The sequence below is a fragment of the Micromonospora sp. NPDC023814 genome (assembly GCF_040639595.1).
Classification (GTDB): domain Bacteria; phylum Actinomycetota; class Actinomycetes; order Mycobacteriales; family Micromonosporaceae; genus Micromonospora.
Genome location: NZ_JBFAAF010000021.1, coordinates 56,263 through 110,864, shown reverse-complemented (window position 1 = coordinate 110,864; position 54,602 = coordinate 56,263). Strand labels below are relative to the sequence as shown.

General features: G+C 72.3%; 25 protein-coding genes, 1 tRNA gene and 1 pseudogene (1 of these 27 running past the window's edge). 21 read left to right on the top strand and 6 right to left on the bottom strand.

Annotated features, from left to right (window positions below; all coding sequences use genetic code 11):
• Positions 1 to 83 precede the first annotated feature (83 nt).
• From AB0G14_RS14265 to AB0G14_RS14230, 8 genes and pseudogenes are all read left to right on the top strand, one after another.
• Positions 84 to 941, top strand: a complete 858-nt coding sequence (locus AB0G14_RS14265; RefSeq protein WP_357697267.1) for a replication-relaxation family protein — start codon at positions 84 to 86, stop codon at positions 939 to 941.
• A 384-nt stretch (positions 942 to 1,325) separates the two neighbouring features.
• Positions 1,326 to 2,231 carry a DUF2637 domain-containing protein gene (locus AB0G14_RS14260; RefSeq protein ID WP_357697265.1) on the top strand — a complete coding sequence of 302 codons (906 nt, stop codon included), beginning with the start codon at positions 1,326 to 1,328 and terminating at the stop codon, positions 2,229 to 2,231.
• Positions 2,228 to 2,644 carry a hypothetical protein gene (locus tag AB0G14_RS14255; protein ID WP_357697263.1) on the top strand — a complete coding sequence of 139 codons (417 nt, stop codon included), beginning with the start codon at positions 2,228 to 2,230 and terminating at the stop codon, positions 2,642 to 2,644. The genes AB0G14_RS14260 and AB0G14_RS14255 overlap by 4 nt, the downstream gene beginning before the upstream one ends.
• Positions 2,641 to 4,112, top strand: a pseudogene (locus tag AB0G14_RS14250) (tyrosine-type recombinase/integrase). The gene AB0G14_RS14255 and the pseudogene AB0G14_RS14250 overlap by 4 nt, the downstream one beginning before the upstream one ends.
• Positions 4,113 to 4,427: 315 nt before the next feature.
• Positions 4,428 to 5,987 (top strand): class I SAM-dependent DNA methyltransferase, encoded by a 1,560-nt coding sequence (locus tag AB0G14_RS14245; RefSeq protein WP_357697261.1) that lies wholly within the window; start codon positions 4,428 to 4,430, stop codon positions 5,985 to 5,987.
• Positions 5,984 to 7,477 carry a class I SAM-dependent DNA methyltransferase gene (locus AB0G14_RS14240; RefSeq protein WP_357697259.1) on the top strand — a complete coding sequence of 498 codons (1,494 nt, stop codon included), beginning with the start codon at positions 5,984 to 5,986 and terminating at the stop codon, positions 7,475 to 7,477. Before AB0G14_RS14245 ends, AB0G14_RS14240 begins: the two co-directional genes overlap by 4 nt.
• Positions 7,474 to 8,652 carry a hypothetical protein gene (locus tag AB0G14_RS14235; protein WP_357697257.1) on the top strand — a complete coding sequence of 393 codons (1,179 nt, stop codon included), beginning with the start codon at positions 7,474 to 7,476 and terminating at the stop codon, positions 8,650 to 8,652. The genes AB0G14_RS14240 and AB0G14_RS14235 overlap by 4 nt, the downstream gene beginning before the upstream one ends.
• Positions 8,652 to 11,582 (top strand): type I restriction endonuclease subunit R, encoded by a 2,931-nt coding sequence (locus AB0G14_RS14230; RefSeq protein WP_357697255.1) that lies wholly within the window; start codon positions 8,652 to 8,654, stop codon positions 11,580 to 11,582. Before AB0G14_RS14235 ends, AB0G14_RS14230 begins: the two co-directional genes overlap by 1 nt.
• A gap of 365 nt (positions 11,583 to 11,947) precedes the next feature.
• Here the strand turns inward: AB0G14_RS14230 and AB0G14_RS14225 are convergent, their stop codons facing one another.
• A complete protein-coding gene (locus tag AB0G14_RS14225) occupies positions 11,948 to 14,050 on the bottom strand; it encodes an N-6 DNA methylase (protein WP_357697253.1) in 2,103 nt (700 codons plus the stop codon).
• Positions 14,051 to 14,262: 212 nt separating this feature from the next.
• Between AB0G14_RS14225 and AB0G14_RS14220 the strand changes: the two genes are divergently transcribed.
• Positions 14,263 to 14,343: transfer RNA gene (locus tag AB0G14_RS14220), tRNA-Lys, on the top strand.
• A gap of 148 nt (positions 14,344 to 14,491) precedes the next feature.
• On the opposite strand, the gene AB0G14_RS14215 is transcribed toward AB0G14_RS14220, so the two are convergent.
• A complete protein-coding gene (locus tag AB0G14_RS14215; protein WP_357697251.1) occupies positions 14,492 to 15,778 on the bottom strand; it encodes a low temperature requirement protein A in 1,287 nt (428 codons plus the stop codon).
• A gap of 299 nt (positions 15,779 to 16,077) precedes the next feature.
• Here AB0G14_RS14215 and AB0G14_RS14210 point away from each other — a divergent pair, with 299 nt between their 5' ends.
• From AB0G14_RS14210 to AB0G14_RS14200, 3 genes are all read left to right on the top strand, one after another.
• Positions 16,078 to 16,824, top strand: coding sequence for a hypothetical protein (locus tag AB0G14_RS14210; RefSeq protein WP_357697249.1), 747 nt, complete (start codon positions 16,078 to 16,080; stop codon positions 16,822 to 16,824).
• A 102-nt stretch (positions 16,825 to 16,926) separates the two neighbouring features.
• Entirely contained in the window at positions 16,927 to 17,595 is a 669-nt protein-coding gene (locus AB0G14_RS14205) for an NPCBM/NEW2 domain-containing protein (RefSeq protein ID WP_357697247.1), read from the top strand.
• 514 nt (positions 17,596 to 18,109) lie between these two features.
• Entirely contained in the window at positions 18,110 to 18,757 is a 648-nt protein-coding gene (locus AB0G14_RS14200; protein WP_357459090.1) for an ATP-dependent Clp protease proteolytic subunit, read from the top strand.
• Positions 18,758 to 18,876: 119 nt separating this feature from the next.
• Here AB0G14_RS14200 and AB0G14_RS14195 read toward each other — a convergent pair whose 3' ends face one another.
• The 4 genes from AB0G14_RS14195 to AB0G14_RS14180 are packed head-to-tail and all read right to left on the bottom strand — an operon-like array spanning position 18,877 to position 26,149.
• A complete protein-coding gene (locus AB0G14_RS14195) occupies positions 18,877 to 19,677 on the bottom strand; it encodes an SDR family oxidoreductase (protein ID WP_357697244.1) in 801 nt (266 codons plus the stop codon).
• A 25-nt stretch (positions 19,678 to 19,702) separates the two neighbouring features.
• Positions 19,703 to 20,002 carry a hypothetical protein gene (locus tag AB0G14_RS14190; RefSeq protein WP_350702778.1) on the bottom strand — a complete coding sequence of 100 codons (300 nt, stop codon included), beginning with the start codon at positions 20,000 to 20,002 and terminating at the stop codon, positions 19,703 to 19,705.
• Positions 19,999 to 21,351, bottom strand: coding sequence for an acyltransferase domain-containing protein (locus tag AB0G14_RS14185; protein ID WP_357697242.1), 1,353 nt, complete (start codon positions 21,349 to 21,351; stop codon positions 19,999 to 20,001). The genes AB0G14_RS14190 and AB0G14_RS14185 overlap by 4 nt, the downstream gene beginning before the upstream one ends.
• Complete coding sequence (locus tag AB0G14_RS14180; protein WP_357697240.1) at positions 21,344 to 26,149, bottom strand: SDR family NAD(P)-dependent oxidoreductase; 4,806 nt, start codon at positions 26,147 to 26,149, stop codon at positions 21,344 to 21,346. Before AB0G14_RS14180 ends, AB0G14_RS14185 begins: the two co-directional genes overlap by 8 nt.
• 986 nt (positions 26,150 to 27,135) lie before the next feature.
• Between AB0G14_RS14180 and AB0G14_RS14175 the strand changes: the two genes are divergently transcribed.
• The 9 genes from AB0G14_RS14175 to AB0G14_RS14135 form a co-directional block, all read left to right on the top strand.
• Positions 27,136 to 27,939 (top strand): SDR family oxidoreductase, encoded by an 804-nt coding sequence (locus AB0G14_RS14175; RefSeq protein WP_357697238.1) that lies wholly within the window; start codon positions 27,136 to 27,138, stop codon positions 27,937 to 27,939.
• Positions 27,940 to 27,960: 21 nt separating this feature from the next.
• Positions 27,961 to 28,716, top strand: coding sequence for an alpha/beta fold hydrolase (locus AB0G14_RS14170; RefSeq protein ID WP_357697237.1), 756 nt, complete (start codon positions 27,961 to 27,963; stop codon positions 28,714 to 28,716).
• Positions 28,717 to 28,794: 78 nt separating this feature from the next.
• Entirely contained in the window at positions 28,795 to 30,429 is a 1,635-nt protein-coding gene (locus AB0G14_RS14165) for a PhpK family radical SAM P-methyltransferase (protein WP_357697235.1), read from the top strand.
• A 32-nt stretch (positions 30,430 to 30,461) separates the two neighbouring features.
• A complete protein-coding gene (locus AB0G14_RS14160) occupies positions 30,462 to 33,932 on the top strand; it encodes an amino acid adenylation domain-containing protein (RefSeq protein WP_357697233.1) in 3,471 nt (1,156 codons plus the stop codon).
• Positions 33,929 to 36,982: a beta-ketoacyl synthase N-terminal-like domain-containing protein gene (locus tag AB0G14_RS14155; protein ID WP_357697231.1), complete on the top strand. Its 3,054-nt coding sequence runs from the start codon at positions 33,929 to 33,931 to the stop codon at positions 36,980 to 36,982. The genes AB0G14_RS14160 and AB0G14_RS14155 overlap by 4 nt, the downstream gene beginning before the upstream one ends.
• On the top strand, positions 36,979 to 40,293 hold the full coding sequence (locus AB0G14_RS14150; protein WP_357697229.1) for an amino acid adenylation domain-containing protein: 3,315 nt from the start codon (positions 36,979 to 36,981) through the stop codon (positions 40,291 to 40,293). The genes AB0G14_RS14155 and AB0G14_RS14150 overlap by 4 nt, the downstream gene beginning before the upstream one ends.
• Positions 40,271 to 43,453: a beta-ketoacyl synthase N-terminal-like domain-containing protein gene (locus tag AB0G14_RS14145; RefSeq protein ID WP_357697227.1), complete on the top strand. Its 3,183-nt coding sequence runs from the start codon at positions 40,271 to 40,273 to the stop codon at positions 43,451 to 43,453. The genes AB0G14_RS14150 and AB0G14_RS14145 overlap by 23 nt, the downstream gene beginning before the upstream one ends.
• Complete coding sequence (locus AB0G14_RS14140) at positions 43,450 to 49,470, top strand: amino acid adenylation domain-containing protein (RefSeq protein WP_357697225.1); 6,021 nt, start codon at positions 43,450 to 43,452, stop codon at positions 49,468 to 49,470. Before AB0G14_RS14145 ends, AB0G14_RS14140 begins: the two co-directional genes overlap by 4 nt.
• Positions 49,467 to 54,602, top strand: partial view of an SDR family NAD(P)-dependent oxidoreductase gene (locus tag AB0G14_RS14135; protein WP_357697223.1) — the 5' portion only. Its footprint extends 1,953 nt past the window's final position; only the first 5,136 of its 7,089 coding nucleotides appear in the window; its start codon is at positions 49,467 to 49,469; its stop codon lies beyond the right edge, outside the window. The genes AB0G14_RS14140 and AB0G14_RS14135 overlap by 4 nt, the downstream gene beginning before the upstream one ends.

Sequence of the window (54,602 nt, the reverse complement as noted above, 5' to 3'; positions counted from 1 at the left end):
ACCGACCACGGTGTGGATCAACAAACCAGCAGCTCAACCCGCAGATCTACAGAACACCTGACCACGAAAACGTCTCACTTGACTTGACAGGTTCCGGCGATCGGGTGCTGCTGGGCTGGCTGTACGACCACGGCGTGCTGACCTCGTTCCAGATCGCCCAAGCGCTGTTCCCGTCGCTGGACTTCTGCCAGCGCCGGCTGCGCACGCTGTACAGGCTGCGGCTGGTGGCCCGGTTCCGGCCGCAGCGCGCCGACGGCGGCTCGTACCCGTACCACTACGTCATCGACCAGCTCGGCGCCGAGGTTGTCGCCGCCGGCCGCGACGAGCGCCCGCCTCGGCGCGACCACGCCCGTATCGAGCGGCGGCGGTGGACATCCAGCCGCACACTGGCTCACCGGCTCGGGGTGAACGGCTTCTTCACCGACCTCGCTGGCTACGCCCGCACCGATCCCGACGCCGAACTCACTGAGTGGTTGCCCGAGGCGGTGTGCCTGCGGGCCGGCACGTTCACCGGGCCGGGTGATCCGGGTCTGGTGCGTGGCTACCAGCCGCGGGTCCGCCCGGACGGCTACGGCCTGTGGGCCGAGAACGGCGTCACCGTGCCGTTCTTCTTCGAGTACGACACCGGGGGCGAGCAGCTGTCGGTCCTGGTCGGCAAGCTGGCCGGCTACCGGGAGCTGTTCGCCACGATCGGGCGGGCGTGGCCGGTGCTGTTCTGGCTGCACTCCGCTGCCCGCGAGCGGAACCTGCGCCGCCTGCTCGCCGACACGCCACCGCGGATTCCCGTAGCCACTGGTGCCCGTGATCAAGCCGTGTCGGCGGGACTGTGTCCCGCTGAGGCGGTCTGGGCCCCAGTTGGCGGGGGAGGGCAGCGGTGGCGCCTGGCCGACCTGGCCGCCTACGTCGTCGATGGCCGAGAGCATCCGGGCGAGGCGGCGTGATGGCCGGTAGCGGCCAAGCAGCCGCGGACGATACCTCGCCTGCGCGCAGGACAGCAATATCCGGCCACTCCCACTGTTCTGTCAGTGCCCGGTCCGTTGCGGCTGACAGCGTGGTGGGAGCGGCGGACCGTTCCGTCTGCGGCGGGACGGAGGTATGGTCTCGCGCCTTCTGCGGCCGGTCCACGACTGGCGGCTGGTCCGTGTTCGTCGCGGTCCGCGATGGGGATGCCCGGACCGGCCTCGCTACCGGGTTCGGCTTGGCTGGCGGATCAGCCTTCGCCGCGGTCCGGTCCGGGGAGGTGGTCTGCCACGGCACCACCGGAATCTGAACCGGCTCCTGGTCCCCGCTCGGGCCGGGTCGAGGGCGGCGTCCAGATCGTGATCATGCTGGCCATCGGTGGGGCGGCCGGTGCGGCCAGCTTCACCCACGTCCACAACGTCGCCGCCGCCCACGGCCAACCCGGCTGGCTGGCCTGGGCCGACGCCGTCGTCCTAGAGCTGATGTCCATCGCCTCCGGCCTGGAGCTACGCCGCCGCAAACGAGCACACACCTCGACTGTGTTCCCCGCGACCGTGCTGGCCTGTGCGGTCACACTGTCTCTCGCCGCGCAGGTCGTCGAGGCCGAACCGTCCCCGATTGGCTGGATCGCCGCCGCGGTGCCGGCGCTCGGTTTCCTCGTCATGGTCGAGGTCGCCCTCGGATACGCCGGCACCACGGCCCCAACCAACAGTGCCCGGACCGCGGCCCCTCTGCCGGACCGGACCGCGCAGACCACGCCTCCCAGCGGACCGGCCGAGCGGACGCGGTCCGGCGGTACGGCGGGGGAGCGGTCCGCCGCGCGGACGGTCGGTCTATCGGATGCCGCCCATCGACCTCGCGGACGGGACCGCCGTCACCGCAAAGCGGGCCGGGGACGGTCCGCGCAGCACTCCGGCGACGTGGCCGAGCTGCTGCCGGCGGCGCGCCGCGTCCGGGACCGACTTGCTGCGGACGGGCAGGCGCTGACCCGGGCGGCGCTCGCCGAAGCCCTCCGCTCAGCGGGCTACACCGTGTCCAACACCCGGGTATCCGAACTCCTCAAGATCCTCAAAGCTGAGGCGGCCCCGGCGCCCGAATCACAAGATGCTCCGACTCGACCGGTGAGCCCGACGCCACGACCACCGTCAAGCCGGCAGCGAGCGGCGGACGCCACCGCGCCGGACAGCGCTGGGCTGCCTCGACCCACGAGCTCTGCGTCTCTCGAACCCATGAATCTCAGACCGAACGGGCAGGAGACCCCCGAATCATGAGCACCGACGTGAATCCAGTTGAGCAGACCTCCGACACCACGACAGACCTCACTCTCGCCGCAGTCGCGCCGGCCGCCCACGAGGTGTGGACCGTCAATTGTGTCCGCGCCCTCGGCGTGACCACCACCCTCGCCACCGCCGCGTCGATCCTCGGGATCAGTCGATCCCAGGCATACCGGCTCGCCGCCACCGACGCCTTCCCCGCACCGCTGATCCGCGCCGGCAACCGAATCATCGTCCCCGTCGCCGGCCTTCTCCACCTCCTTCTGCTCGACAACCCGGCCCCGGCCGACGGCGGTCGGCGACTTGATCCCGACGCGAAGGTGAGCGTGGATGCGACGACCCCGCCACCAGCGGATTCCACCCACCACCGCTGGCGGCACCGTACCGAGCATCCAGGAGACGATGAGTGAAGGGATCCACCTTCAAACGCTGCGGCTGCCGCGACACCACCACGGGCCGGCGACTGGGACGCTCCTGTCCCCAGCTTCGCCGGCCCGGCGGCGGCTGGTCCCGCAACCACGGCCACTGGCACTGGCAGATCGAACTCCCCGCCCGCGCCGACGGCACCCGCCGCCCACTACGCCACGGCCCCTACGGCACACAGGCCGACGCCGACACTGTCCTGGACCGCATCCGCGCCGCGCTCGCCGTCCCCGACCCCACCGACCCGCACACCACCGTCAAGACCGGCGACCTCATCGAAACCGCCGTCAAGACCGGCGCCCCCATCCCCACCCCCGATCAGATCCGCCGGGCGCTGCACCTGGACATCACCCCAACCGGACTACCGACCGTGGCCGACTACCTCACCGAATGGCTCGCCGGACGCAAGAACATCAAGAAAGGCACCCTGCGCTCCTACGAAGGGCACATCCGGCTGTACCTGATCCCGTACCTCGGCCACCTGCGGATCGATCGGCTCCGCCCCGGCCACATTGACGCCATGTACGACGCCATCGACGAACGCAACACCACCATCATTACCCTGCGCGGCAGCCGCGACCCCGCCAAACGGGACCAGGTCAAAGGCCAACGCAGCGTCGGCCCGGCCAGCCAGCACGCATCCACGCCACGCTCCGCAAGGCCCTCAACGACGCAATGCGCCGCCACCGGCTCATCGACACCAACCCCGCCCTCATGGTCGAACTACCCCCAGCCCGGCCACCCAAGCCCACCGTCTGGACCGACCAACGGGTAAAGACATGGCGCGACAGCGGCAAGATCCCCAGCCCCGTCATGATCTGGACCCCGGAACAAACCGGGAAGTTCCTCGACCACACCCACGATGCGAACGATCGGCTCTACGCCCTTTACCACCTCATCACCTTCACCGGCCTCCGCCGTGGCGAAGCATGCGGCCTGCACTGGGACGATCTCGACCTCGACGCCCGTACCCTCACCGTCCGCTGGCAACTCGTCCAACATGGCTGGGCCACCGCCATCGACACCCCGAAAACCAGCGACAGCGAGGCCGCCGTCGCCCTCGATACCGAAACCGTCACCGTCCTACGCGCTCACCGCGCCAGGCAGCACCGCGAACGCCTCGCCGCCGGTGCTGCCTGGACCACCACCGGACTCGTTTTCACCACGCCCACTGGCGGGCGGCTACACCCCGCCGACGTCACCGATCACTTCCACCACCTCGCCAGGCAAGCCGGGCTACCACCCATCCGGCTTCATGACCTTCGACACGGCGCCGCCACCATGGGCTTAGCTGCTGGTGTGCAGATGAAGATCATTTCCAACCGGCTCCGCCACTCCAGCCCACACTTCACCGCCAAGTTCTACGGCGACGTACTCCCCGAGCTATCCCACGCCGCCGCCGAAGCCACCGCATCCGTCGTCCCCCGTCGACGTGGCGCGACGAGACCGGCGTAGCTCGGGAGGATGCCCGCCCCTATCGTCTGCTGCGAGCGGCCGGCCGAGGACATCACCAGCGGTCGCGCTGCGGGCAGTGCGCAACGACCTTCCATTTAACCCGGTAAACCAGGGTCCCGTCGATACGACCTCTGATCGCAGCGGCCCACATTCATGTCGGAAGACGCGCTCCTTATCCCGCCCTCCGACACACCTTGCCAGCCGACGGGGGGACCCTGGCTACCTGAGGTTACGGTTACGGTAGGGCCGGCAAGGATGCGTGACCACAGCTCGCGAGGAGACAACAGCAACATGGCCCTTTCTCGGGTGACCGGCATGACTGACCGCTATGCGCAAGTCTCCGCGAGGGCGCAAGAAACGATCGCCATCCCGATGACCCTGCCAGAGCTGGAGCAGTATCTCGCCCGGGCCGCTGACCTGCTGCGCGGCAGTATCGACCAGGCGGACTTCAAGGCGTACATCTTCCCGCTGATGTTCTTCAAGCGGATCAGTGACTGCTACACCGAGGAGTACGAGCGGGCGCTGGCGGAGTCGGACGGCGACCACGAGTACGCGTCACTCGCCGAGAACCACCGCTTCGGCATCCCCACCGGCAGCCTCTGGGAGGACGTGCGCGCCCGCACCGAGAACGTCGGGCACGCCCTGGTGACCGCGTTCCGGGCGATAGAGAAGGTCAACCCGGACGTGCTGTACGGCATCTTCGGCAGCGCCGCCTGGACGAATAAGGACAAGCTGCCCGATGCCAAGCTGCGCGACCTCATCGAGCACTTCTCGACCAGAACGCTGAGCAACGCGGTTGTCGCGCCGGACGTCTTCGGGCAGGCGTACGAATATCTCATCAAGCGGTTCGCGGACCAATCCAACAAGAAGGCCGGCGAGTACTACACCCCGCGATCGGTGGTGCGGCTGCTCGTCGACATCCTCGACCCGCAGGAGGGTGAGACGGTCTACGACCCAGCCTGCGGCACGGGCGGCATGCTCATCGAGGTCATCGAGCATGTGAAGCGCCAGGGTGGCCGGCCGCAGACCTTCTTGGGCAAGCTCTACGGTCAGGAGAAGGTGCTCGCCACCTCCGGCCTCGCCAAGATGAACCTGCTGCTGCACGGGGTCGAAGACTTCAAGATCGCTCACGATGACACCCTGCACTCGCCAGCCTTCTACGACGGTCCGCGCCTCACCCAGTTCGACTGCGTCATCGCCAACCCGCCGTTTTCGCTCAAGAACTGGGGCGAGGTGGCGTGGGGCTCCGACCCGTGGGGCCGAAACCGGCTCGGAGGCGTGCCGCCCAAGGGGTATGCCGACTGGGCCTGGGTTCAGCACATGCTGGAATCCGCGGCACCGGGGACGGGCCGGGTCGCCGTCGTACTGCCGCAGGGTGCGCTTTTCCGCCAGGGCGCCGAGGGGCGCATCCGCGAGTTCGTCCTGAAGGCGGACCTCGTTGAGGCCGTGATCGGTCTGGCGCCGAACCTCTTCTACGGCACCGGCCTGGCCGCGTGCGTGCTGATCCTGCGCCGACGCAAGGCCGACGATCGCAAGGGCAGGGTGCTGTTCGTCAACGGCGAGACGCTGTTCAAACGCGGCCGTAACCAGAACAGTCTCGAACCCGAGCACGGCGACACCCTGCTGCGGACCGTCCATGCGTTCACTGACGCGCCCGGCCTGGCGGCAGTAGCCACGCTCGACCACATCAGGGCCAACGACTTCAACCTCAACATTCCGCTGTACGTCGCCCCCACCGGCGACGGCGAACAAAGCACGCTGGAGCAAACCCTGACCGACCTTGAAGCGGCTCACGCCGCCGCCCGCGAGACCCGCGCCGCGCTGGAAGCCGAACTGGCCAAGTGGGGTCTCGGTCCGAGCGAGGTGACAGCGTGACCTCCCGCATCACCCAGCGCGAACTGGAGTCCTACCTGTGGGGCGCGGCCGTCGTGCTGCGCGGCCTCATTGACGCCGGCGACTACAAGCAGTACATCTTCCCGCTGGTCTTCCTCAAGCGACTCTCCGACGTCTACGACGAGGAGCATGCCGCAGCGCTGAAGGTCTACGGTGACGACGAGCTGGCCGATCTGCCGGAGAATCACCGCTTCGCCATCCCCGACGGCGCCCACTGGCAGGACATTCGTGCGGTCGCGAGCGACGTCGGCGCGGCGATCCTCGCCGCCATGCGGGCGATCGAATCGGCTAACCCGGAAACCCTGACCGGCGTCTTCGGCGACGGCGACTGGGGCAACAAGAACCTGCTGCCAGACCGGACCCTCAAGCAGCTCATCGAGCACTTCTCCACCAAGACGCTCTCAGTGGCGAACCTGCCCGAGGACGAACTCGGTCAGGGGTACGAATACCTAATCAAGAAGTTCGCTGACGACTCGGGCCACACCGCCCAGGAGTTCTACACCAACCGCACCCTCGTCCACCTGATGACGATGATGCTCAAGCCCGAGCCAGGGGAGTCGGTCTACGACCCGACCTGCGGCACCGGGGGAATGCTCATCTCCACCGCGGCCGAGCTGCGCCGGCAGGGCAAGGAGTGGCGCAACCTCCGCCTGTACGGACAAGAACTCAACTACGGGACGTCGGCCATCGCCCGGATGAACCTGTTCCTGCACGGCATCGCGGACGGGGACATCAAGCACGGCGACACGCTCACCAAGCCGGCTTTCCTCGACGGTGCCCGGCTGCGCACCTTCGACGTGGTGCTGGCCAACCCGCCGTACTCCATCAAGACATGGAACCGAAGCGCATTCACCATGGACCCGTACGGCCGCAACACGTGGGGAGTGCCCCCGCAGAACGCAGCCGACTACGCGTTCCTGCAACACATCGCCAAGAGCCTCGATCCGGCATCAGGCAGGGCGGCGGTTTTGCTGCCACACGGGGTCCTGACCCGGGTATCTGAGGCCACGGTCCGTCAGGCGATGGTTCGCTCGGATCTCGTCGAGGCGGTGATCGGCCTGGCACCGGGTCTGTTCTACAACTCGGCGATGGAGGCGGTCGTGCTCGTCCTCCGATCCCGCAAGTCCGCTGAGCGTCGTGGCAGGGTCCTGTTCATCAACGCTGTGCGCGAGTTCGCCCGCGTGCAGGCGCAGTCCTTCCTGAGCGACCGGCACCAGCAGCGAATCCTCGATTCGTACCAAGGGTTCGAGGATGAAGAAGGCTTCGCGGCCGTCGCAAACATCGAGCAGATTGCTGACAACAGCTACAACCTTGCCATTCCGCTATACGTGAAACCGCCGCGCGGTGGACGGGGAGCGACTACCAGCGACCACGTCGAGGCCAAGGTCGCTACCTGGCGCGACGCTGCAGCAGCAGCCGACACCGCCGTCGACGATGTGTTGGCGCTCCTGCGGCAGGAGGTGACCCAGTGAGTCTCAACCTCGACAAGAGCACCTGGAAACGGGTACGGCTGGGCGAGGTCATCCGTCGCTCCCGGACGCAGGTCGACCCGGTGAGTAGTGGTGTGGAGCGGTACGTCGCCGGCGGTCACATCGACAGCGAAGGCGTGACGATCGAGCGCTGGGGCCACGTTGGGGACGGCCAGATGGGCTCGACATTTCGATACGTCTTCCAGCCGGGGCAGGTGCTCTTCGTGTCGGCTCGGCCTTATCTGCGCAAGGTCGGGGTACCTGACTTCTCCGGTGTCGTCGCTGACAAGACCTACGTCTTGGACGCGATCCCAGAGAATGGGCTGCTGCAGGAGTTCCTGCCATTCCTGCTTTCGTCAGAGGTGTTCGTCCAGTACGCAACCGCGGAAGCGACCGGTTCCATGAACCCGCGGTTGCTGTGGGGACCGATGCAGCGTTACGAATTCGACCTGCCGCCACTCGACGAGCAGGAGCGCCTCGCCGACCTACTCTGGGCCGTCGAACGCCACCGCTTGTCGGTCGCGTCTCAGCGGGAGGCGCTGCATGCCGTACGAATGCGTTGGCTTTCAACCGCGATTGAGGGGCTGCTTGCGGAGGGGACCGCTCCCTTCGAAACGACGTGGGCACGTTCGCCTGAAAGCGGATGGTCCGCTCCACCGGTCGACGACGCGACAGGGCGTTATGTGTTGTCGTTGGCGGCCTTAGGACCCGACGGCTATCGAAGGGGCCAGCTGAAGAACGTCCCGGACAGCCCGGAGTTGCGATCGGCCACTCTGGCCGCTGGGGACCTCTTGGTCTCAAGAGCGAATACTGTGGATGCCGTGGGACGAGCTGGGATCTTCGACGAGCGGCGAGAGGACGTCTCCTTCCCGGACACCATGATGCGGCTCCGACTTGTGGACAGTATTAGGCCGAGGTTCGCTGAAGCGGTCCTTTCGAGTCCACATGGGCGTGCGCATATGCGACGCACCGCGGCTGGCAGCGCGACGAGCATGGTGAAGATCAATCGACGGTCCCTTGCAAAGCTGGCCTTTCCGGTCGTTGCGATCGACAGGCAGGATCAGTTGCTTGGAGAACTCTCGGGATTCGACAGTGGGGTGGCGTCGCTGGACAGCCTGCTAGTCGAGACCAGAGCTCTGAATAGCAGTCTTCTTGCACAGATATTCGGAGGGCCCTGATGACCTTCAACGAGGCCAACACGGTTCGGGACTTCGTGCGGGACCTTGTCGCGTCCATTGACATCCGGTTCGTACCGGGTAAGCAGTTGCCGCGCCGGGAGGATGAGGTGCTGCTGGAGGGGCCGGTCAAGGAGGCCCTGATCCGGTTGAATCCGCTCATCGAGGCCAACCCTCAGCTTGCCGACGAGGTGATCTATCACCTGCGGGCGGTCATCCTCTCCGCTCGGCGCACGCCGAATCCGGTGGTGGCGAACGAGCAGTTCGCCGCGTGGCTGACCGGGCAGAAGTCGATGCCGTTCGGCCCGGCCGGTGAGCACGTCACCATCCGGCTCATCGACTTTGAAAACCCAGAGCCGAGCGCCAACCAGTGGATGATCTCCACGGAGGTGACCTCCCGGGTCGGGCGGGTCGAGCGCCGCTTCGATTTGGTGCTGTGGTGCAACGGTTTCCCGCTGGTGGTCGGTGAGGCGAAGTCGCCCGTCCGCCCCGCGTACACCTGGATCGACGCGGCGGCGCAGATCAACGAGGACTACGAAGTCAACGTCCCGGCGTTCTTTGTCCCCAACGTGTTCAACTTCGCCACCGAAGGCAAGGACTTCAGGTACGGCTCGGTCGGCATGCCGGTCGACCTGTGGGGACCATGGCGGGAAGAGACCGACGACCATGCCCCGGCGCGGACCGGCCTGGCGGTGGTGCGCGAGGCCGTCGAGGGCGTGCTGTCACCGGCGGTGGTGCTGGACTTCCTGCGGTTCTTCACGGTGTTCGCCACCGACAAGAAGCACCGAAAGATAAAGATCATCGCGCGCTTCCAACAGTTCCAGGCGACGAACCTCATCGTGGAACGGGTGCTGCACGGCCGGATCAAGCAGGGCCTGATCTGGCACTTCCAGGGTTCGGGCAAGTCGCTGCTCATGGTCTTCACCGCGCAGAAGCTGCGCGCGACGGCCGGTCTGACCAACCCCACGGTAATCATCGTGGTCGACCGGATCGACCTGGACACCCAGATCACCGGCACCTTCAACGCCTCGGACGTACCGAACCTCGTCTCGACCGACAGCCGCAAGGAGCTACAAGCTCTCCTCACGGCGGGCGCTCGGAAGGTCATCATCACCACCGTGCACAAGTTCGGCGAGGCGCCTGGGGTGCTGGACGACCGCGACAACATCATCGTCATGGTCGACGAGGCCCACCGTTCCCAAGAGGGCGACTACGGGCGCAAGATGCGCGAAGCCCTGCCGAACGCCTTCCTCTTCGGCCTGACCGGCACACCCATCAACAGGCGGGACCGCAACACCTTCATGTGGTTCGGGTCCACAGACGATGAAGGTGGCTATCTCTCGCGGTACTCCTTCCAGGACTCGATCCGCGACGGGGCGACGCTTCCGCTGCACTTCGAGCCGCGCCTGTCGGAAATCCACCTTGACGAGGCCGCGATCGATGCGGCGTTCGCCGAGTTGGCCGAGCAGCACCGACTCACCGAGGCCGACAAGAGCACGCTGTCGAAGCGGGCCGCCTCGCTCGAGGTGTTGATCAAGGCGGACGAGCGGGTCCGCCGGATCGCGGCCGACATCGCCGAGCACTTCCGGACCAAGGTCGAGCCACAGGGGCTCAAGGCACAGGTGGTCGTCTACGACAAGGCGACCTGCGTCGCCTACAAGGCGGAGTTCGACGAGATCCTCGGTCCCGACGCCTCCACGGTCGTCATGAGCCGCACCGCTCGCGACCCGGAGGAGTGGACGGAATACACCCCCGACCGGACCGAGTTGGAGCGCATCACTGCCCGATTCAACGACCCGGCCGACCCGCTGAAGATCATCATCGTGACGGCGAAGCTCCTCACCGGGTTCGACGCGCCGATCCTCTACGCGCAGTATCTCGACAAGCCGCTCAAGGAGCACAACCTGCTCCAGGCGATCACCCGCACCAACCGGGTCTACCCACCGACCAAGACGCACGGGCTGATCGTCGACTACCTGGGCATCTTCGACGACGTCGCCAAGGCGTTCGCCTTCGACGAGAAGAGCGTCCAGCAGGTGATCAGCAACATCGCCGTACTGCGGAATCAGCTCGGTCCGGCCATCCAGGCCGCGCTGGCGTTCTTTCCCGGCGTCGACCGCGCCGTGGGCGGCTACGAGGGGCTGATCGCCGCCCAGACCGCGATCAGCAGCGACGAGGCCCGCGACGCCTTCGGCGCATCCTTCAGCGTCGTCGCCCAACTCTGGGAAACCCTCAGCCCGGACCCCATCCTCTCCACTTACGCGGCCGACTACCGGTGGTTGACCGACGTGTACGAGTCGGTGCGGCCGTCGGACATTGCCGGTCGGCTCGTGTGGCACACCCTCGGTGCCAAGACGTTGGAACTCATCAACGAACACGTCACCGTCGAGGTGCCCCGTACCGACCTCGACATGATCGTCCTGGACGCCCAGGTGATCGAAGACCTCATGACGGGCCGGCGGAAGGACGTCGACCCGGTCGAGGTCGAAAAGTGGATTACCGCCCGTATCGCCAAGCACCTCGGTAATCCTGTCTTCATCGAACTCGGCAAGCGGCTCACCGCGCTGCGGGAGAAGTACGCCCACTCCCAGCAGGCCAGCCTGGACTTCCTCAAGGAGCTGTTCGCCCTCGCTCGGGACACCGTGGCCGCGGAGAAGGCCGCCGCCCAGGTACCCCGCGAGGACCAAGGCAAGGCGGCGCTGACGGAGCTCTTCCAGTCGCTGAAGGGCAACGGCACCCCGATCATCGCCGAAAAGATCGTCGACGAGGTCGACGAAGTCGTCCGGGCAGTACGGTTCACGGGCTGGCAGGACACCCGTGAGGGCGACCGCCTGGTCCAGCAATCCCTCCGTAAGACCCTCTGGACCAAGTTCAAGATCCGCGACAATGACGTGTACGAGCGCGCGCTCGGGTACATTCGCGAGTACTACTAAACAATGCACGCGCTCGTCTATCGGGGTCTGCGTCGGCCGCGAATGCGGGTGCTCCGCGGGTGCTTGGGCGCCGTGGACGCGCCCCTCGTTGGGTGGACTGACTTGGGCGTAACACCGTTCACTTGCCCGGGTTTACTCGATTGATGATGAACGCCGGTTAGGTCTTCGGCCGCCAGGCGGGCGCTCGGAATTTAGCTTGCCCGCAACATCGGCCAACGCTCGGATAACTCCAGGGCGTTGAGGTGCGGGGCAATCCTTGAGTGCCCACTCCGAGATCCGCTGATATACCGTCGATTCTCGCCAGCGGACCACCATCCAGGCTGCCGACGGCAGTCCGACTGAGACCGCGACTAGCCATAGGGGGTTCACCTTGGCTCCGCCTCGTCACTATCGGTCAGGCGGAGTGAGCCAGTTGAGACGCCCACGACGAGTGCCTCCGTCATCTCGTCGAGCGCCACGCGGGCGGCCTCGACCCACCTCTGCTCCTGGCTCAGGGTGCGTAGAGCAGCTTCGAGTCGCCGTGTCGATTGTAGATCAAGCAGTGGAATCTCAAGAGATTTGAGATTTATTCTCGGTACGGTTACTCCGACGGCTTGGCGTCTACCGTGGTAGGTGATGAGTGCGGCGAGTACCTCCGAGCTGACCAGGTCGGACAGTGGCCGTACAATTTGAAGCGGTCCAGTCGCTACGGCACCTCCGCTGCGATCCACGCCGGCTCGGACCAAGCCATCGGTAAGGACGATGACGTCGCCCGGCTGCGTGAACTCGGCCGAGCGAGGCAAACTCTTTCTCTCGATAAAGCCAGCCGGAGTGACGGTGTAGTCTAGTGCAATATCTTTAGGCCGAATTACCGGGATGTCGCCAGCGCCTATGTCCGATGGGTCTAACCGCGGTGGGCGAAAGAGCGTGACAAGGCCGCCGTCGACCATCGCGAGAAGGCTTGATGACTGGGCGCGTGCGGGATCCGAGACAGTGGGTAGTGGCAGCGGCTTTCGGCTGGCGAGATGCTGAGTGACTTCACTTAGCCGTTCGCCTGCGCTCCGTACGGACTCAACGAGTTCCAGGGGATTACTACCGGGCGCTGTCCATCTAGCTGGCATCAGGCTGCAGTCACCTGCTGCTAGCGCTTCTACCCCGACGGTAGTCGAGCGTACGGCTGGCCCTGCCGAGCCGCCGTGAACGGCGGCGACGATCTGGAGGATGTCCGAGTCATCCAACTCGGTACGCCCGCGCAGCCGGGTACCCACTTGCGATGCATCGACTAACATGACTCCGTGCGTCGAGGCGGCCTCCGGCACCCCCAGGATCAGCACCGCGACGGGGAGGGATGTGTGAGGGTACAGGCCTCCCGGGAGAGCAACGATCGCACGTACGCAGCCGGCTCTGACGAGGTTACGGCGGATTGTGGCTTCGGCGCCGCCGCGGAACAGCGGACCCATCAAGGTGACAATTAGCGCCTGCCCACCTGGCCGGAGGGCGCCGATGGCGTGCTGCACCCATGCGAGGTCGGCTTGTGTCCGGGGTGGCGTGCCGAATGGCAGTTGCGTGGTTCCGGCGAGCTTTTCGGGGTGCCAGTAGAGGCCAAACGGCGGGTCGGCCAAGACCAGATCGGCTTGTCCCAGGTGTTGATGTTTCCCGTGCAAGGTATCGCTGGTGACGATGTCGGCATCGAGACCGTGAACGAGGAGCCTCACTCGCGCCAGACGACTTGCCGCGTCGTTGATGTCCTGCCCGACGAGCGTCAGGGGTTCGCCATTGGGGGCAGCCTTCGCTGCAGAAAGCAGGAGCGTGCCTTGGCCAGACGCGAAGTCAAGAACGGTCCCCTTGGGCGAGGCGAGAGCAACAAGAAGTCGAGCAATTCCTTTAGGCGTTGCATGCTCTCCGGCACCGCGGAATCCTCGGGCGCTGGCAGCCAAGAGCGCCTCAAAGACATCCGTTACCCCTAGTTCAAGTGCGAGTCCGGCGACCTGTTGGAAAAAGGGGGCGTAGTCCTCCCACTTGGCCCGCGATCGGAAATGATCTCCAACAAGTTGTGGTAGTCCAGCGGCTTCCAGCCGTTGTGCGAGTCCTCCAAGGAACTCGGGCAAGGACGACGCGTCTTGTCTGATGACCGCCTTCAGCACGTCGTTGGTCTTGTCCCCAAGTCGTGCAGCCGCCACTGCATAGCCAAGTGTTGCCATGCCCGCCTCGGCAGCATCCTCGGGAAGTACGACGCCCCTAGCTGGGTTGAGGGCAGTCCAGACGGCCTGCTCTGCTGAGCGCCCAGCTAGCGGCTTTTTGTGAATCGCCATCCATGTCTTCAGGTCGCCGAACCGGAAGAGGGTTGTAGTGGCGCTCTCCTGTGTGGGCTTGGGGAAGTCCGGGTACCGGCGCCGCCAGTTGCTCACCGCTGGGCGGCTCACGCCCGCCATGGTGGCGAGATCAGTCAGACTCACGAGTGCTTCGTCGTCTAGGGCTGGCTTCTGCACCCACTTAGTTAACCCCCTTCACGGCCACGTGTCAAGCGTGTAGGGGGTTAACAGAGAAGTGGTCGGCGGCCGGTCTGGAGCGCCGTTGCGCACGATCACCGAGAAGCGGGACCGCGGGTGCTCGCCGGGTGCTCGCGCGCCGTGGACGACAGGCATCCGGTGGCACGCGGCGGCCCACAGGCAATGGACTGGTAGGGGATGTGGGACTGTCGGCGCCGTGCGGGACTGATGAGCACGGCATCGACGGGCTCTTAATCCGCGGGTTCGGGGTTCGAGTCCCTGGCGGCGCACCAGCAGTAACACCCTCAGGGCCGGTCATTCAGACCGGCCCTGATCTTTTGGTGGCCCCTACGTCAGGCATCGAACAGATAACCGAGCTTGTCTGTGGTCGACCGCTGGGACTGCCGGGTCACCTCTACGTATGGCGGCCCGCGCCAGCTCCTATGGGATAGCCCCGCCGCCCGAGTCGCTGTTGCCTCTGGCTGTGGGTTCGCCCTCCGCCTCCTCGAAGAGCGTCTGGCGCAGTCGCCACCGGTGCCGGCGACTGATTAGGAACTCGGTGACGGCCGTCACCAGGCAGACCCCGGCAAGGCAGGCTAAGGCCTGCAGAGCGGGCAGCCAGGCGGTGACCGGCAGTAGGGCCAGCAGGAGTGCGGCGGCGGCGAGTCGGGGCCAGATGACGATGAGGATGCCGTGACCGAGCCGCCCGTGGAACGCGGCGTGGGCGAGCAGGAACAGGGCGACGCCGCCGTACATCGCGTACCGGCCGGTCCGGTCGAGCGGATCGCCGCGGTTGTATGAGTTGGCGCTCTCGATGAGGCCGGGCGTGTGTTTCAGTCCGAGGGAGAGCAGGATGATCCCTGCGATCATGGGTAGGTGCAGGTAGGTGTAGGCGTCCCGGGCGAGTCGTACCCGGTGGAGCGGGTCGGCGGTGCGCAGTGCGTGCTCTCCGACGAGCGCGGAGAGGTCGAAGTAGATCCATTCGAGGGAGCAGGCGATGACGGCGGCGAGCGCCGAGGCGATGAGGAAGCTCGCTGTGGCGTGCAGGTAGCTGCCGGTGACACCGATCGACACCAGCACCTCGCCCAAGGCCAGGATGATGATCAGGTTGTGTCGCTCGGTCCAGTGCCGGGCGGAGAAGATCTGCCGACGCACGGGCAGCGCCATCCCGGCGCCGTAGTCGATGCTGATGGCCAGTACCCACAGGGCTATCTGGCCGGCCAGCGTTGTCGTGCTGCCGAACTCGCCCAGCGGCAGCAACGCGGCGCTGAGCAGTAGGCCGATGGCGGCGAGCGCCGGCACGGTGAGCGACACGATCTCGTGGCCCCGCAGGCTCGGCGTGGCGTACCAGCGTAGTCCCAGGTACAGAAGCCGGACTGTGGCGTAGCAGCCGACGAACCCGACAGGGGCTGCCACGCCGCCGGGAACATCCCTGAACGCGTCCAGCGTGATAGCCGCCAGCACGAACAACAGCGGCGTTGTCGCCAGCAGGGTGAGCCTGGCCAGGCCGAAGTTTCCCCGTACCCGGTTGCTCAGCCAGGCGAAGAGCGACCACAACCACCAGAGCAGGGCCAGGACAAGCAGCCCGTGCACGACACCGAGCCCACCCTTGTCGGCGGTCATCAGCGTGGTGACCTGAATGAACGCGAAGACGAACACCACGTCGAAGAAGAGCTCCGCGGTGGAGACGCGAGAATGTTCGGAGATCCGCCAAACGCCTGGGCGCAACCTCTGGACCATGGAAGAGGCCTCCCGTGATCAGGCTGAGCTGGACCGCCGGCCACCCGCGTTGCATCCACGTCTCCTCGTCGCGGCAACTCGCTGTCCGGGGCTACCCTGGCCGACGCGCCGCAAACCGGTGGATCAGTGCTCTGGATGTGGTTGGGCGACTCGGCATGGCCTTGCCGGTCCGTACTCGCCTACCTGATGGTCTGGGTCTCCGCGCCCCTGTTTCTGCGAAGGATCGGTGAGGAGGCTCGGGTGCGGAGCCGGCGTTGCCCGGCCGTGGTTGCGGGTACCCGGCACGGATGGCGGAGGTACTTGAAGACGGGGACATCTACTTCCTCTACCGGCCACGGGTGGAGGAGGAGCACGTCGACTCGCTGGAGGAGGTGCAGCGGCTGCTGGTCGTGATGCACCCGTGGCGGGGGCGACACCTGCGGCTGCTCGTGGTCGGGCGTAAGCGCCTGCCCGGTATCGACCAGCACGACCGCTTCTGGGCGTTCGTCGATGAGGTGGTGGACCGGCCCGAGCAGTTGCACAAGGCCCTCCAGGCGCGCGCGTACCGGACAGAGACCCGCGGCGAACGGGAGCAGCCGCCGGCCCGGCCGGTGGCGGAGGGGGCGTACGTGATCGCCCGGCACGACGACCACACCCATCTGGCGTACGAACTGGAACTCCCGCTGCGCCTCGGAGCGCCGCAGCACGAGCTGAGCATCGAGCCGGAGGCGAGCTACATCATCACGGTGAAGAACCCGCAAGCACCCTCCCCGCCCGGGGTCGGACTGCGCGGGGCCCAGAAGGTCAAACTGCCCGCTCGGCTGCAGGGGAAGTTCCACGGCCGTCGTTTCGCCCCGCTCGACCCGCCGGACTTCCTCGACCATCCCGGGACCGAACTCGTCCTCGTCGGCGCGGCCCACGACGCCTCCGAGGAGCTACGGATCGACCTGGACGCGGAGGTCGAGCGGGCGGCGCGGAGCACGATCTTCGGGGACCTGCGGATCGGACGCCGGGATCGCCCGGTCGAGCCGCTTTTCGCAGGGGAGTGGGCGTAGCCGCCCGACCGCCCCGCCGTCGTCGTCGAGCGCGTCCGCTCCACCGCGCACCGCGCGCCGTCCAGGGCAGCCCGTAGTGCGGGGCGTTGCCATAGTCGGACCGTGTCGATCCCGAGACGGCGTCGGTGGTTCCATCCCGCGATAGTCGGCGCGGTCATCGCCGCGGTGGCCACGGTGGTCGCGGCGGCCATCCCGGTCGCGCTGGAGCTCACCCGCGACACCGGCAGCCGTGGTGGTGCGCCGTTGGTCCAGGGCACCCCGTCCGCCGTGCAGCCCCAGCCCACCGCACCGGCGGCCACCACCGGGCTCAGCCCGTCCCAGGTGCCCGACGCGAGTGGTCCGTCCGCCTCACAGGCCGGCGAGGCCGAGGTGCGCTCATTGACGGAGATGCCCGAGGTGGACGACTTCGACGGCTCGGAGCAGGAGCCGCGGCTCGTGGCCGGCGAGCAGCGCGAGACCGTCCTCGTGGCGTCTCCGTGCTGGCTGAACGACAACTTCACGGCCACGTTCGTGGTCAGCCGGCAGTACGCGGTCCTCGAGGCGACCGTGGGGATGGCGGACGACTCCGCGAAGGCGCTGCCGCTCCGGTTCACCGTGCTGGCCGACCGCAAGGCGGTCTTCGCCACCACCCTCGGCCTCGGGAAGACCCGCGCGGTCAGGGTGGACATCAGCGATGCGACCCAGGTGTCCCTCCGGCTCAGCACCACCAGCGTCAACCAGTGCCACGGCGACGGCATCGGCGTCTGGATCGCCCCTCGGGTGCGTCGGTGAGCGGCGGAGCCCGCCGCACACCGCCGGGCGCGGCTCTGCGTGACTGATGGGGCAGCCAGCGTGCGCCGCTCGGGCCGGACGGGCCCCCGTCGGCGATCGGCGCCCGCGTGCCGGGCCGCTTCTGCATTTGACCTTCGTCGATCAGCGGTGGGGTAACTCGCCGACGTGCTCTCACGGAATTCCCATGTCAGGGAAGTGCGCCGAACTGCACGGACGAATTGTGTGGCCGTCCCCCGTCGCCGGCGACCGGCGTCCCCGGGGTCCGGACCGACCGCACCGCCGCCCGGACGCACCGGTGCTCCCGGTCGCCGCCCGAACCGTTGTGGGCGCGGCGCAGCCGGCAGCGTCGACCGTCCGCAGTGGAGCTCTTCTGCTGCTCGCGTAAACACCCCTGTTTGGGAGCGGCGTTCCGCTCGGGAAGCGGATAGGGTCGACAGAGGATCATCTCCGCTGCGTCGCCCGGTCGACGGGTGAATTTGCCGGGGGAGCAATTTCCGAGGGAGAGAGGGCGAACATGATCCGGAAGCCGAATCTGTCCGTGGACGCACGGTACGTCCTGCCGTCGTTCGCTGAGCGGACGTCGTACGGCATGAAGGAGACCAACCCGTACAGCAAGATGTTCGAGGACCGGATCATCTTCCTCGGCACACCGGTCGACGACGCCGCGGCCAACGACGTGATGGCGCAGCTCATCACGTTGGAGGCGACGGATCCCGAGCGGGACATCACCATGTACATCAACTCGCCCGGCGGCTCGTTCACCGCCATGACGGCGATCAACGACACCATGCGCTACGTCCGCCCGGACGTGCAGACCGTCTGTCTGGGGCAGGCGGCGTCCTCCGCTGCGATCCTGCTGGCGGCGGGCACCCCGGGCAAGCGGATGGCGCTTCCGCACTCGCGGATCCTGATCCACCAGCCCGCCATCGAGGGCGTCCAGGGTCAGGGCACCGACCTGGAGATCCAGGCCCGGGAGATCATGCGAATGCGCACCCAGATGGAGGAGATGCTGGCCCAGTACTCCGGCCGCCCCCAGGAGGAGGTCTCCCGCGACATCGAGCGGAACAAGATCCTCACGGCCGACGACGCGGTGGCCTACGGGCTGGTCGACACCATCCTGCGCAGCCGGAAGAAGAGCGCGGCGGCAATGGCGGCCAGCTGAGCTGACCCGTCCGGGGTCGACGGCGCCACCGGCCCGTCGGCCCCGCTTCTGGCCAGTCCCGCGCTGTCGCGCCGACCCTCTCCGGTCAGTCCCGCGCTGTCGCGCCGGCCCCGCCCCGGTCAGTCCCGCGCTGTCGCGCCGGCCCTGTCCGGGGTGGGCGGCGGTTCGCCCAGCGCGGGTAGCAGGTCCCCCGCGAGGTGCGGCTGGTAGCCCCCGCTCGCGGTCCACCCGCCGTCGAAGCGCACGGTGGTGGCGGTCAGGTAGCGCAGCTCGTCCGCGGCCAGTGCCCGGATCAGCTCCGCCACCTCGGCCGGCTCAGCCAGCCGGCGCTGCGGGGTGCCCCGCACGATGGTCTCCTCGTCGAGGAGGTTCCGGTGGATGCCGTCCATCACCAGCGGCGTCCGGACGTAGCCCGGGCTGACCGCGATGACCCGGATGTTCTGCGCGGCCCACTCCACCCCGAGCACCTCGGTCAGCATGGCGACACCGGCCTTCGAGGAGCAGTACGCGGCCCCCTCCACCATCGCCAGGTGCGCCGCCACGGAGGCGATGTTGACGACCAGCCCGCCGGCCCGCCGCAACGCCGGGAACATCGCCCGGCAGCAGTAGTACGTCCCGGTCAGGTTGACCCCGATGACCCGCTCCCACGCCGCCGGCGCCAGTTCGCTGGCGAACCCGCGCCCGCCGATGCCGGCGCTGTTGACCAGCAGGTCGGCCCGCTCGACCTCGGCCGCTGCCGCGGCCACCTGGTCGTAGTCGCGTACGTCGACCTGCCGCCCGGTCACGCCGTCCGCGTCGCACGGGCGACGGTCCCAGCCGATCACGCGCCATCCGTCGTCCACCAGCCGCCGCGCCACGGCTGCGCCGATCCCGCTGGCTGCGCCGGTGACCACGGCCAGCCGCTGCCCACTACCGTGCAACCTGCCCTCCCTGGGTGTGCGACGTTCAGTTCGGGGGCAGCCGCAGCCGGGCGATGCGCCGTTCGCCGTCCAGGGCGCGCATCGCCCGGGCCAGCGTGGCGACGTGCAGTTCGTCCTCGCCGCGTTCGAGCATGGTCTCCGCCGTCACGCCGATCGCCTTGGCCTCCGCCATCAGCGCCTGCGCGGCCAGCACGCATCCCCGCACGTCGAAGTGGCCGCTGTCCCGGGCCGGATTGAGACGGGCGACCAGGTCGACGATGCGCAGGTAGCGGTCCACCAGCTCCTGCTCGGCGCGGGTCAGCGCGGGAAGCTCTCGTTCCGTCATGGCCTCACCCTGTCACCCCGGTGCCGGCGCTGCCAGCCGCCGAGCACCTCGCGGCTGGCGTCGGCGACCTCGTCGAGGACGGCCTGGAACGCCGCGAGCACCGGGTCGTCGACGGCACCCGGTGCCGGTGGGCCGGCGGGGTGGGCGGCGTCGTCGGCGCCGGGCAGCACGGCGAAGTCCGGTCGCAGGCCCTGCACCCACAGCGCCGCGGCGAGCCGGGCCAGCGCCGCCAGCCCGTCGGGGCGCCCCTCCGAGGCGCTCACGACGACGTGCCGCTGGCCGTGCAACGTGTCGCGGACGAAGGCGGCGAGGCTGCCGTGGCCGACCTGCACGAAGACCCGGGTGCCCTCGTCGTGGAGACGCTGCACCAGTTCCCGGAAGCGGACCGGCGAGACCAGGTGCCGGACCAGGAGCCGACCCAGCGCGGACTCGTCGTCCGGGTAGCGGTCCACCGTGGTCGCCGACCAGACCGGCACCGTCGCGGCCCGCAGCGGGACGGCCCGGAGGATGGCGGCCACCGGGTCGAGGTAGGGCGCCAGCATCGGGCTGTGGAAGCCGGACCGGAACGGCAGCACCGTCCGGGGCACCGAGGGATCGGCGATCCGGGCGAACGCGCTGTGGATCGCCGCGTCGGTGCCGCAGAGCACCGTCTGCCGGGGACTGTTGTCGTGGGAGATGACCACGTCGGCCACCCCGTCGATGAGCCGTCTCGCCTCGACCACCGGACAGCCCACCACCGCGAACGCCACGTCGGGCAGCTGGTAGGCGTCCGGCCCCATCCGCCGGGCGAAGTCGTCGAACGCCTCCGCCGCCCACCTGCCGGCGGAGAACAGGGCACTCCACTCGCCGGCGCTGTGCCCGGCGACGAGATCGGGCCGGATGCCCATCCGCCGCAGCGCGCCGTCCAGCAGGCGCCCGGTGTGCAGCAGGTCCCACGTCCGCCCGCCCACCGTCCCGGTGCGGTCCGGCTGGTAGCCGGGCAGGCCGAACGCCCCGGCCACGTCGTCCAGCGGTGGCCGGTCGTGTGCGGACAGGCCCGGGAAGAGGAACGCCACCCGGCCGGGGCGGCCCGGCCGCAGCACCGGATCGGTGGTGTACCAGAGGTCGGCCGGGCCAGCCCACGACCGTTCCCGCAGCACGAGTTCCTGGGCGAGGGCGAGCCGGTCCGGGGTCGGGGTCAACAGGGCCAGCCGGCACGGCAGGCCGGGGTCGTCCGGCTGCCCCGGGTGGCGCCCGCCCCGGGCCACCGCCCGGAGCCGGTCCGCGAGTTCGGCCGGGGACGACGCCGCCAGACGCAGGACGGCCGGCCCCGACTGGCGGGGGTGCGGCGACCGGGCCGGCTCAGTCATCGAACCCGGCGGGCCGGAACGGGGCCGGGTCGCCGGCCACGTACAGCACCTGGTGCGCGTCCCGCGGGCCCTCGGCGATCTCGCGCATCAGCGCCTCGACGCCCGCCTCCGGGTCGATCACCGCGATGCCGCGGCGCGCGTACTCCCGTTCCAGCTCGGCCGAGACCATGCCGCCGCCGGCGGCGGCCCACGGACCCCACGCCACGGCGAGGGTGCGGCCGGTGAAGCGATCGGCGGCGGCCAGCGCCAGGGTGTCCAGCGCGTCGTTCGCCGCCGCGTAGTCGGCCTGCCCCCGGTTGCCGAACGCCCCGGAGACGCTGGAGAAGAACAGCAGCAGGCGCAGGTCCGGCTTCAGCGCGTCCAGCAGGACCCGGGCGCTGCGCACCTTGGCGTCGTAGACGGCGGTGAAGGCGGCCTGGTCCTTGTCCCGGATGAGCCGGTCGTCGAGCGTCCCGGCGCCGTGCACGACGACGTCGATCCGGCCGTGCCGGCGGTAGACCTCGTCGACGGTGGCGGCCAGGCGGGCGTCGTCGCGGATGTCGAAGCGGTGGTACCGCACGGACGCGGCGTGCGCCTCGAGCCGGTCGAGGACGGCGCGCAGCTCGCGCCCGGCGAGCAGGGCCCGCAACCGGCGCTCCACCTCGGCCGGTGTGCCGGTGCCGGCCGCCAGCAGGGCACGGCGCAGCTCGACCGGGTCCGTCAGGCCGGCCGTGGCGGGGTCCTCGGCGGACTTCGGCGGGGCGGTACGCCCGACGATCTCCAGGTGGCAGCCGTACCGCTCGGCGAGCGCCACCGCCGTCCGGGCGGTGATGCCCCGCCCGCCGCCGGTGACCAGCACCACCGAGTCGGAGTCCAGGTCCAGCGCCTCGGACCCGGCGGGGAGGTCCTGCCGGACGTAGCGGCGGACCACCCGGGATCCGTCGGGCAGGCCGACCACCCCCCGGGGTGTCCCGCCGGCCACCTCGCCGAGGATCCGCTCGGCGACCGCCTCCGCGCCGCCCTGGGGGTCCACGTCCAGCAGGCGGACCCGGGTCTGCGGATACTCGTGGGCCACGGTGCGGACCAGCCCGGCGAAGCCGATCCCGGCCAGCGCGGCGTGCTGCCCGGCCGGGGCGGTCTCCGAGTCGAGGGGCGCGAAGTGACCGCCCATCGTGGTGACCACGGTGATGTCCGGCACCCCCGCGGTGAGCAGCGCGCGGAGCCGGTCGTAGGCCGCCGGCAGGGCCGGCTCGCCGGCGGCGTCCGTCACCGGCAGCAGGATCGCCAGGTCGAGCTCGCCCGGCGGGGTCGCGGCGTCGGCCGCGGCGACCCCGGAGCGGGCCAGCCGGCGGCGCAGCGCGTCCGCCAGGTCGGGCGCGCCGCCGGCGACCGCCGCGACGCGTCCGGAGAGGTCGGCGGCGGCGCGGGACGGCGCGGGCAGCGGCCGCAGGGCGGGGACGTACCGGTCCGGCGCCCGGCCCGGGGCGGGCCCGGTGGACGTCCCGGCGTCCGGCGTGGACCGCCCGGCCGTCCGGGTGTCGGCCGGCCCCGGGACGTCGCCCGGTGTCGCGGCCGGGCCGGTCGCCGCCGGGTCGAGCGGGGGAAGCAGCGCCACCAGGTCGGCGATCGTACGGGCGCCGACGAGGGTCGACACGCGCGTCTCCGGTCGCGGCACCGCCAACCGGCGCAGCAGCGTCTCGGCCAGCTCCGTCCGCTTGATCGAGTCGATGCCGAGGTCGGCTTCCAGGTCGATGGTGGGCGCGAGCATCTGCGCGGGATATCCCGTCCGCTCGCTCAACAGGTCGACGGCGAGTCCGAGGACGGTGGTCGGGCCGGCGTCGGCCACCTCGGCGCGGGCGGGCTCGGCGAACGCCGCCGCGGCGACCGGCGTCGGGTCCGGTGCGGACCGCCGCGGCCGGGGCTCCCGGTCCAGGTAGCCGAGCACGATCTCGCGCTGGGCGTCGACCAGCTCCCGGCTGTTGCGCAGGAACTCCAGCACCGCCGTCTCGCGCGGATCCCCGCTGCCGGCGCCGTCCGCCGCCGCCAGCCGGGGCGCCTCGTCGGCGGGGCGCAGGCCGTTCGGCACCGGCTTGCCGTCCGGGCCCCGCACGAGGTGCCCGTCGACCGTCCACCCGGTGGCGGCGGGGGCGGCGGCCGAGGTGGCCCGCGGGCCGGTGAAGAGGCGGGCCGGGTCCACCGGCACCCCCGCGACGGCCAGCTCCGCCAGGGCGTGCAGCAGGCGGGGCAGCCCCGGTTCGTTCGGCACGTCGCAGCTGACCGCCCGGTGCGGCCGGTCGCCGAGGATCCGGCCGATCATCCGGCTGAGCACCCGTCCGGGCCCCACCTCGACGAAGACCCGGGCCCCGGCGGCGTACATGTCCTCGACCTGGGTCAGGAACCGCACCGGGGCGGCGAGCTGCCCGGCGAGGAGCCGGCGGATCTCGTCCGGTGCGTCCGGGTAGCGCCGGCCGGAGGCGTTCGCCCAGACCGGCCGCTGTGGCGGCTGCACCGGGCAGTCGGCGAGGACGGCGGCGAACTCCTCGGTGGCGTCGGCCATCGCCGGGCTGTGGAAGGCGCAGGAGACGCCGAGCGTGGTGGCGGACCGGCCCTGGGCGCGCAGCCCGGTCACCGCGGTCGCCACCGCCGCCTCGGGGCCGGCGATCACCACCTGCTCCGGGGCGTTGTGGTTGGCGATCACCACGGCGTCGTCGAGGCCGGCCCCGGCGAGGGCGGCGGCGACCTCGTCGGCGCTCGCGGCGACGGCCGCCATGGCGCCGCCCCGCCCGCCGGCGGCGTGCATCGCGGCGGCCCGGGCGGCGGTCAGCCGCAGCAGGTCCGGGCGGGACAGGGCGCCGGCGGCGTGCAGGGCGACGAGTTCGCCGTAGCTGTGCCCGCCGAGCAGGTGGGGCCGGACCCCGAGGGAGCCGAGCAGCTCCAGCAGGGCCAGCTCGGCGACCCCAAGGGCGGGTTGGGCGTGGCGCGTGTCGGCGAGCGTGGCCGCCCGGGCCGCCGCCGTCGCCTCGTCGAACGAGGTGGGCGGGAACATCACCGCGGCCAGTGCCGGGTCGTCGTACAGGTCGGTCCGCATGGCGGGGAAGGCCGCGAAGAGGTCGGCCAGCATGCCCGGGCGTTGGCTGCCCTGCCCGGGGAAGACCAGCGCCACGACGGGCGGCTCCGCCGGGCCGGGGTCGGCCAGGTAGACCCCGGCCCCGGGGTCGGCGGTGCCCGTGGCGGCCAGCCGCAACCGCTCCCGCAGCTCGTCGAGGCTGCCGGCCACGACGGCGGCCCGGACCGGCCGGCCGTCGTCGCGGGTGCGGCCGAACCACTCCAGCGCGAGGGCGTGCAGCGCCCCGTCCCCGGGCGGCGCGTCGGCGGCCAGGGCGGACAGGGCACGCGCCGCCTCCCCGGTCGACTGCTCGTCGGCCGCGCGGAGCAGGAAGAGCTCGACCGGCCAGCGTTCCCACGCCTGGTCGGGGTCGGCGGTGCTGGGATGGGCCCGGACCACGGCGTGGAAGTTGGTGCCGCCGAAGCCGAAGGCGCTGACGCCGGCGGCGCGGCGGGCCGGGGGAGCGAGCCAGGGCCGCGCCGCGCCGTCGAAGGCGAACGGGCTGGCCGTGGCGTCCCAGTAGGAGTTCGGCCGGGTCAGGTGCCCGGTCGGCGGGCGGACCCCGGTCTGCACCGCCCGGACGGCCTTGATCAGGCCCGCCATGCCGGCGGCGCACTTGGTGTGCCCGATCAGCGACTTGACCGAGCCCAGCGAGCAGGTGGCCGGCCCGGCGCCGCCGGCGGCGAACACCTCGGACAGGGCGGACAGCTCGGTGCGGTCACCGACGACGGTGCCCGTGCCGTGCGCCTCGACCAGGCCGATCTCACCGGGCGCGACGCCCGCCGCCCGCAGGGCCCGCTCGACCGCGTGCCGCTGGCCCTGCGCCCGGGGGGCGGTGAGGCCCATGCCGCGGCCGTCGCTGGCGCCGCCCACGCCGGCGATCACCGCGTGGATCCGGTCGCCGTCGCGTTCCGCGTCGGCCAGCCGCTTGAGCACGAGACAGGCGACGCCCTCGCTGATCACGATGCCGTCCGCGGACTCGTCGAAGGTGCGGCACCGCCCGGTGGGCGACAGCGCCTGCACCGAACCGAAGAGCAGGTAGTCGTGCACCGCGTTGTGCACGTCCACCGCGCCGCACAGCACCATGTCGCTCGTGCCGACGGCCAGCTCCTTGCAGGCCAGGTCGACCGCCGCCAGCGAGGACGCGCAGGCCGCGTCGACGGTGTAGTTGACCCCGCCCAGGTCGAGCCGGTTGGCGATGCGCCCCGCGATGACGTTGCCCAGGATGCCGGGGAAGGAGTCCTCGGTCAGGCGGGGCAGGTGGGCGTCGAGCGCGGCGGGCGGCTCGGCGAAGTACGTCGGCAGCAGCGCCCGCATCCCGTACGCCGTCGCGAGGTCGGCGCCGGGCTCGGCCCCGAAGATCACCGAGGTCTGAGCCCGGGGGAAGGGGCGGTCGGCGTACCCGGCGTCGGCCAGTGCCCGCTCGGCGACGACCAGGGCGAGCAGTTGCGCGGGATCGATGCTCCCGAGTGCGGCGGGCGGTACGCCGTGGGCCACCGGGTCGAACGGCACGGGCGCCAGGAAGCCGCCCCAACGGGACGGGCTCTTCTCCCCCGGGCGGGGATCGTCCGCCGAGTAGTAGCGGTCCGCGTCCCACCGCCCGGGGTCGACCTCCACCACGGCGTCGGTGCCGGCGACGACGTTGGCCCAGAAGGAGGCCGCGTCGGAGGCACCGGGAAACGCGCAGGCCATGCCCACGATCGCGATGTCCATGGAATGCCCGGATCCTTTCCTCATCCCGTCCCCGTCCCGCGCCCGGTCCCGCTCGTGACGGGCGGACGCGCGGTCGTACTCGAAAAGGGCACGTCGGCGGCGACGTCCGTGAATGCGCATAGCGCTGCGACGGACGTTTATGGGTTGCGGCCAGTGGCACTGCGGCGGTCTGCCGCGGTGGCTTCGCACGGGCGGCGCTGACGGTCTGGTGCCAGTTATAAAGACGCGAACCCCGAGTCGGGGTTCGGAGGGTCGGCACAAGCAAGATCGGTTGGTGCCTGCCTGCCTCCGAATGATCTCGTTCGATTTGCAAGCGTTTCCTCGATCCTTGCATACCGACTGGTATGTGTCCACCCGTGATCGAATGCTCACCCGAACCGCCAGTTTTTGGCAGGCGATGCCCGCTTTGCGGGCATTTGGGGGCCGCCCGGACGTGGAAGTTCCACGGTCTGCGGGCCGCCGGGCGGCCATCCGACGCTGAGTCCGTGATCAGCGTCACTCGATCCCGTAGAACTGCAGCTAGCCGCGATAATGCGCGACGGCCAAGGGATCGTTAATTGCCGGATCTGCCCGCGCTAATGCGTACGTCGGCGACCCCGACCTATTGGTAGGGATTGACTCCGTCCGGGCTCCATGATGTGCTTCCCGGGTCCCGACGGGGTTGGCGGAAATGCGCCGGAGTGCTCCCGGGTGGTCGACCGGGAGGTCGGGACGCCGGTGTCGTACCCACCGTGGCGGCGACACCGCCGGGGCAGGGAGAACGTGGGGGAACGGGGACATCCAAGTGCTGATCCGTCCTGTCGATCGGGTGTGTGGGCACCGCGACCGCGGGTGGCGGACGACCGCCTGCCGCGGTGCGTCGAGCGCCCGCTCGCCGGGGCGGCGCCGGCGCGGCTGAGCTGGCCGCCGCGGGCGGATCGTCAGGTCCGGGTAAGGGGCCGCCCCGCGCCGGGTGCGGCGTTCGAACCATGTCACGGGGGGAACCAGTGGATCTTGGATTGGACGGTCGGCGGGCGCTCGTCACCGGGTCGTCGTCCGGCATCGGAGCGCGGATCGCCGAGATGCTCGCCGACGAGGGAGTGACGGTGGTCGTGCACGGGCGCTCCGTGCCCGCCGCGGAGTCCGTGGCCCAGGGCATCCGGGCCCGGGGCGGCGTCGCGGAACCGATCGTGGCGGACCTGCTCGACGCCGACGGCCCGCACCGACTGGCGGTCGCGGCCGAGCGCTACCTCGGCGGCGTCGACATCCTGGTCAACTGCGCCGCCACCGGTCTGGACCGGCCGTGGGACGACACCACGGACGAGGACTGGCGGCGCCTGCACGAGCTCAACGTGGTGGCGCCGGCCCGCCTCGCCCAGGCGCTGGTCCCCGGCATGCGTCGCCGGGGCTGGGGCCGGCTGATCCAGATCGCCAGCGGCGCCGCCACCCAGCCGCAGGTCGGCTCGGTGGCGTACTCGACGACCAAGGCGGGACTGGTCAACCTCACGACGGGGCTGGCCCGGGCGTTGGACCGCACCGGCATCACCGTCAACACCGTCAGTCCCGGCATCGTCGTCACCCCCCGGGTCGAGGAGTACGTCCGCGGTCTCGCCGCCGACCAGGGCTGGGGCACCGACTGGTCCGACATCGAGCAGCGCGTCCTGGCCAAGTCGATCGACAACCCCACCGGCCGGCTCGGCACACCCGACGACGTGGCGGCGCTGGTCGTCTTCCTCGCCAGCCCCCTCGCGGGCTTCGTCAACGGGGCCAACCACCGCGTCGACGGCGGCGCGGTCGCCGTCGTCAACTGAGTCTCCGCGGAAGGATCAATGGTGACTGTCCACTACTCGGCGGACCGACGACCACGGTGGTTCCTCTTCCCGGACACCCCGGAGGCGCCGGTGGCGTTGTACTGCCTGCCGCACTCCGGGGCCGGGGCGACCGCCTACCGGGCCTGGATCCAGGCCGCGGCGCCGGGCGTCGCGGTACGCCCCCTGCAGCCGCCCGGCCGGGAGAGCCGCATCGACGAGCCGCCCGCCTTCGACGTCGCCGAGGTCGCCGACGTGCTGGCCGACGAGACCCGGCCGTACGCGCTGTACGGCCACAGCTTCGGCGCCCTCGTCGGGCACGCCGTCGTGGCGGAACTCCAGCGCCGCGGCGCCCCGCTGCCCCGGCGGCTCGTCGTCGGCGGGTCCCGCCCCCCGGACGACCTCCCGGAACTCGCCCGCCGGCTGCTCGGCCTGGAGGACGAGGAGTTCCTGCGCGAGGTCGTCGGGATGGGCGGCACCCCGGCCGAGATCCTGGACCACCCGGCGCTGGCCGCCCTGCTCGTTCCGGTGCTGCGGGCCGACTTCGGCTGGATCGACCGCTACGCCGGCGCCACGCACGGCCCGGTCGACGTGCCGATCCTCGGCTTCGCGGGCACCGAGGACCCGATCGCCACGGCCGAGGCGATGGCCGGGTGGCAGCGGATGACGTCCCGCGGGTACCGCGGCCACAGCGTGCGCGGCGACCACTTCTTCCACATCACCGACCCCGCCGGGGTGGTGCGGGCCATCGCCGCCGACCTGGCGGCCGATTCCCGGTAGCGCCCCGGTGCGCCAACTCGACGGGCCCGGCAGCGGGCGACGAGGTCCCCGGTCTCTTTGTCCGGAACGGAGCGGCACATGACAGACTGCCTGATCGTCGGTTTCAACGACGTCGACTTCGCCAGCTACGTCAGCGACGTGCGCCTCATGGGGGCCGACTCCGGCGCCTTCCGCGACCTGCGCCTGGCGTACATCGACCTCGACGGGCGACCGCTGCGCGCGCTGGACGCGCTGAGTCACCTGCGCGAGAGCCCGCCGGGCGCGCCGAAGCCGTACTTCCACAACGCGGACTTCCTCTGGCCGGTGGTCACCGTGCTGGGCAGCTTCCTGGCCCGCCGGGGGTTGAGCGTCGACTTCGTCAACCTGTTCCAGCACGAGCGGGAGCAGTTGCGGGAGAAGCTGGCCGGCGACGTCCGCCTCGTGGCGATCACCACGACCCTGTACGTCTCGCCGCAGCCGATCATCGAGATCGTCGAGTTCGTCCGCCGGCACAACCCGAAGGTGTCCATCGTGGTCGGTGGGCCGTTCATCACCAACCAGGTGGCCGCGCTCAAGCGCCCCGACCTGGACGCGATGATGGACTACCTCGGCGCGGACTACTACGTCACCGGCCGCGAGGGCGAGCTGACCCTGGCCCGGCTGGCGCTCGCGCTGCGGTCCGGCACCGACCCGGGAGACGTGCCGAACCTGGCCTACCGCGTGGACGGCGACTTCGTCCACACCCGCACCGAGATCGAGTCGAACCCGCTGACCGAGCTGGTCGACTACCAGGTCTTCGGCCCCGACGCGTTCAACGAGTTCGTCACCACCCGGACGGCGAAGTCCTGCCCGTTCTCCTGCGCCTTCTGCGGCTTCCCCCAGCGGGCCGGCAAGTACACCTACCTCGACGTGACGCACGTCGAGCGGGAGCTGGACAACATCCGCAAGCTGCCGTCGGTCAACACCGTGACGTTCATCGACGACACCTTCAACGTCCCCAAGAACCGGTTCCGGGACATCCTCCGGATGATGATCGACAAGGACTACGGGTTCAAGTGGAACTGCTTCTACCGCAGTGACCACGGCGACCGCAGGACCATCGAGCTGATGAAGGAAGCCGGCTGCGAGGGCGTCTTCCTGGGCATCGAGTCGGGCAGCGACGTGCTGCTCAAGCAGATGAACAAGACCGCCCGCCGGGCGGACTACATCGACGCGCTCGGGGCCTTCAACGAACACGGCATCTCGACGTACGCCTCGCTGATCGTCGGCTTCCCCGGCGAGACGGAGGAGACCGTCGCCGAGACCGTGGACCTGCTCGACCAGGGCCGGCCGGACTACTTCCGGGCCCAGCTGTGGTACTGCGACCCGGTCACCCCGATCTACCAGCGCCGGGACGAGCTGGGCATCAAGGGCGAGGCGTTCAACTGGAGCCACCAGACGATGGACTGGTCCACCGCCGCCCAGATCATCGACGACCTCTTCGTCGACGTGACCAGTTCCGTCTGGCTGCCGCAGTTCGGGTTCGAGCAGTGGAGCACCTTCTACCTCCAGCGCAAGGGGATGTCCGGCGAGCAGGTCAAGGACTTCGTCCGCGCCTTCAACGGCGTCCTGGCCGACCAGCTGCGCCACTCCGGCGGCAGCGCCGCCCAGCCGGAGCTGCTCGACCGGTTGCGCCGGGCGAGCCAGTTCGAGGCGGTGAACCCGCCGGGCCCGGCGCCGTCGCCGGTGAGCTGACCGTCCCGCCCGTCACAGCAGAAAGCGGTACCGTGCGCCGAACACCTTCCGACGCGGTCCGGGCCCGGCTGGCCAGCCGGCTGGCGGCCGGGGCCGAGTTCCTCGCCAACGACACGACGGTCGACCCGCTGCCCGACGACGCGGCGACCACCGACGGCCCGCGGCGGTTCGCGGCCGACGGACACGCGTCGGACCCGGACGCCCCGGCCCCGGTCTCCTTCGCGCAGCGCCGCCTGTGGTTCCTGCACCAGTTCCAACCGGACAGCCCGGCCTACCACGTGCCGGCGGTGCTGCGGATGACCGGACCGCTGTCCGTGGACATCCTCCGGCACGCCCTGGACCGGCTGGTGGCGCACCATCCCGCCCTGCGCACGGTGTTCGACGACGTCGACGGCGAACCGGTGCAGCGGACGGTCGACGTGCCCGCCGTCCGGCTCGACGTGACCGACCTGACCGACCTGCCACCGGCGCAGCGGGAGGACCGGGTGCGCGAGGCGGTCGCCGCCGAGCGGCAGCCCCCGTTCGACCTGCGGCGCGGGCCGCTCCTGCGGACCCGGCTGTTCCGGCTCGGCGAGGAGGACCACCGGCTCTTCCTCGACCTGCACCACATCGTCGTCGACGGCTGGTCGCTCAGCGTGCTGGTCAACGACCTGGTCCGCTACTACGCGGCGGGGACGGGGCACGGCACGGAGCCCGCTCCGCCGCCCGTCGACCCGGCCGGGCACGCCCGTTGGCAGCACCACCGCGTCGGCGCCGGTGAGCTCGACGACCAGCTGGCGTGGTGGGAGCGGCGGCTCGCCGGCGCCTCGGCGACGGAGCTGGCGCCCGACCGGGTGCGTCCCGCCGTGCTGGGCTGGCGGGGCGGCCGGCGGACCGTGCGCCTCGACGCCGAGCTGACCGACCTGGTCCGGGCCGCCGCCCGCCGGCACGCCGCCTCGTCGTACATGGTGCTCCTGGCCGGATTCGTCGCCCTGCTGCACCGGCAGACCGGGCAGTCGGACGTGGTCCTCGGCACGCCGGTCGCCGGCCGGGACCGGGTGGAGCTGGAGCCGCTGGTCAGCCTGCTGGTGAACACCGTCGTGCTGCGCACCGACGTGTCCGGCGACCCCACCTTCGCCGAGCTGGTGACCCGGGTGCGCGACGTCGTGCTGGACGCCCAGACGCACCACGAAGCCCCGTTCGAGCTGCTCGTGGAGCGGCTGCGCCCCGTCCGGGACCCGGCCCGCCACCCGCTGTTCCAGATCGTCTTCGCGATGAAGAACCTCCCCCCGTTCGAGCGCCTGCACGTCGGTCCGCTGACGGTGGAGCTGCTCGACATGGTCGGCGAGGTCTCCAAGTTCGACCTCTCCGTGATGGCGTTCGAGGGCGACACGCACATCGACTGCGAGTTCGAGTTCAGCACCGAGCTGTTCGACGACGACCGCATCGCGCAACTGATGGCGCAGTACCGGGCGATCCTCGGCTCGCTCTGCGCGCGCCCGGACCGGCGGCTGTCGGCGGCGGCGCTGCTGGACCCGGCGGAGGAGGACCGGATCGTGCGCCGCTGGAGCGGGCAGGTCCGCGACTACCCGACCGGGCCGGTGCACCACCTGGTCGCGCGGTGGGCCCGGACGGCGCCGGACGCCCCCGCCGTGCGGGCCGACGGCAGGACGCTGACGTACGGGGAGCTGGACCGCCGCGCCGACGTCCTCGCCGCCCGGCTGCGGGCCGTCGGCGCGGGGCCCGGCCGGCCGGTGGCCGTCTGCCTGGACCGGGGAGCGGAGCTGGTGACCGCCTTCCTCGCCGTGCTCAAGGCGGGCGCGGCGTACGTGCCGCTCGACCCCGGCTACCCGCCGGACCGGCTCGCCTTCACGCTGGCCGACAGCCTGGCCTGCGCGGTGCTGACCAGCGAGGACCTGACCGGCAGGTTCGCGGCGGCGCGGACCGCGGTGCTCGACGTCGCCGCCACCACCGCTGTCTCCGCCGACGCCGGTGCTGGTGGCGAGGCCGCCGCCGGGGCCGGCGGGGTGGCAGCGCCCGCGGAGCCGGACCCACGGGAGATCGCGTACGTCATCTACACCTCCGGCTCCAGCGGGCGCCCCAAGGGCGTCGAGGTCACCCACGGCGGCCTGGCCAACCTGGTGCACTGGCACCTCGACGCCTACCGGGTCGGGCCGCAGGACCGGGCCACCCTCGTCGCCAGCCCCGGCTTCGACGCCTGCACCTGGGAACTGTGGGCGGCGCTGGCCGGTGGCGCGGCGCTGCACGTGCCGCCCGAGCCGGTCCGGGTCGCACCGGACCGGCTGGCGCGCTGGCTGGTCGACGAGGCGATCACCGTGACCTTCCTGCCCACCACGGTCGCCGAGGCGGTGCTCGCGGAGGAGGCCGTGACCGGCTCGGCGCTGCGGCTGCTGCTCACCGGGGGCGACGCGCTCACCCGTACGCCCCCGCCCGCGCTGCGCGCCCGGCTGGTCAACCACTACGGCCCGACGGAGAACACCGTGGTGGCCACGGCCAACCCGGTGCCCCCGCAGGACGGGCCGGTGGTGCACGCGCCCCCGATCGGCCGCGCCATCGCCAACGTCACCACCTACGTCCTGGACGGGGCCGGGCGACCGGTGCCGATCGGCGTGCCCGGGGAACTGTGCCTCGGCGGGCTCCAGGTGGTCCGGGGCTACCTGCGGGACCCCCGCCGCACCGCGGAACGCTTCGTCCCGGACCCCTTCGGGGCCACGCCCGGCGCCCGGCTGTACCGCACCGGCGACCTCGTCCGCTGGCTGCCCGACGGCCGGCTGGACTTCCTCGGGCGGCTCGACAGCCAGCTCAAGGTGCGCGGCTTCCGGGTCGAGCCGAGCGAGATCGAGGCGGTGCTGGTGACTCACCCCGCCGTCCGGGAGGCCGCCGTCGTGGTCCGCGGCGACAACCCGGACCGCCGGGACCTCGCCGCCCTGCTCGTCCTCGAGGACGGGCCGGCGCCGACGTACGAGGAGGTGCGGGCCGTGGCCCGGCGGCACCTGCCGGGCTACATGGTGCCGGCGGTCCTCGCCGCGGTGGACGCCCTGCCCGTCACCACCAACGGCAAGCTCGACCGGGACCGGCTGTCCTGGCGGGACGGCCGGCCGCTGCGCCAGGAGGCCACGGCGGAGCCGCCGGTCGGCGCCACCGAGCGCGCGGTCGCCGAGGTGTGGGCCCTCGTGCTCGACGTCCCGCCGTTGGGCCGCACCGACAACTTCTTCGACCTCGGGGGCCACTCGTTCCTCGCCCTGCGTGCCCGCCAGCAGCTCGCCGAGCGGCTCGGCGTCGAGCTGAACGTGGTCGACCTGTTCCAGTTCCCGACCGTGGCCGCGCTGGCGGCCCACCTGGACCGGATCCGCGCCACGCCGGAACCGGCCGACGGGGAGCCGGACCCGGGGTCACCGGCCAGCCGCGCGCAGCTCCGCCGGGCGGCGGTGCGCGGTGGCGCCCTGGCACGTCGTCGACAGGCGCACGAACAGCGCCGCCTCGCGGAAGGGACGGACCGATGACCGAGCTGCCTGCGCACCTCGACGACCAGTTCGACAACGCCCTGGCGGTGGTCGGGATGGCGGGTCGTTTCCCGGGAGCGTCGAGTGTCGCGGAGTTTTGGCGGAACCTGTGCGCCGGGGTGGAGTCGGTGACGTTCTTCTCGCCGGAGGAGTTGGCGGCGGCGGGGGTGCCGGAGTCGGTGTATTCGCATCCGTCCTATGTGCCGGCGAAGGCGCGGCTGGACGGCGTGGAGTTGTTCGACGCGGAGTTCTTCGGCTTCAGCGCGCACGAGGCGGAGATGACGGATCCGCAGCACCGGTTGTTCCTGGAGTGTGCGTGGGAGGCGTTGGAGGACGCGGCGTACGACCCGGCGCGTTTCCCGGGCCGCATCGGCGTCTACGCGGGCAGCTCCGTCAATTCCTATCTGCTCCGGGCGGTCGCGGCGGACCCGGCGCTGATCTCCGACATGAGCGCGCTCATGGCCAACGAGAAGGACTTCCTGGCCACCCGTGTGGCGTACAAGTTCGACCTCCGCGGCCCCGCGATGACGATCCAGTCGGCGTGCTCGACCTCGCTCGTCGCGATCCACCAGGCGTGCCAGTCGCTGCTGGCGGGGGAGTGCGACATGGCGCTGGCCGGCGGCGTCGGCGTCCGGGCCGAGGAGGCGGAGGGGTACCGCCACCAGGACGGCATGGCCCTCTCCCCGGACGGGCACTGCCGGGCCTTCGACCGGGCCGCTGCCGGCACCGTCAACGGCAGCGGACTGGCCGTCGTGGTGTTGCGGCGGTTGGCGGATGCGGTGGCGGCGGGGGATGTGGTGCATGCGGTGGTGCGGGGTTCGGCGGTGAACAACGACGGTGGTGGTAAGGCGGGGTTTACGGCGCCGTCTGCGGTGGGTCAGGCGCAGGTGGTGGCGGATGCGTTGGCGGTGGCGGGGGTGTCGGCGTCGTCGGTGGGTTTTGTGGAGGCGCATGGGACGGGGACGCCGTTGGGGGATCCGATTGAGGTTGCGGGTTTGACGCGGGCTTTTCGGGTGGATGCGGATGGGGTGGGGTTTTGTGCGTTGGGTTCGGTGAAGACGAATGTGGGGCATTTGGATGCGGCGGCGGGTGTGGCGGGTTTTGTGAAGGCGGTGTTGGCGGTTCGGGAGGGTGTGGTGCCGCCGACGGTGCATTTTCGTGAGGCGAATCCGAAGTTGGCGTTGGAGTCGTCTCCGTTTTTTGTGAATGGTGAGTTGGTGTCGTGGCCGGTGTCGGGGGTGCGGCGGGCCGGGGTGTCGGCGTTGGGTGTGGGTGGCACGAATGCGCATGTGGTGTTGGAGCAGCCGCCTGCGGTGAACGTCCCGGCGGGTGGGGTGCGGGGTTGGCAGGTGGTGGTGGTGTCGGGGCGGACGCCGTCGGCGTTGGTGGAGGTGGGTCGTCGGGTCGGCGGGGTGCTGGCTGACGGCGGCGTGGGGTTGGCGGATGTGGCGTACACGTTGCAGGTGGGTCGTCGGCATTTCGAGCGTCGGCGGGCGGTGGTCTGCCGCGACGCCACCCAGGCCGCGGCGGCCCTCACCGGAGCGGACCCCGAGCGGCTGCTGACCGGCCGGGCCGGCGACCTCCCACCCGCCCTGGTGTTCCTCTTCCCTGGCGGCGGCAGCCAGTACGTCGGCATGGGCCGCCAGTTGCACGCCACCGAGCCGGTCTTCGCCGAGCACCTGGACCGCTGCGCCGACCTGGCCCTCGCCCGGCTCGGCTACGACCTGCGCGAGGCGGTGCTCGCCCCCGACGGCGACCGCCGCGCGGCGGAGATCCTCGACACCACGGCGGGCCGGCTGACCGCGCTGTTCGCGGTGGAGTACGCGCTGGCCATGCTCTGGCAGTCGTGGGGCGTGCGCCCGGACGCGATGCTCGGGCACAGCAGCGGCGAGTACGTGGCCGCCTGCCTGGCCGGCGTCTTCGACCTCGCCGACGCCATCGACACCGTGGCCCTGCGCGGCCAGCTCATCGACCGGCTGCCCGACGGCGCCATGCTCGCCGTCAACCTCGCCGAGCACGACGCCGCCCGGTACGCCGGCGACGACCTCGACGTCGCGGCCGTCAACGGACCCGAGCAGACCGTGCTCTCCGGGCCGGCCGCCGCCGTCGAGGCGGCCCGGGCGGCGCTGGACGCCGACGGGGTCCGCGCCAAACTGGTCCGGGTACGCCAGGCCGCGCACACCCGGATGCTCGACCCGCTGCTGGGCGAGTTCGCGGCGCACATGGCCACGGTCACGTTGCGGCCCCCGCAGGCGCGGGTCGGGTCCAACGTCACCGGCACCTGGCTCACCGCCGCCGAGGCCACCGACCCCGGCTACTGGGTGCGCCACCTGCGGGCCACCGTCCGCTTCGGCGACAACCTGCGCGCCGCCGCCGCCCTGCCGGACGCCGCGTTCCTCGAGGTCGGGCCGGGGCACGCGCTCGGCACGATGGCCCTGGCGATGAGCCGGGCGGCCGGCGCCGAGACCACCACGTCCATCGTGGCCTCCCTGCCCGCCGCCCCCGAGCAGGACGAGAACGAGACGCTGCTGAGCGCGCTGGCCCGGCTCTGGCTGGCCGGGGCGGCGATCGACTGGACCGCCTTCTCCGCGGGCGAGCAGCGGCACCGGGTGCCCCTGCCGACCTACCCGTTCGAGCGTCGCCGCTACAGCCTGCTCAACGGATCGACGCCCGCCGCCCCCGAGGCGCCGGCGACGGCCGGGCCGAAGCACGACCGGCCCGACCTGCCCACCGAGTACGAACCACCGCGCACCGAGATCGAGGAGACCGTCGCGCAGGCGTGGCGGGAACTGCTGGGCTACCGGGAGATCGGCGTCTTCGACGACTTCCTCCTGCTGGGCGGGGACTCGCTGCTCACCGGCCGGCTGGTCGCCCGCCTCCAGGACACCTTCCAGGTCCCGATCACCGTCGCGGAGGCCTTCGCCCGGCGCACCGTCGCCCAGCAGGCCGACCTGCTCCAGGACCGGCTCCTCGCCGAGCTCGAAGGGCTCTCCGACGCCGACGCCGAACGGCTGATGAGCGAGGCGGACCCGTCGGAGGCGGGGCGATGACGGCGACCCGCGGCACCGCCGCCACCTCGATTCCGCTCCGGCCCCCCGGGCGGCCCGCCCCGCTGTCGTTCCAGCAGCGCCGGCTGTGGTTCCTGGACCGGCTGGTGGGCCGGGACGCCGGCGTGCACAACATGGCGATCACGCTGCGCCTGTCCGGCCCGCTCGACGTCGCGGCGCTGGACCACGCGCTGCGCCTGATCCGTACCCGGCACGAGGCGCTGCGCACGACCATCCACGACGACGGCGACGAGCCGGTCCAGGTGGTGGAGCCGGTCGACGACACCCCGATCGAGACGCTGGACCTGACGGCGGTGCCCGACGACCGGCGCCCGGCGCGACTCGACGAGACCGTCGCCGCGCGCGCCCGGGAACCCTTCGACCTGCGCCGCCCGCTGATCCGTACGCTGCTGGTCCGCCTCGCCGCCGACGAGCACGTGCTGCTGGTGACGATGCACCACATCATCGCCGACGGCTGGTCCGGCGGCGTGCTGGCGCAGGAGCTGGCGGAGGGCTACGCGGCCCGGCTGGCGGGCCGGCAGCCGCGGCTGCCCCACCTGCCGTTGCAGTACCCCGACTTCGCGGCCTGGCAGCGCGCGTACCTGACCGGGCCGGTCCTGGAGCGGCAGCTCGGGTACTGGCGGGACCGGCTGGCCGGCGCGCCGCTGGTGCTGGACCTGCCCACCGACCGGCCCCGGCCCGCCGTGCAGAGCCACCGCGGCGCCACCCTGCGGCTGGACCTGCCCGCCGACCTGGCCGCCGCCCTGCAACGGTTCAGCCGCGCCGAGCAGGTCAGCCCGTTCATGCTCGGCCTGGCCGTCTTCGCGGTGGTGCTGTCCCGCTGGTCCGGCCAGCAGGACCTGGTCATCGGCACGCCGGTGGCGAACCGCACCCGACCCGAGCTGGAGCACCTGTTCGGCTTCTTCGCCAACACCCTGGCCCTGCGTACGCGGCTCGACGGGGAGCTGACCCTCCGGCAGCTGCTCGACCGGGTGCGCGGCGACCTGTCGGCCGACTTCGCCCACCAGGACGTGCCGTTCGAGATGCTGGTCGACGCGCTGCACCCGGTGCGTGACCTCAGCCGGCACCCCGTCTTCCAGACCCTGTTCAGCTGGCAGGACGAGCCGATGCGGCCGTTCCGGACCGGCGAGCTGGTCGTCACGCCGATCCCGCAGCACAGCGGCAACTCCCAGTTCGACCTGTCGTTCTACGCCCACCGCACCGGCGACGACGCGGTCTTCTGCATCGTCGAGTACGCCACCGACCTGTTCGACGCCGACACGGTGCGGGGGCTGGCCGACCAGTTCGTCGTCGCGCTGCGACACGCCGTGGCCGACCCCGACCGGCCGGTGGCCCGGCTGCCGCTGCTGGACGCCGCGCAGCACCACCGGGTGACCGTCGCCTGGAACGACACCGCCGTGCCGGTGCCCACCGCCTGCGTGCACGACCTCGTGACGGCGCAGGCCGCCCGCACCCCGGACGCGGTCGCGCTGACCTGCGGCGGGCGGGCGCACAGCTACCGCGAGCTGGACGAGCGGGCGGAACGGCTGGCCCACCGGCTGCGCGCGGCCGGCGCCGGCCCGGGTCGGCTGGTCGGGGTCTGCCTGCCCCGTGGCGCCGACCTGGTGGTGGCCCTGCTGGCGGTGCTGCGCTGCGGGGCGGCGTACCTGCCCCTCGACCCGGCGCACCCGGCCGGGCGGCACGCCGACCTGCTGGACGACGCCGCCGCCGAGCTGGTGGTCACCGCCGACGAGTGGGCCGAGCGCTTCCCCGGCCGGCGGACGTGCCCGCCGCACGCCCCGGCCGACGACCCGGCGCCCACCGCCCCGCTGCCCCCGGTCGACCCCGACGCGCCGGCCTACCTGCTGCACACCTCCGGCTCGACCGGGCGGCCGAAGGGCGTGCTGGTGCCGCACCGGGCCGTCGTCGACTTCCTGGTCGGCGTCCGGACCTGCCCGGGCCTGCTGCCGACCGACGTGGTCCTCGCGGTCAGCACCATCTGCTTCGACATCGCGCTCTACGAGGTGCTCGCCCCCCTCACCGTCGGCGCGCACGTCGTCCTCGCCACGGAGGACGACGTCCGCCAGGGCGACAGCCTGCGCCGGCTCGTCCGGGAGCACCGGGTGACCGTGCTCGACGGCACGCCCTCCACCTGGCGGCTGCTCGTCGGTGCCGGCTGGGCGGGCGGCGACCTGCGGCTGGCGGTCTCCACGGCGGAGGCCCTCACCCCGGAACTCGCCGAGCAACTGCTCGACCGGTGCCCCAAGGTCTGGAACATGTACGGCCCCACCGAGACGACGGTGTGGGCCGCCGGCCACCGCGTCCGGCGTGGCGAGCGACCCGTCCCGATCGGCCGTCCCACCCCGAACACCCGGCTGTACGTGCTGGACGCCGCCGGCGAGCCGGTGCCGCCCGGCGTGCCGGGGGAGCTGTACGTGGGCGGCGCCGGGGTGGCGCACGGATACCTCGGCGCGCCGGCCACCACCGCCGCCCGCTTCGTGCCCGACCCGTTCGGCCCGCCCGGCGCCCGGTTGTACCGGACCGGGGACGTGGTGCGGCTGCTCCCCGACGGCGTCGTCCAGTACCTCGGCCGCTCCGACAACCAGGTCAAGCTGCGCGGCTACCGCATCGAGCTGGGCGAGATCGAGGCGACGCTGCGCCGGCACCGGTCGGTCGCCGACGTGGCGGTCCTGCTGGAGGGCGCCGACCCGGTGCGCCGGCACCTGGTGGCCTACCTGGTGGGCCGGGCCGACGACGCGCCGGACGCTGCGGAACTGCGGTCGTGGTGCGCGGCCACGCTGCCCGCGTACATGGTCCCCGCCCGGTTCGTCGCGCTGCCGGCGCTGCCGCTGAACAGCAACGGCAAGGTGGACCGGCGGACCCTGGCGCAGACGCCCGGCACGGACCTGACCGCCGGCGCCGCCGGGCCGGGCGCGCCGCTGGGGGCCACCGCCCGCCGGGTCGCCGAGGTGTGGCGCGACCTGCTGGGCCGCGACTGCGGCCCGCACGAGAACTTCTTCGACGCGGGCGGCCACTCGCTGCTCGCGGTCGAACTCCAGCGCACCCTCGCCGACCGGTTCGGCGTGGACGTGGCGCTGCTGACCATCTTCGAGGTCCCGACCATCGTCGGGCTGGCCACGTACCTCGACGCGGCGGCCGGTCCGGCCGCCGCCGCGCCGGCCGGTCCCGTACCGGCCATCGACGCGGAGTACGGCCGCCGACGGCGGTCCGCTCACCGGCTCCGGCCACGAACCGGCCCGGCCATCCACCAGCCACCGAGAGGGGAAGCCCATGACGCCGGCCCGAACCGCTGAGACCAACCCGGGCACCACCACCGCGGACCTGCCCGAGGAACTGGAGAACGCCCTGGCGGTGGTCGGTCTGGCGGGCCGTTTCCCCGGGGCGTCGAACGTGGCGGAGTTCTGGCGGAACCTGTGCGCCGGGGTGGAGTCGGTGACGTTCTTCTCGCCGGAGGAGTTGGCGGCGGCGGGCGTGCCGGAGTCGGTGTACTCGCACCCGAGTTACGTTCCGGCGAAGGCGCGGCTGGACGGCGTGGAGCTGTTCGACGCGGAGTTCTTCGGGTTCAACGCGCACGAGGCGGAGATGACGGATCCGCAGCACCGGTTGTTCCTGGAGTGTGCGTGGGAGGCGTTGGAGGACGCGGCGTACGACCCGGCGCGTTTTCCCGGCCGCATCGGCGTCTACGCCGGCCAGTCCATGAACACGTACTCGCTCTACAACATGATGCGCAATCCCGCGCTGGCGCAGGCGTTCTACCTCGACTACCTGCCCATGATGATCAGCTCCAACGACGACTTCCTGGCCACCCGGGTCGCGTACAAGCTGGACCTGCACGGCCCCGCGATGACGATCCAGACGGCGTGCTCGACGGGGTTGGTGGCGATCCACCAGGCGTGCCAGTCGCTGCTGGCGGGGGAGTGCGACATGGCGCTGGCCGGCGGCGTCGGGGTGAAGATCCCGGAGAACGTCGGCCACGTCTACCGCGAGGGCACCGGCCTCTCCCCGGACGGGCACTGCCGGGCCTTCGACCGCAACGCGAGCGGGATCGTCGGCGGCAGCGGCGTGGGTGTCGTGGTGTTGCGGCGGTTGGCGGATGCGGTGGCGGCGGGGGATGTGGTGCATGCGGTGGTGCGGGGTTCGGCGGTGAACAACGACGGTGGTGGTAAGGCGGGGTTTACGGCGCCGTCTGCGGTGGGTCAGGCGCAGGTGGTGGCGGATGCGTTGGCGGTGGCGGGGGTGTCGGCGGGTTCGGTGGGTTTTGTGGAGGCGCATGGGACGGGGACGCCGTTGGGGGATCCGATTGAGGTTGCGGGTTTGACGCGGGCTTTTCGGGTGGATTCGGATGGGGTGGGGTTTTGTGCTCTGGGTTCGGTGAAGACGAATGTGGGGCATTTGGATGCGGCGGCGGGGGTGGCGGGTTTTGTGAAGGCGGTGTTGGCGGTTCGGGAGGGTGTGGTGCCGCCGACGGTGCATTTTCGTGAGGCGAATCCGAAGTTGGCGTTGGAGTCGTCTCCGTTTTTTGTGAATGGTGAGTTGGTGTCGTGGCCGGTGGTGGGGGTGCGGCGGGCCGGGGTGTCGGCGTTGGGGGTGGGTGGCACGAATGCGCATGTGGTGTTGGAGCAGCCGCCGGCGGTGAGCGCGGGTGTGGGTTCGGTGCGGGGTTGGCAGGTGGTGGTGGTGTCGGGGCGGACGCCGTCGGCGTTGGTGGAGGTGGGTCGTCGGGTCGGCGGGGTGCTGGCTGACGGCGGCGTGGGGTTGGCTGATGTGGCGTACACGTTGCAGGTGGGTCGTCGGCATTTCGAGCGTCGGCGGGCGGTGGTCTGTCGCGACGCCACCCAGGCCGCGGCCGCGCTGACCGCGCCCCCGACCGGCACCGTCGACTTCCGGGCCGGTCGCAAGGTCGCCTTCCTCTTCCCCGGCGGCGGCAGCCAGTACGTCGGCATGGGCCGCCAGCTCTACGCCACCGAGCCGGTCTTCGCCGAGCACCTGGACCGCTGCGCCGACCTGGCCCTCGCCCGGCTCGGTTTCGACCTGCGCGACGTGGTCCGCGCCCCCGACGGCGACCGCGCCGTCCAGGAGTTCCTCGGCACGTCCGCCGGGGTCACCACCGCGCTGTTCGCGGTGGAGTACGCGCTGGCCATGCTCTGGCAGTCGTGGGGCGTGCGCCCGGACGCGATGCTCGGGCACAGCAGCGGCGAGTACGTGGCCGCCTGCCTGGCCGGCGTCTTCGACCTCGCCGACGCCATCGACACCGTGGCCCTGCGCGGCCAGCTCATCGACCGGCTGCCCGGCGGCGCCATGCTCGCCGTCTCGCTGCCCGAGGAGGAACTCGCCGCCCGGCTGGGGCCGGAACTCTCCATCGCCGCGGTGAACGCCCCCGGCCAGTGCACCGTCTCCGGCCTGGTGGAGCCGGTGCAGGAACTGGCCGACCAGCTTGCCGCCGACGGGGTGGACTTCCGCCGGCTGCACGTGCAGACCCTCGGCCACTCGGTGGCCATGGAGCCGGTGCTCGACGAGTTCCGCGCCCACGTCGCCGGCCTCACCCTCCGCGAGCCGACGCTGTCGTACGTCTCCAACGTCACCGGCGCCTGGATCACCCCGGCCGAGGCCACCGACCCCGACTACTGGGTGCGGCACCTGCGCGGCACCGTCCGCTTCGCCGACGGGGTGCGGACCCTGCTCGCCGGCTCCGCCGACCGGATGCTGGTCGAGGTCGGCCCCGGCACGGTACTCGGCGCGCTGGTGGGGGCGAACGGCGACGGCGCGGCCCCGCCGGTCCTGCCGTCCGTCCGCCACCCCCGCGACTCGCAGCCGGACCAGGCGTTCCTGCTGGCGACCCTGGCCCGGCTCTGGGAGTCCGGCGTGGACGTCGACTGGGAGTCCTTCGCGGCCGGCCAGCCCTGCCGCCGGGTGTCCCTGCCGACCTACCCGTTCGAGCGCCGCCGCTACTGGATCGACGTGCCGGAGGACGGCCCCGTGCCGGTGCAGGACGACTCGGTCGCCCTGCGCCGGGCGCCGGAGCCGGTGGACGCCGGCCCGACCAGCCTCGACGTGGACCTCGGCAGCACCCTGCACCAGCGCCCCCACCTGACCACGGAGTTTGTCGCGCCCCGCGACGACCTGGAGGAGTCCATCGCCGCCGCCTGGCGCGAGCTGCTCGGCTTCGAGACCGTCGGCGTGCACGACAACTTCTTCGCCCTCGGCGGCAGCTCCCTGCTGACCACCCGCCTGGTCACCCGGCTGCGGGAACGCTTCGCGGTGGACCTGCCGCTGGAGGAGCTGTTCAAGGCGCACACCGTCGCCGCCCAGGCCACCATCATCCGCGCCCTGCAGGACGCGGAGCCCGCACCCGGGCCGGACGGCGGCGACCCGGACGGGAGGCGGTCCCCCAAGGCGGACGGAACCGCGTCCTCCGCGGCCGACAGCGCCGGGCCGGACGGGGCGGCGCGATGAGCGTCGACGAGCAGCGCGGGGCGCGCCCCGCCCAGGCGTTGTCCCCGGCCAAGCAGGCGCTGCTGTCGGCCTGGTCCAAGGGGCGGCGCGGCAACCGCGACGAGATCCCCCGCCGGGGCGACGGCGGCCCCGCCCCGCTCTCCTTCTCCCAACAGCGCCTCTGGTTCCTCGAACGGATGGTGCCGGACAGCCCGGCGTACAACACGCCGATGGCGGTCGAGCTGCGCGGGCCGCTGCACGTGGCGGCGCTGCGGGACAGCGTGCAGCGCATCGTCGACCGGCACGAGGCGCTGCGCACCACCATCCGGGAGGCCGACGGCGAGCCGGTGCAGGTGGTCTCGCCGCCCGCGGCCGTCGACCTGCCGGTGACCGACCTGACCGGACTGAGCGAGGCCGAACGCGACGAGCGCGTACGCCAGGCCCTCCAGGAGGAGGCCCAGCGGACCTTCGCGCTGGCGGTCGGGCCGCTGGTCCGGTTCGGGCTGTTCCGGCTCGCCCCGGACCGGCACGTCTTCCTGGTCAACTGGAGCCACCTGATCGCCGACGGCTGGTCGGGTCGGGTGTTCTCCCGGGAACTGGCCGAGTGCTACTCCGCGCTGGTCACTGGCGGCACGCCCCGGCTGCCCGAGCTGAAGCTCCAGTACGCCGACTACGCGGTCTGGCAGCGGGCCCAGATGTCCGGGCCGACGCTGGCCCGGCAGGTGCGCTACTGGCGGGACCGCCTCGCCGGGATCCCGGCGCTGCTGGAACTGCCCACCGATCGGCCCCGGCCCACCGTGCAGAGCTTCCGCGGCGACACCCTCCGGTTCACCGTCGACGAGGGGCTCACCGGGCGGCTGCGCGCGCTCTGCGCCGGCACCGACAGCACGCTGTTCATGGTGCTGCTCGCCGCCTTCACGGTGGTGCTCTCCCGCTGGTCGGGGCAGCCCGACGTGGTCGTCGGCACGCCGGTGGCCAACCGCAACCGCCCCGAGCTGGAGGACCTGTTCGGCTTCTTCGCCAACACCCTGGCGCTGCGGACCACGGTCACCGGCGACCCGACCTTCCGGCAGTTGCTGGCCCGGGTCGGTACCGACGTGTCGGCGGACTTCGCCCACCAGGACCTGCCGTTCGAGAAGCTGGTCGACGAGCTGCAACCCGAGCGCAGCACCAGCCACAACCCGGTGTTCCAGGTGATGCTCGCGCTGAACAACACCCCGCCGCCGCGCGTCGACCTGACCGCCGACACCCAGCTCGTCGGGCTGGTCGAGGGGGACACCGGGTCGGCGAAGTTCGACCTGTGGCTGTCCCTGGCGGACGCCGGGGACACGCTGCCCGGCGGGCTGGAGTACGCCACCGACCTGTTCGACCGGGACACCGTCGAGCGGATCCTGGCCAGCCTGCTGCGCCTGCTCGACCAGGTCTGCGCCGACCCCGACGCCCCGCTGTCCCGGCTGGAGTTGACCGACGACGAGGAACGCGACCGGGTCCTGCGGGCGTGGAACGACACCGCCGCCCCGGAACCCGCGCCGCGCGTCCTGCACGAACTGATCGCCGAGCAGGTCCGGCGCACCCCCGGGCACGTCGCCGTCCGGCTCGACGACCGGTCGCTGACCTACGCCGAGTTGGACCGCCGCGGCAACCGGCTGGCCCACCGGCTGCGGCGGCACGGGGTGGGACCGGACAGCCGGGTCGCCGTCTGCCTCGACCGCTCGCCGGAACTGCTGGTGGCGCTGTTGGGCGTGCTCAAGGCCGGCGGCTGCTACGTGCCGCTGGACCCGGAGCACCCGCCCGCGCGGCTGGCGTACCTGCTCGCCGACTGCGGCGCGGAGATCGTGCTGACCGGCGACGGCGGGCGGGACGTGCTGCCCGCCGACGCGCCGCCGGTGATCGACCTGCACCGCGACGACTGCGCCGAGGAGCCCGAGCAGGCCCCGCCCAGCGGGGTCACCGAGGACGACCTGACGTACGTCATCTACACCTCCGGCTCCACCGGGATGCCGAAGGGGGTGATGAACAGCCACCGCGCCGTGGTGAACCGGCTGCGCTGGATGCAGCGCCGCTTCGAGCTGACCGCGGGCGAGGCGGTGCTGCAGAAGACCCCCGCCAGCTTCGACGTCTCGGTGTGGGAGTTCTTCTGGCCGCTGCTGGTCGGCGCGACCGTCACCATGGCCCGCCCCGACGGGCACCGCGACCCCGGCTACCTGGTCGACCTGATCAACGACCAGCGGATCACCACCGTCCACTTCGTACCGTCGATGCTCCGGCTCTTCCTCGACGAGCCGCGCTCGGCCACCTGCACCGGGCTGCGCCGGGTGGTGTGCAGCGGCGAGGCGCTGCCCCGCGACCTGGTCCGCCGCCTCCAGGAGCGGCTGCCCGCCCGGCTCGACAACCTGTACGGCCCGACCGAGGCCGCCGTGGACGTCACCGCCCACCGGTGCCCGCCGGGGGAGGACGCCACCGACGTGTCGATCGGTGCCCCCGTCGACAACACCAGCATCTACGTGCTGGACCCGGCCGGCCGGCCGGTGCCGGTCGGCGTGCCCGGCGAGCTGTGCATCGGCGGCATCCAGGTGGCCCGCGGCTACCAGGGCCGGCCCGCGCTGACCGCCGAGCGGTTCGTCCCCGATCCGTTCACCGACCGCCCCGGTGCCCGGATGTACCGCACCGGCGACATCGTCCGGTGGCGGCCCGGGGGCACCCTGTCCTACCTCGGACGGGAGGACCTCCAGGTCAAGCTCGGGGGGATCCGCTTCGAGCTGGGCGAGATCGAGGCGGCCCTGCGGGAGCACCCCACCGTCCGGGACGCGGTGGTCACCGTGCGCCGCGACGCCGCCGGCGGGGAGGCCGGCGAGGGCCAGCTCGTGGCGTACGTGGTGCCCCGCACCGGGGCGCACCCGGAGGTGACGCCGGACGCGGCCGAAACCCCGGCGACCGGTGACGCCGACGCCACCGTGGACCAGTGGGCGCGGGTCTTCGACGAGGCGTACACCGAGCCGGAGACCGCCGACGCGGCGGACAGCAACTTCTCGAGCTGGAACAGCAGCTACACCGGCGCCCCGATCCCGGCCGACGAGATGCGGCGGTGGGTCGACGAGACCGTCGCCCTGGCCCTGGCGGAGCCGCCCGGGCGGGTCCTGGAGGTGGGCTGCGGGCTCGGCCTGCTCCTGCTGCGCATCGCGCCGCACGCCGCGTCGTACCACGGCACCGACATCTCCCGGTTCGCGCTCGGCCAGGTCCGCGCCGAGGTCCGGGCCCGCGGCCTGGCGGGCGTGACCCTCGACGAACGGGCCGCGCACGAGCTGGCGGACCTGCCCGCCGGGTCCTTCGACACCGTGCTGCTGAACTCGGTCGTGCAGTACTTCCCGGACGCCGACTACCTGCGGCAGGTGCTGGCGGAGGCCCGCCGGCTGGTCGCCCCGGGCGGCCGGATCGTCGTCGGCGACGTCCGCAGCCTGCCCCTGCTGGCCGACTTCCACCGCTCGGTGGAACTGCACCGGGCGGACCCGGACGCCGACCCGGCGGTGGTGTTCGCCCGGGCGGCCGCCCGGACGTGGCAGGAGGAGGAGCTGGCGCTGGACCCGGCGCTGTTCACCTCCCTCGGCGACACCCTGCCCGGCGTCGCCGCCGTCGAGGTGCGGCTCAAGCGCGGCGGCTACGACAACGAGCTGAGCCGGTTCCGCTACGACGTGGTCGTCCGCGTCGCCGCCGACCCGGCGGCGGACGGCCCGGCCGCACCGGAGCCGGCCGCCGACCCCCTGGGCTGGGAGGGTGACCTGGCCGGCCGGCTGCGCGACCGGCTCCGGGCGGAGTCGGTGGTCGCCGTGACCGGGATACCCAACGGCCGCCTCCGCGAGATCGCCGTCCTGCGGGCCGGCGACGGCGCCTGCCGGACGGTGGGTGAGCTGCGCGCCCGGGTCGACCGGGAGCCGCCCGGCGTCGACCCCGACGAGCTGTACCGGCTCGCCGACGAGCTGGGCGTGGACGTCGTCGTCGCCCCGTCGGCCGCCGACCCGACCCGGATCGACGCCCTGTTCCACCGCGCCGACGTGCGCCCGTCGTGGCCGCCGGCGCCCCCGGCGCGCGGCGGCGCGCTCGCGAACTGGCCCCGCCAGGCCCGGCTGATGGGCGAACTCGGCCCGCACTGGCGGGCGCACCTGAAGGACCGGATCCCGCGCTACGCCGTGCCGGCGGTGTTCGTCCCGGTGCCCGGCATCCCGCTGAGCCTCAACGGCAAGGTGGACTGGTCGGACCTGCCGGCGCCGCCGCCGGTGGCGGCCCGGGACCGGGGAGCCCACGTCCCGCCGGCCGACGGCACCGAACAGCTCGTCGCCGACATCTGGGCGTCCGTCCTCGGCCTGGAACGGGTGAGCGCCACCGCCAACTACTTCGAGCTGGGCGGCGACTCGATCCGGGGCATCCGGGTGATGGCCCGGGCCAACGGGGCCGGCCTGCCGCTGGTGCCCCGCGACCTCTTCGCGCACCCGACGGTGGCGGAACTCGCGGCGGTCGCCGACGCCCGGCTCGCCGAGGGCGGCACCGTCGACGGGCCCGCCCCGGAGTCGCCGGGCGACTGGGGGCTGTCGGAGCGCGACCGGGCCCACCGGGAGCGGCTGCTGGCCGACGCCGACGTGGCGGAGGTCTTCCCGCTGGCCCCGTACCAGGCGCACATGCTGCGCCGGCTCGTCGCCGACCCGCGTCCCGGCGAGTTCCTGGTGCAACGTGTCGACACCCTGCGCGGCCCCATCGACGTGGACCTGCTGCGCCGCTGCTGGGCGGGGCTGGCCCGCAGGTACGCCCTGCTGCGGACCATGTTCGTCTGGGCCGACCTGGACGAGCCGCTCCAGGTGGTGCGGCGCGACGTCGAGCTGCCCTCCCGGTACGAGGACTGGACCGGGCTCACCGCCACCGAGCAGGACGCGGCGCTGGCCCGGTTCCTCCGCGAGGACCAGGCGGTGGGCTGCGCCCCCGACGACCCCGCCGGCATCCGGCTGTTCCTGGCCAAGGTCGACGAGGACGCCTACCGGACCGTGTTCAGCTTCAGCTATCTGCGGATGGAGGGCTGGAGCCTCAGCGTCTTCCTCAGCGACGTCATCGGTGAATACCACCGCCTGCTCGCCGGCGAGACCCCGGAGGCCGGCACGGACGTGCCGTTCAGCCGCTACGTCGACTGGCTGCGCCGGCGCGGCGTACCGGCCGACACGCCGGCGTTCTGGCGGGACATGTTCGCCGGCGGGTGGTCGCCCACCCTGCTGGCCGCGTCCGCCCCCGACAACCGGGCCGGGGAGCGGCACGGCTACGCCCGGCAGCACATGCAGGTGGACGCGCGCGTCACCGAGGCGCTGCGGGACACCGCACAGCGGCTGCGGATGCCCCCGAACACGCTGGTCCAGGCTGCCTGGGCGGCGTTGCTCGCCCGCTACGCCGGCCGCGACGAGGCCACCCTGGGGGTCTTCTTCAACGGCCGCCCCGCGGACCTGCCGGGCGTCGAGGACCTGACCGGGCCGACGATGAACGTGCTGCCGATGCGGGTGCGGCTGCCCGCGCCGGACCGGCCTGTCGTCGACCTGCTGTCGCACGTGATGACCGTCGGCGCCGACGCCGCCCACCACCAGTACGTGGCGCCGGAGCGGGTGGCGGAGTGGGCCGGCTGGCCGGCGGACGAGCCGATGTTCGACGCGTACCTGGTCTTCCAGAACCTCGACCCCACCCTGTTCGGCTCCACCGAGCGGGTCCCGACGTTCTTCAGCCGGCTGGCCGAGCCGTTCCGGCTCGACGTGATGCCGGGGGTGGAGCTGGGACTGATCCTGTCGTACCACCGGGACCTGCTGACCGACGAGGCCGCCGGCCGGGTGCTCGACGACCTCGTGGCGACGCTCGCGGCGATCACCGCCGACCCGTACCGGCCGGTCGCCGAGGTGCTCCGGCCGCCCGCGCCGCCCGCCGCCGCGAAGGTGCTGCTGGTGGAGGGCGAGCTGGGCGGCCACCAGATCAAGGACACGCCGTTCCCCGTCCCGGCGGGGGTGGAGCCACGGTGACGGAGGTGCCCATGTCCTGGATGGTGCCGATCGGCGCCGCCGACGCCGACGCGCTGCGCCGCCGAGCCGCCGAGGCCGCGGACCGGCTGGCCGCCGGGGCGGAGCCGACCGCGCAGGGCGCCCCGGCGGACGCGGCGCACCGGCTGGTCGCCACCGGAGGGGACCGGGCGGCGCTGGTGGCCGCGCTGCGCTGCGCCGCCGCCGGGGAGCCCACCGACGGGGTACGCACGGCCACCGGCACCGACGTCCCGCGCCTGGCGATGGTGTTCTCCGGTGAGGGCACCCAGTGGCCCGGCATGGGCGACGGGCTGTCCGGCTGCGCCCCGTACGCGGACGCCCTCGACCGGTGCGACGCGGCGGTACGCGCCCTCGGCGGCTGGTCCGTCACCGAGGAGATCCGCCGGCCGGCCGGGGCGAGCCGGCTCACCGAGACCGCCGTCGCCCAGCCGGCGATCGTCGCGGTGGAGATCGGCCTGCTCGCGTTGCTGGACAGCCTCGGGGTACGACCCGACGTGGTGATCGGGCACAGCCTCGGCGAGATCACCGCCGCGTACGCCGCCGGGGCGCTCGGCGTCGAGGACGCCATGGCGGTCGCGTACCACCAGGGCCGGATGTTGCAGCGGGCGACCGGCGGCGGGGGGATGCTCGCCGTCGGCCTCTCCGCCGAGCAGGCCACCCGGCTGCTCGCCGACCTGCCCGCCGGGCTGTCGCTGGCGGCGGTCAACGGTCCGGCGAGCGTGGTGCTCTCCGGGGAGCGGTCCGCCCTGGACGCCGCCGTGGCGCGGCTGGCCGCGGACCGCGTGTTCCACCGCGACCTCGGCATCAACTACGCCTTCCACAGCCCCCAGATGGAGCCGTTCACCGGGGAACTGGTGGCGGACCTGCGGTCGCTGCTGCGCAACGGCCCCACCAGCACCGACATGGTCTCCACCGTCCACGGCGACCTGGTCGGCGGCGACCGGCTGGGCGCGGAGCACTGGGGGATGCTGTCCCGCCGGCCGGTGCGTTTCCTCGACGCGGTGGCCCGCGCCGACGCCGCCGTCCACCTGGAGATCAGCCCCACCCCGGTGCTGCGCACGGCGTTGCTGCAGTGCCTGGGTGGACGGCCCGGCACCACCGTGCTGGGCTCGCTGCGCCCCGACCGGGACGCCGCCGAGGCGGTCCACGCGCTGGCCGCCGACCTCTACCTCGCCGGCCTGCCCGTGGCCTGGGACGCGCTGCCGGCCGTGACCCGGACCGCCGGCACCCCGGCCGCGGAGCCGGAGCGGGTGTCCGTCGGGTCGGCGGTCGTCGACCGGCTCCGCGCCGGCAGCCCGGCCGGGCTCGGCCACCGGGTCCGGGAGTACGTCGTCGACCGCGCGGCGGAGGTGCTGGGCCGCCACCGCTCCGAGATCCCGGCCGACGAGGGTCTGTTCGCCCTCGGCTTCGACTCGCTGACCGCCGTCCGCCTCGCCGAGCGGCTCGCCGCCGAGCTGCGTCCGCACGTCCCGGTGGGGCCGACGGTGGCGTTCGACCACCCGACCGTCGCCGACCTCGCCGCCCACCTCACCGCCGGGCTCGGCGGCGGCGACGGGGACCGGCCGGCGTCCGGGCCGGTGGCGACCCCGGTCCGGACGGGCCCGGTGCCAGCGGCCGACGAGCCGATCGCCGTCGTCGGCATGGCCTGCCGGGTGCCCGGTGCCGACGGCCCGGACGAGTTCTGGCGGCTGCTGCGCGACGGCGTCGACGCCACCGCCCCGGTGCCCCGCGACCGCTGGGACGTCGACGCGCTGCACGGCGACGACCCCCTCGAACCCGGCACCATCTACGCCCGCCGCGGCGGATTCCTGCCCACCGTGGACACCTTCGACGCCGACTTCTTCGGGATCTCCGCCGTGGAGGCGGAGAGCATGGACCCGCAGCAGCGGCTCCTGCTGGAGGTGGCCTGGGAGGCGCTGGAGCACGCCGGGATGCCGGCGGACCGGCTGCGCGGCACGCGCAGCGGCGTGTTCGCCGGCCTGTCCATCGACGACTACAAGGGACTCCAGATCGCCGACCCGGCGCGGATCGACGGCTACACCGGCACCGGGAACCTCTTCTGCGTGGCGGCCGGGCGGCTGTCGTACGTGCTCGGGCTGCGCGGGCCGTCGATGGCGGTCGACACGGGTTGTTCCTCGTCGCTGGTCACCGTGCACCTGGCCGCCCAGGCGCTGCGGGCCGGCGAGTGCGACCTGGCGCTGGCCGGCGGCGCGCACCTGATGCTCGCCCCGGACATCACCCTGTTCCTCTGCCGTGCCGGCGCGCTCGCCCCGGACGGCCGGTGCAAGACCTTCGACGCGGCGGCGGACGGCTACTCCCGGGGCGAGGGCGCCGGGATGGTGGTGCTCAAACGGCTCTCCGACGCGATCGCCGACGGCGACGACATCCACGCCGTGCTCGCCGGGTCCGCCGTCAACCACGACGGCGCCAGCAGCGGCCTGACCGTGCCGAACGGCACCGCCCAGCAGGAACTGCTGACCGACGCGCTCCGCGCCGCCGGTCTCGCCCCGGCCGACGTCGGCTACCTGGAGGCACACGGCACCGGCACCCCGCTCGGCGACCCGATCGAGCTGCGTGCCGCCGCGGACGTGCTGGGCCGGGACCGGCGCGAACCGCTGGTGGTCGGCTCGGTGAAGACGAACATCGGTCACCTGGAGGCGGCGGCCGGGGTGGTCGGCCTGATCAAGACGGTGTTGGCGCTGCGGCACCGGTGGATCCCCGCGCACCTGAACTTCCGCACCCCCAACCCCCGGCTGCCCTGGGACGACCTGCCCCTGTCGGTGGCCACCACCGGCCGACCCTGGCCGGAGGGCCCGGACGGCCGGCCCCGGGTCGCCGGGGTCAGCTCGTTCGGCATCGGCGGCACCAACGCGCACGTCCTGCTGGCCGAGCACCGCCCCGCGACGGAGCCGGCGGGCGGCGAGGAAAGCGGCGCCGGCAGCGGCGACGCCCTGTTGCTGCCGCTGTCCGCCGGGTCGCCCGCCGCGCTGCGGGCCCTCGCCGGACGCTACGCCGCCCACCTCGACCGGCACCCGGAACTCCCCGCGCCGGCCGTCTGCGCCGCCGCCGCCCGGTTCCGCGCCCCGCTGCGGCACCGCCTGGCCGTCACCGGCGCGGACCGGGAGGAGCTGCGCCACCACCTCGACCGGTACGCCCGGGGCCGGGCGGACGGCCTCGTCGAGGGCGAGGTCCGCGGCGCCCCCCGGATCGCATTCGTCTTCCCCGGCCAGGGCTGCCAGTACCCGGGCATGGGCCGGACGCTGTACGACACCGAGCCGGTGTTCCGCGCCGCCCTGCGCGAGTGCGCCGACATCCTCGGCGAGCACCTGGGCGACGACCTGGTCCGGGTGCTCCACGACGGCGGTGAGCTGCTGCACCGCACCGGCTGGACCCAGCCGGCCGTCGTCGCCGTCGAGTACGCCCTGGCCCGGCTCTGGGGTTCCTGGGGCCTGGAGCCGGCGGTCGTCCTCGGCCACAGCGTCGGCGAGTACGCCGCGGCCTGCGTGGCCGGCGTGCTGCCGCTGGACGAGGCGCTCCGGCTGGTGGCCGTACGGGCCCGCCTGATGGACGCGCTGCCCGCCGGCGGCCGGATGCTCGCCGTCGCGGCGGACGGGGCGGCCACGGAGGCGGTGCTGGCCCGGCACCCCGAGGTGTCCGTGGCGGCGTACAACGGCCCGGCCGAGACCGTCGTGTCGGGCCCGGCCGGTGCCGTCGAGAGCGTGGCGCGGGCCCTGGACGACGGCGGTGTCCGGCACCGCGACCTGCGGGTGTCGCACGCGTTCCACTCGGCGCTGATGGACCCGGTCCTGGCCGAACTCGCCGCCGAGGCGGCCCGGGTCCGGCCCGCCGAGCCGCGCGTGGACGTGGTCTCCACGGTGACCGGGCGGCTGCTCGACGGGCCGGTGGACGCCGACTACTGGTGCCGCAACGCCCGCGAGCCGGTGCGCTTCGCCGAGGCGGTGGGCCGCCTCGGCGAACTGGACTGCGGGCTGGTGCTGGAGCTGGGCCCCGACCCGGTGCTGGGCACGCTCGCCCGGCGCGGGGCGCTCGTGCCCCGGGGCGCCCGGTGGGTGCCGACGATGCGCCGGGGGCGCGGCGACCGTGCCGTGGCCCGGGACGCCCTCGGCGCCGCCTTCTGCGCGGGCGCGCCGGTGGCCTGGGAGCGGGTGCACCCAAACGCCCGGCGGGTGCCGCTGCCGACGTACCCGTTCCAGCGGCGCCGCTTCTGGCGCGACACCCGCCTCGGGGTGGCCCGGTCCGCCGACACCGGCCCGCTCGGGGAGCGGCTGCGCTCACCCGCCCTCACCGGCAGCGTCTTCGAGCAGGTCGTCGGCCCCGAGCTGCCGGAGCGGCTGACCGACCACGGCCTCTTCGGCGCCACCGTCGTCTCGGCCGCCAACCACCTCGCCGCGATCCTCGCCGCGACCGCCGCCGACGGGGAACCGACCGCCGAGGTCACCGACGTGGCCTTCCCCGAGCCGCTCACCCTGACCGCCGGCGAACGGGCCCGGGTGCAGGTGCTGCTCGGCGCGCCGGACGGCCCCGGGCGGACCGCCGAGGTGGTCAGCGCGACCGGCACCGACCCGGGGCGCTGGCGGGTGCACGCCACCGGCACCGTGCGGCCGGCCGGCCCGGCGCCGGCCGAACCCGCCCGGCCCCTCGACACCGCCGGCACCGAGGTGGTGGACCTGGAGGACCGGATGCGGGCCGCCGGCTACCGGTTGGGCCCCCGCTACCGATGGCTGGAGTCGGTCGTGCGGCACGGCGACGAGGTCGACGCGACGCTGCGTCGCCCGCGCGTCGTGCCGCCGTCCACGCGACCGGAACCCGGCCTGCTCGACTCCTGCCTGCGCCTGGTCCTGGCGCTCGCTCCGCAGGCCCTGGCGACCGACGGACGCGGGCTGGCGGTCCCGGTCGGCGTCGACCGGCTCGCCTGGTACGCACCCGGGCCGACGGCCACCGGGGACGACGACCTCACCTGCCGGGCCCGGCTGCGGTCGGCCACCCCCGACGGCGACGAACTCGTCCTCGACGTCACCCTGCGTGCCGCCGGCCGGGTCCGCCTGGTCGTCGACGGCCTGCGGCTGCGCCGGGTCCGCCGGGACGCGCTCCTG

Bases quoted from the DNA above. Each gene is read 5' to 3' on its own strand.
- AB0G14_RS14155 (WP_357697231.1), top strand. From the start codon at position 33,929: ATGACCGAGCTGCCTGCGCACCTCGACGACCAGTTCGACAACGCCCTG.
- AB0G14_RS14200 (WP_357459090.1), top strand. From the start codon at position 18,110: ATGATCCGGAAGCCGAATCTGTCCGTGGACGCACGGTACGTCCTGCCG.
- AB0G14_RS14150 (WP_357697229.1), top strand. From the start codon at position 36,979: ATGACGGCGACCCGCGGCACCGCCGCCACCTCGATTCCGCTCCGGCCC.
- AB0G14_RS14145 (WP_357697227.1), top strand. From the start codon at position 40,271: ATGACGCCGGCCCGAACCGCTGAGACCAACCCGGGCACCACCACCGCG.
- AB0G14_RS14180 (WP_357697240.1), bottom strand. From the start codon at position 26,149: ATGGACATCGCGATCGTGGGCATGGCCTGCGCGTTTCCCGGTGCCTCC.
- AB0G14_RS14260 (WP_357697265.1), top strand. From the start codon at position 1,326: ATGCTGGCCATCGGTGGGGCGGCCGGTGCGGCCAGCTTCACCCACGTC.
- AB0G14_RS14210 (WP_357697249.1), top strand. From the start codon at position 16,078: ATGGCGGAGGTACTTGAAGACGGGGACATCTACTTCCTCTACCGGCCA.
- AB0G14_RS14190 (WP_350702778.1), bottom strand. From the start codon at position 20,002: ATGACGGAACGAGAGCTTCCCGCGCTGACCCGCGCCGAGCAGGAGCTG.
- AB0G14_RS14140 (WP_357697225.1), top strand. From the start codon at position 43,450: ATGAGCGTCGACGAGCAGCGCGGGGCGCGCCCCGCCCAGGCGTTGTCC.
- AB0G14_RS14255 (WP_357697263.1), top strand. From the start codon at position 2,228: ATGAGCACCGACGTGAATCCAGTTGAGCAGACCTCCGACACCACGACA.
- AB0G14_RS14245 (WP_357697261.1), top strand. From the start codon at position 4,428: ATGACTGACCGCTATGCGCAAGTCTCCGCGAGGGCGCAAGAAACGATC.
- AB0G14_RS14185 (WP_357697242.1), bottom strand. From the start codon at position 21,351: ATGACTGAGCCGGCCCGGTCGCCGCACCCCCGCCAGTCGGGGCCGGCC.
- AB0G14_RS14165 (WP_357697235.1), top strand. From the start codon at position 28,795: ATGACAGACTGCCTGATCGTCGGTTTCAACGACGTCGACTTCGCCAGC.
- AB0G14_RS14230 (WP_357697255.1), top strand. From the start codon at position 8,652: ATGACCTTCAACGAGGCCAACACGGTTCGGGACTTCGTGCGGGACCTT.